This window comes from Sphingopyxis sp. CR5, from assembly GCF_059693785.1.
The window spans coordinates 77501-134301 of the sequence record NZ_JCATIE010000001.1 but is presented as its reverse complement, the minus strand read 5'-3'; the positions used below and the strand labels follow the sequence as shown (position 1 = coordinate 134301).

The following is a 56801-nucleotide window of genomic DNA, read 5'->3' as shown; positions in this document are numbered from 1 at the left end:
GCAAGGAAGACCGGCCCGATCGAGGCGAAGAGCAGGAGCGGCACCCAAAGCGCCTCCTGCCCCGGTGCCGGCGCCGCAATTCGCGCGATGCCGACCGGGAGCCACAGCGCCGCCACCAACAGCAGGCCAAGATGGATCATCGCCTGCCGCCGCACCGCAAAGCGCCCGAGCCAGTGCGCATAGGCGTAGCCGCCGAGCAGCAGCGCCTGGTAGACGAGCATCGCGCTGTTCCAGACCGCGGGCGCGCCGCCGAGCCGCGGCAGCACCATGCGCGCCACCATCGGCTGGACGAGGAACAACAGGAAACTGCCGACGAGGATCGTCAGCACGAACAGCCAGCGGCGCGGCGATGCGGCGGCGGTCATGCGCGTTTCGCTCAGGCGCCGAGCAGACGCGCCGCGTGGAGGGCGTGATAAGTCAGCACGCCCGACGCGCCGGCGCGGCGAAAGGCGAGCAGGGTTTCGAGGACGAGCGCGTCGCGGTCGCCCGCACCCGCCGCGGCGGCGGCCTCGATCATCGCATATTCGCCCGACACCTGATAGGCATAGACGGGCACCGCAAAGGCATCCTTCACCGCGCGCACGATGTCGAGATAGGGCAGCCCCGGCTTGACCATCACGCTGTCGGCGCCCTCGGCGAGGTCCATTTCGACCTCGCGCAGCGCCTCTTCGACGTTCGCCGGGTCCATCTGGTAGGTCTTCTTGTCGCCCTTCAGCAGCCCGCGCGAGCCGACCGCATCGCGGAAGGGGCCATAGAAGGCCGAGGCATATTTGGCGGCGTAGCTCATGATCTGGACATGGCCGAAGCCTTCGAGTTCGAGCGCTTCGCGGATCGCCCCGACGCGCCCGTCCATCATGTCCGACGGCGCGATGATGTCGGCGCCGGCGCGCGCCTGATTGAGCGCCTGCCCGACCAGCATCTCTACCGTTTCGTCGTTGAGGACATAGCCCGTGTCGCCGAGCAGCCCGTCCTGCCCGTGGCTGGTGTACGGATCGAGGGCGACGTCGGTCAGGACGCCGATATCGTCACCGCACGCATCCTTGATCGCGGCGGTGGCGCGGCACATCAGATTGTCGGGATTGAGCGCCTCGGCGCCATCCTCGCTGCGCCGGTCGGGCTGGGTATAGGGAAACAGCGCAAGGCACGGAATTCCTGCGTCGACGGCGTCGCGGGCGCGTTCGACGAGCCGGTCGACCGACCAGCGCGACACGCCGGGCAGGCTGGCGACCGGTTCCTCCGCGCCGCTGCCGGCGCACACGAACAGCGGCCAGATCAGGTTCGACTGGGCCAGATGCGTTTCGCGAACCATCGCGCGGCTCCAGCCGGTGCGGCGGGTGCGGCGCAGGCGCGTGTCGGGAAATACGGCGTGAGTCATGGCGCGTGCATAGCCGCGCTTGGCGCCGGGGGAAATGGCTATTGGCGTGCAATTAGCCCCTCCCCTTCAGGGGAGGGGTGGAACAACATCAGATCCCTTCGCCCGCCCGCTTCGCCGCCACGTCGGCCAGCGTGCCGAGCTTCGGCCCCTCGACCTGCCGGGGCGCGACCGGGGTCAGCGCGGCGCCGGGCTCGATCGCCGTCAGCTCGCGGATGCGCGCGCGGAAGGCGGCAAGCTCCGTCCCTTCGAGCTGGGCGCGGGTCACGAAGCTGACCGACATCGGGTTCACGGCATGACCGTTGCGATAGACCTCGAAATGAAGGTGCGGCCCGGTCGAAAGACCGCTCGAACCGATATAGCCGAGGATCTGGCCGCGACGGACATGCTGGCCCGAACGCACCGCAATGCGGCTCATATGGCCATAGCCGGTGCCGAGCCCGCCGCCGTGATTGAGCTTCACATAATTGCCGAAACCGCCGGTGCGGCCGGCGATCGTGACGGTGCCATCGGTGACCGCATGGATCGGCGCGCCATAGCCGCCGCCGAAATCGACGCCCGAGTGCATGCGCTTGTAGCCCAGAATCGGGTGGCGCCGCATGCCGTAGCCCGATGTGATGCGGCCACGCGTCGGCCGGACCATGCCGCCCGATTGCTGGCCGACGCCCGACGCCTCGAACCACTGGCTGCGCCCGTCCTTCTGCCATTCGAGCATCGACAGCTTGGGCTTTCCGTCGCGGATCAGCCCGGCGTAGAGCAGCTTGCCCGTCTCGGTCTCGCCGGTTTCGGCGCGGCGATAGCCGACGACGATGTCATATTCGTCCGACGCGCGAATGCCCGACACCGACATCTGCTTGCCGATCACGCGCAGATAGGCCTGGATCGCTTCGGGCGGGGCGCCGGCGGCGCGCGCCGAGCGGTACAGGCCCGCCCCGACCTTGCCGCGAATATGCAGCGGCGTGTCGTCGACGGCGATCGGGATGCGGCGCATGACGAGCCGGTCGCCGATCCGCTCCATCTCGACCCTGAGGTCGAAACGGGCCCGCATCGCGAGCGCCTCCACCGGGCGCGGCATCGTGCGCGCCGCACGGCGGCCGAGCACGAGGTCGATGCGGGTTCCGGGGGCGATGTCGGCAAGCGGCACGGCGGTCGACACCTGCTGCGCGAGCGCCTGCGCCTCGCCCCCGCCGACGCCCGAACGTTCGAGCAGGCGCGCGAAGCTGTCGCCGTTGCCCAGGGTCGCGGTGAGTTCGATCTGCGGCCGTTCGGGGGCCTGCGCGAGCGGCCGCACCGCGTCGGTTGCCGCCATGTGGCGACCGGTATCGGCGCCGAGCGCCAGCGGCACGATCATCTGGCCGCGCGCTTCGTTGAAATCGGCCGCATCGAGCGCCGGGGTGCCGCCCGCCGCGAGCGGCTGGATGCCGGGGAAGGTCGCGATCGCGCTGCCGCACAGCAGGGTCAGCGTCGCAAGGCCACGCCACCATTCGGCCGACCCGATGTTGGCGCCAAGGTCGGGAACGAGGTCGAGCGCCGCAAGCCGGTCGCGAACGCCCTCGCGCCACGACGGTGCGCCGCCGGCCCGCTGAAGCGGGACCGCCTGCGACATCGTGAGGGCCGCGGCATTGCCCGACATCCCCGCGATGGGTTCGTGACGCTGAAACACCTTGCAACCCCCGCCCGGCGGTTCGCCCCGCGAACGAGGCGGCCGCCGATCCAATTTCCGACCGGTTTTCTGTAAACAAAGGCCGTTAAAGTCAATTTAACGCGGCCGCGCCGGCCGGTCGCTGCGGCGAAGCGTGGCCCGGCCGGGACGTGGCGAGTCGCGCACCACGGCAAGGGGCGCGGCGATAAAGTGACGGGGGACCAACATCTCTGTTGCGCCGCAACGCGGCTCATGCCAGCATCGGATCACAAGAAGATGCCGTCTCCCGCCACCACCCCGGTCAAGGCCGTCCTTGGCCCCACCAACACCGGCAAAACCCATTTGGCGGTCGAGCGCCTGACGGCGCACGCGAGCGGCATGATGGGTTTTCCGCTGCGCCTGCTCGCCCGCGAAGTCTATGACCGCGTCGTCGCCATCAGGGGCGCGTCGGAGGTCGCGCTGGTCACCGGCGAAGAGCGAATCATGCCGCCGGGCGCGCGTTATCTGCTCGGCACGATGGAAGCGCTGCCGGTGGAACGCGACGTCGCCTTCGTCGGCATAGACGAGGCGCAGCTCGGCGCCGACCCCGAGCGCGGCCATGTCTTTACCGACCGGTTGCTCCGCGCGCGCGGGCGCGAGGAAACGATGATTCTCGGCTCGGCCAGCATCACCGGCCTGGTGCGCGACCTGGTGCCCGAAGCCGAGATCGTCACCCGGCCGCGCTTTTCCACGCTGAGCTACGCTGGCCCGGCGAAGCTGTCGCGGCTGCCGAAAAGGTCGGCGATCGTCGCCTTTTCGGCCGAGGAAGTCTATGCGATCGCCGAAATGCTCCGGCGCTTCGCGGGCGGGGCGGCGGTCGTGATGGGCGCGCTGAGCCCCAGGACCCGCAACGCCCAGGTGGCGATGTTCGAGGCGGGCGAGGTCGACTATCTGGTCGCGACCGACGCGATCGGCATGGGGCTGAACCTCGATGTGACGCACGTCGCCTTTGCGAGCCTGCAAAAGTTCGACGGCCGCCGCTTGCGCCGCCTGACCATTTCCGAAATGGCGCAGATCGCGGGACGCGCCGGGCGGCACCAGCAGGACGGCAGCTTCGGGACGATCGGCCTGCCCCAGGGCGGAATGACCCCCGAAGAGATCATGGCGATCGAGGAGCATCGCTTCCCGCCGCTGCCCAGCCTGTTCTGGCGCAACCCGCTGCCGCGCTTCACCTCGCTCGACCGGCTGATCGCCGACCTGGGGCAGATGCCGGCGCACCCGTCGCTGCGCGCGGCGCCCGAAGCGGTCGACCTGGCCGTGCTCAAGCATCTGGCGGGCGACATCGAGGTCGCGGCGCGCGCGACCGACGCCGAAGCGGTCGCGCGGCTTTGGGACGTGTGCGGCCTTCCCGATTTCGAGCAGCTGGGCGCCGAGCATCACAGCCGCACCGTCCTCAAGCTGTGGCAGTGGCGGACGAGCGGGGCGGGAACGATCGATCCCGACTGGTTCGCGCGCCGGCTCGCGCGGCTCGACGATACCGACGGCGATATCGACCAGCTGGCGAGCCGGATCGCGGCGGTCCGCACGCTTTGCTTCATCGCCCAGCGCGGCGACTGGATCGCCGACGCCGCAGGCTGGACAGAAAAAACGCAAATCCTGGAATCGCGCCTGTCCGACGCCCTGCATTCCGCGCTCGCCCAGCGTTTCGTCGACCGCAGGCTGGCGTTGCTGCTCCGCGACGCGGGGCAGCGGGGGGCCGCGCTGCCGGTCGCGGTCGGACACGACGGCACAGTCGCCGTCGACGGCGAGGCGATCGGGACGCTGAACGGCTTTCAGTTCAAGGTGGATGCCCAGGCGCGCGCAAGCGACCACCGGTTGCTGCTCGCGGCGGCGGAAAAGCACTTGCGCGGCGAGCTGGCGCGACGGGCGAAGGCGCTGGCCGAAGGCGACGACGGCGCCCTCGCGCTGGTCAGCGACCCCGGCGCGCCGCCGCGGATCGCCTGGCACGGCCATATCGTCGCGACGCTCGTCAAGGGCACGACGCTCGTCCAGCCGTCGGTCCAGCTCGAGCCCGCGTTGCGACGGCTCGACCCGCCGCAAGTCCAGGCGATCGCCGAGCGGCTCCAGCGCTTCGTCGCCGACCAGCTCGCGCGTCACGCCGCGCCGCTCGCGGCGATGGGCGCGGCGGCGGGCGACCTGTTCACCCCGCCGCGCGTGCGCGCGTTGCTCGCGGCGATGACCGACGGCGGCGGCCTGATCGCGCGCGCCGCGATCGACGACCAGCTCGCGGCGATGAGCGCCGAGGAGCGGCCGCAGTTGAGGAAGCTGGGGTTGACGATCGGAACGCTCGACATCTTCCACCCGCAGCTCCTGAAGCCGGAGGCGGTGCGCTGGCGCGCGGCGCTGCTCGCGGCGCAGCAGGGCCGCGGGATTCGCGCGCTGCCGCCGCACGGTGCGGTGCTGATCAAGGACGGCGATGCGGGCGGCCTCGCGATAGCCGGGTTCCGGCGCTGCGCGACCGGCTGGCTGCGCATCGACATGGCCGAGAAACTGGCGCGCCAGGCGCACGCCGCGCGCATGCAGGCCGCGGCGCCGCCGACCGCCCCCGTCACCGGAGGCGACCCGCACGCCGATCATCACGACGACGCCGTCGGCGACCCCGTCGATCCGCACGCCGCCGAGCCGCCGGGCTTCGCGATCGACCCCGCGCTGGCGACATCGCTCGGCCTCGACGAGGCGACGCGGCGTGCGCTGCTCGGCAGCTTCGGCTTTCGCGCGGTCGGCGATCCAGCGCTCGAGCGCTGGCGCTGGTCGGGCCGCAAGCGCGCCGACGCGCGCAAGCGTACCAAGTCGCGGCGCAAGAAGCCGGGCAACGGAACCGCGCGCGACACGGCGCCCCCGACGCGCCCGGCCCACGAGGCGCGTGCCGCGAAGAGCAAGGGCAAGGGCAAGGGTAAGGGCAAGGGCGGCCCGCCGCCGCCCGGTGCTGCGCCCCGTCCATCCCGCGGCGACCGCGCCGCACGGCGCGGCCCGTCGCCCCACAGCCCCTTCGCCGGCCTCGCCGCGCTGCTTGCCGAGGGGCGCAAGGACTGATGGCCAGTCCGGGCGCGGCGGGAAGCATCCGGCTCGACAAGCTGCTCTGGTACCTGCGGTTCGCGCGCTCGCGCAGCCTGGCGCAGGCGATGGTCGCGGCGGGGCATATCCGCCTCGACGGCCGCCGCGTCACCCGCGCCGCGGCCGCTGTCCATCCCGGCGCGACGCTGGTGCTGCCGCTCGGCGAGCGGATCGAGGTCGTACGGCTGGTGTCGCTGCCCGGCCGGCGCGGCCCCGCCAGCGAGGCGCAGGCCCATTATGTCCGGCTTGGCGCCGACGGGACGCCGGCTGCCAGCTGACCTATCAGCCGCCAAGGAAAAGCTGTCGCCACCGCGCGCCGCCGGGCGGCTATGGAGTGAGAGTGATTCGCAACTGCCGCTAAGCGTTGACGCGCCGCCGCCGGGCGGCATAGGAGGCGGGGAATCGCATGGAAGCGCGGCGGACGAGCCGCCGACAGATGGAGCCGATACCCATGACCTATGTCGTCACCGACGCCTGCATCCGGTGCAAATATATGGACTGCGTCGAGGTCTGCCCGGTCGACTGTTTCTACGAGGGCGAGAATATGCTCGTCATCAATCCGAACGAGTGCATCGATTGCGGCGTGTGCGAGCCCGAATGCCCCGCCGAGGCGATCCTGCCCGACACCGAAAGCGGGCTCGAGAAATGGCTCGAGGTCAACACCAAGTTCAGCGCCGAATGGCCCAATCTGACCACCAAGAAGGATAGCCCCGCCGACGCCGACGAATTCAAGGGCGTCGACGGCAAGTTCGAAAAATTCTTCTCGCCCGAACCCGGCGAGGGCGACTGATTCGCAGGGCGAGGGCGGCGGGTCGAACCGGCCTCCTCACCCCTCCGATTCGCTGATATCCTCCAGCAGCTCGGGGTCGAGCACGCGCACGCGACCCTGTTCGAGTGCGATCACCCCCGATTCCTCCCACGCGCGGAGTTGCCGGTTGATATGTTCGCGGCTCATCCCGGCGAAATTGCCGAGTTCGGTCTGGCTCAGTTCGACCCGCTGCACGGCGCCGCTGTCCTGGCGGATCAGGCGGCGCAGATAGCGGGCGAGGCGAGGCCCGGAGGCATAGGCGCGATCGCTTTCGATCGTCTGGTCGGCGGTACGCAGCCGCCGCGCGAGTTGACCCATCAGCGACCAGGCGAATTCGGGATGGCTCGCCGCGAAATCGCGCATCGCGTTGCGCCCGAGCTGGAGCGCGCTGCCGGCGCTGGTCGCGATCACCGATGCGGTGCGTTCGCCGCCGTCGAGCAGGGCGATCTCGCCCAGTACCGCCCCCGGCTCGGCATAGGCAAGCACGATCTCGCGCCCGTTCGCGGTCAGCATCGACACGCGCGCGCTGCCTTCGGTCAGGATCAGCAGGCTGTCGCCCGCCTCGCCCTGAACCAGCAATTCCTTGCCACGTTTGAAATGGACCTGCACCGCCCGCGCGGCGATGTCGCCCCAATCGGTGGCGGTCAGGCCCGAAAAGAGACTGTCGGGGCCCTGAAGCGCGGAAAGTGTCGCATGATCCATAAGCCCCTGTGCCCCTGTCCCCGGCCGGCCGCGTCAGACGAGCCGGCTCTGCTTCACCGCCGCCTCGACGAACCCCTTGAACAGCGGATGCGGATCGAACGGTTTCGACTTCAGTTCGGGATGGAACTGCACCCCGATGAACCAGGGATGGTCGGGCCGCTCGACGATTTCGGGCAGCATGCCATCGGGCGACAGTCCTGAAAAGGCCAGGCCGCCCTTTTCCAGCCGGTCGCGATAGGCGCCGTTGACCTCATAGCGGTGCCGGTGACGCTCGCTGATGTCGTTCGCCCCGTAAATGCTCGCGACGTGGCTGTTCGGCGACAATTTCGCTTCATAGGCGCCAAGCCGCATCGTCCCGCCAAGATCGGTGTCGGCGCCGCGCTTTTGCAGCCCCTCTTCGCTCATCCATTCGGTGATCAGGCCAACGACGGGCTCGTCGGTCGGACCGAACTCGGTGCTTGAGGCCGCGGCGATCCCGCTCGTGTTGCGCGCCGCCTCGATGCACGCCATCTGCATGCCGAGGCAGATGCCAAAGAAAGGCACGCCGCGTTCGCGCGCGAATCGGACGCTCGCGATCTTCCCTTCCGATCCGCGCTCGCCGAACCCGCCGGGTACCAGGATGCCGTGCATGGGTTCGAGCTTCGCGGCCAGGTCTTCCTCGCCCGCCTCGAACATCTCGGCGTCGAGCCAGCGGATATTGACCTTGACCCGGTTCGCCATGCCGCCGTGGACAAGCGCCTCGTTGAGCGACTTGTAGGCGTCAGGCAGCGAGACATATTTGCCGACCACCCCGATCGTCACCTCGCCCTCCGGGTGCCGCTTGCGGTCCATGATGTCGTACCAGCGCGTCAGGTCGGGGTCGGGCGCGTCGGGAATGCCGAACGCGCGCAGCACTTCGCTGTCGAGTCCCTCGCCATGATATTGCACCGGTACCGAATAGATGCTGTCGGCGTCGAGCGCCGGGATCACCGCCTCTTTGCGCACGTTGCAGAATTGCGCGATCTTCGCACGCTCGCTGTCGGGCAGCGGCTTTTCGCAGCGGCAAAGCAGGATATCGGGCTGGACGCCCAGCGACGCGAGTTCGCGCACGCTATGCTGCGTCGGCTTGGTCTTCAATTCGCCCGCCGCAGCGATATAGGGCACCAGCGTGACGTGGACCGAAACCGAATTTTCGCGGCCGATCTCGTTCCTCAACTGGCGGATCGCCTCGATGAAGGGCAGCGATTCGATGTCGCCGACCGTTCCCCCGATCTCGCACAGCACGAAATCGAGATCGTCGGTGTCGGCCTGCGCGAACTCCTTGATCGCATCGGTAACGTGCGGAACGACCTGCACCGTCGCGCCCAGATAGTCGCCGCGGCGTTCCTTGGTGATGATCTGCTGATAGATGCGGCCCGACGTGACATTGTCGCTCTGCCGCGCCGCGACCCCGGTAAAGCGTTCGTAATGGCCCAGGTCGAGGTCGGTCTCGGCCCCGTCGTCGGTCACATAGACCTCGCCGTGCTGATAGGGCGACATCGTCCCCGGATCGACGTTCAGATAGGGATCGAACTTGCGAATGCGCACGCGAAATCCCCGCGCCTGCAACAGGGCCGCGAGGCTTGCCGCCATCAGACCTTTGCCAAGGGAGGAGACCACGCCGCCGGTGATGAAAATGAACCGCGCCATGGGAGGAAAGACTTACTCAAAGGGTGGGTGACGGCGCAAGCCGTCGAATCGCATCGGACGAAATATTTTCGTCCCGCATGATGAGGGCCGACGGCGCGCGCCGCCGCCGGCTTATTTCTTCGCGGGCGTGTCCGGCGCCGTGGCGGGCTGGTTCGCCGCCGCGGCCGCCGCGGCAAGCGGATCGTCGCTCGGGGGCGCCGCCGGGGTCTGGGCATCGCCCGTCGCCGGCTGCGGCGCGGCGCCGGTCAGCGATGCGCTGCCGCCCGAGGGCTGCGCGGTCTTGGACAGCGACGTGTCGATCGTCGAGCCGCTGCGGCCGACCGAGGCCATCGCCGCCAGCACGATCGACAGCGCCACGAACAACGTCGCGAGAACCGTCGTCGCGCGGGTCATGAAATCCGCCGCGCCGCGCGCCGAAAGCAGGCCTGCGGGGCTGCCGCCGACACCCAGGCCGCCACCTTCGGACTTCTGCATCAGGATGACGGCGATCATCGCGGCCGCGATCACGGCCTGGACGACGAGCACGAAGGTGAAGAGACTGGACATCATGTTTCCCGAAAACTCGCACGGCCCCTCAACGGACCGCGCCCGCGGCGCACATAGAGACGAAGCCGCGCCGCTTCAAGCGCGAAGCGAAGCCGGCCGATCCGGCGCGGGTAGTTCCGGCCCCGCTTCAGCGCAGCGCGGCGCACGCCTGCTGGATCCGCACACAGGCTTCCTTCAGCACCGCTTCCGACGTCGCATAGGACACGCGAAACGCGGGCGACAGGCCGAAGGCGGCGCCGTGGACCGCGGCGACACGCGCCGAATCGAGGAAATAGTCGATCAGCGCCTGATCGCTGTCGATCGTCTTGCCGTCGGGGGTCTGCTTGCCGATGCAGCCGCTGGCGTCGGGGTAGACGTAAAAGGCTCCGTCGGGGACGGGACAGTTCAGCCCCGGCGCATCGTTGAGCATCGCGACCACCATGTCGCGGCGCTTTTTGAACGCGGCGTTGCGATCGTCGAGGAAACCCTGCGGCCCGCCGAGCGCGGCGGCAGCGGCGGCCTGCGCGATCGAACAGGGGTTGGACGTCGATTGCGACTGCAGCTTGCCGATCGCCTTGATCAGCCACGCCGGGCCGCCCGCATAGCCGATGCGCCACCCGGTCATCGCATAGGCTTTTGAACAACCGTTCACCGTCAGGATCCGGTCGACCAGATCGGGGCAACGCTGCGCGAGCGTCGTGAATTCGAAATCGGCGTACCAGACATGCTCGTACATGTCGTCGGTCATCACCATGACATGCGGGTGGCGGCGGATGACCTCGCCCAGCGCGTCCATTTCCTCCGGCGAATAGGCGGCGCCCGACGGGTTGGAGGGCGAATTGAAGAGCACCCAGCGCGTCTTCGGCGTGATCGCCTTGTCGAGTTGTTCGGGAGTGATCTTGTAGAATTGCGCCGCCGACGCCTCGATCACTACCGGCGTACCGCCCGCGAAATTGACGATGTCGGGATAGCTGACCCAATAGGGCGCCGGGATGATGACCTCGTCGCCCGGATCGACCGTCGCGACGAGCGCATTGAAGAGCGTATGCTTGCCGCCGACGTTCACGGTGATCTGGTTGCGCTCAAAGTCGAGCCCGTTGTCGCGGCGGAACTTGCCGCGGATCGCATCCTTCAGCGCGACGGTGCCGTCGACCAGCGTATATTTGGTCTGTCCGGCGCGGATCGCCTCGATCGCCGCCTCCTTGACGAAATCGGGGGTGTCGAAGTCGGGCTCGCCCGCCGACAGGCCGATGACATCGATCCCGTCGGCTTTCAGTCCCGAAACGCGCGCGGTCATCGCGAGCGTCGCCGAAGGCTGGATGCGGTCGAGGGCGGCGGAGGTGTGCGGCTTGAGCGACATGGAAAGGCTTTCCGTGGCAGCGGGTTTGACAGGAAATTGCGCGCGGCAGCGCCTATCGCGTCCCGCCGACAATCGCAAGGCGCGCGGCGGAAAATTTACCTATTCAGGCGGGAGGTTGGCCTATCGCCCCTGCGCCGTCGTCGGCGAGCCGCGCCGGCACCAGCCCGCGCAGCGAATTGCCGATGAAGAAACCGTCCGCCAGATCGGCGGCGCGCAGGTGCGATTCGACCGCGCGCCCCTTGTCGACAAGTTCGGCGCGCAGCACCCCCGGCAGCAGCCCGAGCGCGAGCGGCGGGGTGAGGAGCATCCCGTCGCGTTCGACGAAGATATTGCTCCAGCTTCCCTCGGTCACGAAACCCGGTTCGTCGACGAAGACGACTTCAGCGGCCCCGCTCGCCTCGCGCGCCGCGTCATAGGCCGCGCGCAGGCTGGTCTTGTGTGCAAGGCGGAAATCACCCGCCGCCATCGGCGCCGCGCACAGCGCGACCGGCACCGGCAATTCGGCCAGGCGCGGCAGCGGCGACACCTCGACCGCAAGCGCGCCCGAAGGCGCAAGGCGCATCCGCACCCGTGCCGCGTGGCGCAGGCGAAAGGTCGCCGATTGCAGGCTGTTGCGGGCGCCATGCCGGTCGAAGGCAAAGCCCAGCGCCGCGGCGCTCGCCTTCATCCGCGCCAGATGACCCTCGAGCCGCTGGATACCGTCGACCGGATCGAACTGCATCGTTTCGATGAGGTCGAAGCTTTCCCCGGCTGCGCCCACAAATTCCCCCTTGGCCAGACATTCGCGCCATTCTTCCGCGGGATGGCTGTCGGCCACGATTCCCGATCCAAGACCCAGCGTGGCGTATGCGGGCCTATCCTGCAAGCCGCCCTGTGGGAACAGCAATGTCCGAATCGAGACATTGAACGCCGCATCGCCGCCGGGTTCGATGAAACCGATCGAGCCGGTATAAAGCTCGCGCGGCCCGGTCTCGATCGCGTCGATGATTTCCATTGCGCGCACCTTTGGCGCGCCGGTGATCGATCCGCAGGGAAAAGCCGCGCGCAGCACGTCGGTAGCGCCGACACCGTCCGGCAGCCGCGCGGTGACGTCGGACACGAGTTGGTGGATCGTCGGAAAGCTCTCGACCCGGAACAGCTCGGGCACCGCGACCGATCCCGGCGCCGCGATGCGCGACAGATCGTTGCGGATCAGGTCGACGATCATCAGATTTTCGGCGCGCTGCTTTGAATCGGTGGCCAGCGCGTGCGCCGCGGCGGCGTCGGCACCCGCGTCGCCCATCCGGGCCGCGGTGCCCTTCATCGGCCGCGCCATCACCTGCCCGCCGCGCAGCGCAAAGAAAAGCTCGGGGGACAGCGAGGCGATCGCCCGCGCGCCGGTCCATACAAAGCCGCCGTAACCCGCACGCGCGGTCGCCCGCAGCCGCGCATAGACCGCGAGCGGGTCGCCCGCGAACGGCACGTCGGCGCGAAGGGTCAGGTTCGCCTGATAAATGTCGCCCGCACGGATCAGGGCGAGCACCGCCTCGACCGCCGCCAGATAGTCGTCGCGCGCGATCCGCGGCACCGGCGCGCCGATCCAGGCGCCGTCGGGGTCGGGCAGGCACTGGGCGACCGCGTCGGCGTCGATCCGCTCGACCCGCTCGAACAGGCCGAACCACGCGAGCGGTGCGGCATCGCCCCGGCCATCGCCGCCGCTGCCTTCGACGACGCCGCGCCACGCCGGCGCCAGTCCCTTGCCCGCTTCATAGGCCAGATAGCCGGCCGCATGCAGTCCCCGCCGCCGCGCGCCATCCAGCGCATCGAGAAGCGCCGGCACCTCGGCCGGCGACGCCGCGGCGAGCGTTTCGACCGGGTCGCGGAACAGCCGCGCCGGCACCGCCCCTTCGATGCGCGCATCGTCGAGCAGGACGAAGGGCGCCCCCCCGCCGATGCTGGCGAAACCGTTGCCGCGAAGAGTCACCGGCCGCCTTTCCGCGCCGTGCGCGCTCAGCGTTCGCGGCGAACGCGGACCGAAGGACGGCCTTCCAGGCTCAGGAAATAGGTGCCGAGCGTCCCCGCCTTGATCTCGATCTTCTGTCCGGGACGGGGACGCAACGGCATGATCTTGTCGTCGGTCTGCACCCACACCGACCCATCTTCCATTTCGATGCGATAGCGGCCATATCCCGCGTCGGAGGCCGACACGACCGTCGTTTCGACATGGTCGATGCGATCCTCGTCGTCGCCGCCGAAAATTCCCAGGTCGGGAAGCGAGAAACCAAAGAGTCCGCGCTTCGTCTTCTTCACCGTTTCCTTGTCGGTGAAGGCGATCTCGCGCGCCGCGTCGGCGGCGGCAAGCTCGCCCACTTCGCGGTCGAAGCACGCCAGCCTCTCGCCCGGGTCGGCCAGGTCGCGGCATGCGTACAGCTCCTGGATCTGGGCGGGACGGGGTGCCTCCTTCCTGTCCGCCGCAGCGGCTCCCGTCGCCAACAGCGGCACGGCGGCAAAGGAAACGGCAAGACGAAAGAACGGCAGCGGCATGGCATATCCCCATTGATCGAACCGGCCCTGACTACCCGCGCACGCATCGGGCCGCAAGGCGTGCGCCGATTGCGTTCGGGGCTTACTGACCCTAGTGTCAGGAAAGCCCCTCAGCCCCCAAGGAATCGCCTCCCTGATGAACAGCGCCTTCTCGTGGTCGACCCATTACCGCCATCCCGCGCAGTGGGACCAGGCGTTCGCGCCGCTGTCGCTGCCGGAGATGCTGGCAGCGGCGGTCGCGGAGAGAGGCGACGCGCCGATGCTCGACTTCATGGGGCGCCGCTTTTCCTATTCCGAAGTCGCCGACGGGGTCGCTCGCGTCGCGCGCGGGCTTCAGGACCTCGGTATCGGCCCGGGCAGCCGCGTGGGCCTGTTCCTGCCCAACGTCCCGCATTATGTCGCGGCCTATTACGGCGCGCTCGCCGCCGGGGCGACGGTGGTCAACTTCTCGCCGCTCTACACCGTGCCCGAGCTCGAGGCCCAGGTCGAGGATTCGGGGACCGAACTGCTTTTCACGATGAGCGCCTCGGCGCTGTTGCCGACCGCGCTTCGGGTGCTCGACGGATCGAGCCTGAAGCGTCTCGTCGTCGGGTCGGTCGCGGGCGCGCTGCCCGCCGCCAAGTCGGTGCTCTACCGCCTGTTCCGGCGGCGCGAGGTCAGCGCGCTGCCCGACGATCCGCGCGTCATCCGGTTTTCGGCCCTTACCGACAATGACGGCGCGCCGCGCGCGGTCGCGATCGACGCGGCCAGCGACGTCGCGCTGATCCAATATACCGGCGGCACCACCGGCACGCCAAAGGGCGCGATGCTGACCCACCAGAATCTGACCGCCAACGCGCGGCAGGTGAATGCGATCGATCCCGACCGCGACGCCGACGACCGGATCCTCGGGGTCCTGCCCTTCTTTCACGTCTTTGCGAACACCTGCGTCCTCAACCGCACGATCCTCAACGGCGGGATGATTGCGATGCTGCCGCGCTTCGATGCAAAGCAGGCGCTCGCGACGATTACCCGGACAAAGGCGACCGCCCTGCCCGGCGTGCCGACGATGTACCAGGCGCTGCTCGACCATCCCGACCTCGCCCGGACCGATTTTTCGTCGCTGCGCGTGTGCATTTCGGGCGGGGCGCCGATGCCCGCCGAACTGCGGGAGAAATTCGTTGCCGCAACCGGCGCGTCGCTTGTCGAAGGCTATGGCCTGACCGAAAGCTCGGGGGTCGTCGCGACCAACCCCTACGACGGCCCGGTCAAGGCGGGAACGATCGGCCAGCCGATCCCCGCGACGCACATCCGCCTGCTCGACAAGGAGGACCCGTCGCGCGACGCGCCGGCGGGCGAACCCGGGGAACTCGCGGTCCGGGGGCCGCAGGTGATGCGGGGCTACTGGAACCGGCCCGAAGCCGACAAGGACAGCTTCACCGCCGACGGCTGGCTGCGCACCGGCGACGTCGCGACGATCGACGAAGACGGCTATATCCGCATCGTCGACCGGCTGAAGGACATGATCGCGGTCGGGGGATTCAAGGTCTACCCCAGCGTGATCGAGGCGCACCTCCACCAGCACCCCGCCGTCAAGGAGGCGATCGTGCTCGGCGTGCCCGATGCCTATCGCGGCGAGACGCCCAAGGCCTTCGTCACGCTCGAGGACGGGTTCGAGGTGTCGGGCGACGCGCTTGCCGCGTGGCTCAATCCGCAGCTCGGCAAGCACGAACGGGTCAGCGCGGTCGAGGTGCGCGACGACCTGCCCAAGACGATGATCGGCAAGCTCGACCGCAAGGCGCTGCGCGCCGAACAGGCCGCCTGACCCGCGACCCCGCCCATCCCGGCCTTGCAATTCGCGCGCGCCTGGCGAAGAGGGGCGCCTCTCTCCCCGCCACAAAGAGGACCCGCATGACCCGCCCTGCCCCCGACGCGCCCATCGAAACCCCGTGGGCCGGTCGCTTCATCACCGTCCAGCAACAGGGTACATGGGAATATGTCACCCGCGCGCGCGGCATCCACGCCGCGGTCATCCTGCCGATCGACGATGCGCCCGACGGGCGGCACGTCATCCTGGTCGAACAATATCGCGTGCCGCTGAAGATCAACTGCCTCGAATTGCCCGCGGGCCTCGTCGGCGACGAGACGCGCGGCGAAGCGCCGGAGATAGCGGCGACGCGCGAGCTGGAAGAAGAGACGGGCTATCGCGCCGCGCACTGGCGCACGGTCGGCGAATTCTTTTCCTCGCCGGGCATGGTGAGCGAGAGTTTCACGCTGCTCGTCGCGACCGGATTGACGAAGGTCGGCCCCGGCGGCGGGGTCGGCGGCGAGGACATCGTCGTCCACCGCGTCCCGCTCGACGGCATCGCCGATTTCGTCGCGGCCAAGCGCGCCGAAGGCTGCGGCATCGACGTCCGCATGACGATGCTCCTCGCGGGCGGACTGCTCGCCTGACCGCATGCCTGCGTGCGACCGGTTGTGACACATAGAATATCGTCACCCCGGACTTGATCCGGGGTCCATTAAGCGCAGCGTCGGGAGGAGTGGATCCCGGATCAAGTCCGGGATGACGAAGAAGGCAAACGGCCGTTCCCCACCCCGAAACCGCCCGGCGCGTCGATGCCCCGCCTGGAGTTTTTCCGGGCGATGTTGAATCACCCCTCCCCTTCAGGGGAGGGGCCGGGGGTGGGGTCTATCGGCCTTGCGCAAGGCTTCGAGGCCTCCTCGCCGAAGGGGAGGGGCCCCGAAAATGGCTCAATCAGTGCCGGGAGGACGCTAGCGCGCTCCAAAGCGCCAGCGCAGCAGCGGGCGCGCCAGGGCCAGCCCGGCGACGAAGCCGCCGACATGGGCCCAGATCGCGATCGACCCGAAGCCGCCGCCGCCCGCAAAGCCGAGCAGCAATTGCACCCCGATCCACGCCGCGGCGAGCCACAGCGCGCGGACCCAATGGCTTGGGATGGGGCCGATCGCGCGCGTCTGCGACCGGCTGAAGATCAGCGCGAAAACCGCGATCAGGGCAGAGATCGCGCCGCTCGCGCCGATCATCGGCACCGCCGATTGCGGTCCCGACAGCCAATGCGCGAACGCCCCGGCATAGGCCCCCGCGACGAGCAGCACCGCGGTCGCCTTCGACCCCAGCGGCGCTTCGAGCTGGCGCCCGATATAAAGCAGCACGACAAGGTTGAAGACGAGGTGCAGCACCCCGGCATGCAGGAAAGCCGCGGTCAGCGGGGTCAGCACAAAGGGTATCATGGCCCCCGCCGGCAGCACGAGCTCGCTGCCCCAGCGGCCGGGAATGAAGCCCGCGCGAACGATCGCGTCGACCTGGAATCCGGTAATCGACAGCAGCACGAAAAGGACGACGCAGGCGAGCGCGTAGCCCGTGACCAGCGGCGCCGCCTGCGGTTTCATCGTCTGCCGCCCCTCAGAGGAATTCGATCTTCGTCACCAGATAATATTTGTCGCCGGCAGGCACGGTGACCTCGATCTCGTCGTCGACCTTGCGGCCGATCAGCGCGCGGCCGAGCGGCGAGTTGTAGCTGATCTTGCCCGCCTTCGCGTCGGCTTCAGCCTGGCCGACGATCTGGTATCTGACCGGCTTGTCGTCCTCGTCGGCGAGCGTGACGGTCGCGCCGAACACGATGCGATCGCCCGACAGCGTCGTCGGGTCGATCACCTGCGCGCGCGACAGCTTGTCCTCCAGGTCGCCGATGGTCGCTTCGACCTGGCCCTGGCGCTCTTTCGCGGCGTGATATTCGGCATTCTCCGAAAGGTCGCCGTGCGCGCGCGCTTCCTCGATCGCGTCGACGATCTGCGGCCGCTCGGCTTTGAGGGCGGCGAGCTGCGCGCTCAGCTTCTCATAGCCTTCTGCCAGCATCGGCACCTTTTCAACGCTTGCCATTACCAATTGTCCTTCGTCAAAAATCCTGCCCCGGCGCGAGAGGCGCCGGGCGGGCTGAGCCGCTGTTTCCGTCGATGTCGGGGGGTGAAGCGGTCCGTCAATAATAGTCCTGAAGCGGCTGCACTTCAAGAGATCGCGCGCGCAGCGCCCCGATCGCCTCGGTCGCGGCGTGGCTTGCTGCGGCGGTCGTGTAATAGGCGATGTCGGCGGCGAGCGCCGAAGCGCGGATCGACTGCGAATCCTGCAAGCTCTGCCAGCCTTCGGTGGTGTTGAAGATCAGCTGCACGTCGCCGTCCTTGATCCGGTCGACGATGTGCGGGCGCCCTTCGGCCACCTTGTTCACGCGCTCGACCGCGATTCCCTGGCTCCCCAGATAATCGGCGGTGCCGCCGGTCGCGATCACCTGCCAGCCCCAGTCGGCGAGCTTTTTCACCGCGGGCACGATGCGCGGCTTGTCGCTGTCCTTGACCGACACGAACAGCCGCCCCTCGGTCGGCAACCGGTCGCCCGCGCCCAGCTGCGCCTTGGCAAAGGCGAGGTTGAAGTCGATGTCGATCCCCATGACCTCGCCGGTCGACTTCATCTCGGGGCTCAGCACCGGGTCGGTGCCCGGGAAGCGCGCGAAGGGGAAGACCGCTTCCTTTACCGCGACATGGGCGATGTCGCGATTGATCGTGGGCAGGTCGGCGAGCTTCTCGCCCGCCATCACCCGCGCCGCGATCTTGGCGATCGGCGAACCGACCGCTTTCGCGACAAAGGGCACCGTGCGGCTCGCGCGCGGGTTCACCTCGATCAGATAGACCTCGCCGTCCTTCACCGCATATTGCACGTTCATCAGCCCGCGCACCTGCAAAGCGCGCGCCAGCGCGTCGGTCTGGCGCTCGATCTCGGCGATGATGTCGGCGGGCAGGCTGTAGGGCGGGATCGAGCAGGCGCTGTCGCCCGAATGGACGCCCGCTTCCTCGATATGCTGGAGCACGCCCGCCACGACGACATCGGTGCCGTCGCACAGCGCATCGACATCGACCTCGATCGCATCGCGCAGATAGCGGTCGATCAGCACCGGCGAATCCCCCGACACCTGCACCGCGGTCTCGATATAATTTTCGAGCTGATCCTCGCCGTCGACGATCTCCATCGCGCGGCCGCCGAGGACATAGCTCGGCCGGGTAAGCACCGGATAGCCGATGCGCGACGCGACCGCGATCGCCTCTTCGCGGCTGCGCGCGATGCCGTTTTCGGGCTGCTTGAGCCCCAGCTTGTTGACCAGGGCGGCAAAGCGTTCGCGGTCTTCGGCCAGGTCGATCGCATCGGGCGACGTTCCCAGGATGGGAATCCCCGCCTCTTCGAGCGCGCCGGCGAGCTTGAGCGGTGTCTGGCCGCCGAACTGGACGATCACGCCCGCCAGCGTGCCCTTCGACATTTCGACGTGCAGGATTTCGAGCACGTCCTCGACCGTCAGCGGTTCGAAATAGAGGCGGTCCGACGTGTCGTAATCGGTCGACACCGTTTCGGGGTTGCAGTTGACCATGATCGTTTCATAGCCCGCATCCTCGAGCGCGAAGCAGGCGTGGCAACAGCAATAGTCGAACTCGATCCCCTGCCCGATCCGGTTCGGCCCGCCGCCCAGGATCACGACCTTCTTGCGGTCGCTCGGGTTCGCCTCATTCTCCGCCTCGCCAAAGCTCGGCGCTTCATAAGTCGAATAGAGATAGGGGGTCTGCGCCTGGAATTCGGCGGCGCAGGTGTCGATCGTCTTGTAGACGGGGCGCACGCCCAGCTTGTGACGCAGAGCGCGCACTTCGGCCTCCGTGACGCCGCCAGTCATCGCCTTGACCGTTTCGTGGATCAGCCCGGTGCCGTGCGCGACGCCGCGCGCGCCGCCACGCAGATGCACCGACTGGAGCGCCAGATAGGCGAGGCGCTTGTCCGAAAAGCCCATCGCCTTCAATTTGCGCAGCCCCGCCGCGTCGCGCGGCAGGCCGTCGGCCATCACCGCATTTTCGGCGGCGACGATCTCGGCGATGCGCTCGAGGAACCACATATCATAGCCCGCGATGCGGTTGATCTCTTCGAGCGGCAGCCCTTCGCGGATCGCCTGCGCGGCGTTGAGCAGCCGGTCGGGGGTGCGCCGCGCGAGTTCGCTCTTCAGCTGCTCGGGGCTCGCGCCGACGAGGCGGTCGACGAAGTTGAAGCCCGACAGCCCCGTCTCCAGCCCGCGCAGCGCCTTTTGCAGCGATTCATGGATGGTCCGCCCGATCGCCATCACCTCACCCACCGACTTCATCGCGGTCGAGAGCAGGGGTTCGGACCCCTTGAATTTCTCGAAGGCGAAGCGCGGGATCTTGGTGACGACATAGTCGATCGTCGGCTCGAACGACGCCGGGGTCACGCCGGTGATGTCGTTCATGATCTCGTCGAGCGTGTAGCCGACCGCCAGCTTCGCCGCGACCTTGGCGATCGGGAACCCCGTCGCCTTCGACGCGAGCGCCGACGACCGCGACACGCGCGGGTTCATCTCGATCACGATCAGGCGGCCGTCCTTCGGATTGACCGCGAACTGCACGTTCGACCCGCCCGTCTCGACCCCGATCTCGCGCAGCACCGCGATGCTGGCGTTGCGCATGATCTGATATTCCTTGTCGGTCAGCGTCAGCGCGGGGGCGACGGTGATGCTGTCGCCGGTATGCACGCCCATCGGATCGACATTTTCGATCGAACAGATGATGATGCAATTGTCCTTGCGGTCGCGCACCACCTCCATCTCGAACTCCTTCCAGCTGAGGAGCGATTCCTCGATCAGGACTTCGGTGGTGGGCGAGGCGATCAGGCCGCCGCGGACGATATGCTCGAATTCCTCGCGATTGTACGCGATGCCGCCGCCGGTGCCGCCGAGCGTGAACGACGGACGGATGATCGCAGGGAGCCCGGTGCGTTCGAGCACCGCGAACGCCTCGTCGAGCGTGTGCGCGACGCCCGAGCGCGCGCTTTCGAGCCCGATCTTGTCCATCGCGTCGCGGAACTTCTGCCGGTCCTCGGCCTTGTCGATCGCCTCGGCATCCGCGCCGATCATCTCGACGCCATATTTGGTGAGCGTGCCGTCGTTGAACAAGGCGAGCGCGGTGTTGAGCGCGGTCTGCCCGCCCATCGTCGGCAGCACCGCGTCGGGGCGCTCCTTTTCGATGATCTTCGCGACGATCTCGGGCGTGATCGGCTCGACATAGGTGGCGTCGGCGAGGTCGGGATCGGTCATGATCGTCGCCGGGTTGGAGTTGACGAGGACGATGCGATAGCCCTCCTCCTTCAGCGCCTTGATCGCCTGCGTCCCCGAATAATCGAACTCGCAGGCCTGACCGATAACGATCGGGCCGGCGCCGATGACGAGGATGGACGAAATATCTGTACGTTTAGGCATGATTTTCCCTTGCCTTCTCCCTGGAGGGAGAAGGATACGAAGCCTTGGCGGCTCGGCCACCTAGGCGCAGTTGGATGAGGGTGCACGGCGCATGACCGGCAAACGGCTGACCCGCATGGCACGCAAATTGCGGCGCGACCGCACGATGGTCGAAGACCGGCTGTGGCAACGCATCCGAAGCCGGCAGATCGAAGACACGAAATTCGTTTTTCAATTCCCCATCGGGCCTTATGTCGCCGATTTCGCCTGCCGTAGCTTGCGGCTGGTGATCGAGCTTGACGGCGGACAACATGCGGACAGCTCGGTCGATGTCGAACGGACGCGCCTGATCGAAGCGCATGGTTTCCGGGTGCTGCGGTTCTGGAACAACGACGTCGTCGGAAATATCGACGGCGTGCTGGACGTCATCCGCCGCGAGATTTTGCTGTCCCGCAACAGTCCAACCTGATCCTTCTCCCTTGAGGGACAAGGATACGCAGCCTTGGCCATGAAATGGCCTGGACAAAGTTGGCAGAGGATGCACCGCCGCCGATGCCATCAGCGCCGAGCCCCCTCACCCCAACCCTCTCCCCGTCGGGGAGAGGGAGTCAGGCCGGCGCCGATGACGAGGATGGATTGGATGTCGGTTCTTTTGGGCATTAGTTGGCCTTAACGTAAGCTAGATAGGCAACTACAATCGCTGCCACTGATACTGCGAGAGAAAAGAACGAGATCGTCAGGGTGCTAATTTTCTGAAACTTGTCGTCTGCCAAGCGATCTGAAATCGAGCGGCGATTTTGTTGCTTCTCGAAACTCTCAGCGGCCGCCTTGGCACGATCATTAAATGTAAAGAAGAATGGAGCGTGTTCTACCGTAGAGATCGTACCGAAACCTTCTGCTTCCCATATTTCCATGATCTGACGTATTTCTCGCCTATTTGCGTGAGCGTTGTTGACGCCATAAGAGTGCATCGTCGGAACTTTGAGCAGATCGACGCCATCTAAGCGTCGGTCGTTCACATATTTAACTGCATCGAGCAGGAGCAGATTTTTCATTCGTTCCAGCCTGGGAGTAATCACTTCAACCCACCGACAAACTTCTCGAACAGATAGAAGCTGTCCTGCGGCCCCGGGCTCGCCTCGGGGTGATATTGCACGCTGAACGCCTGCTTGCCCGTGATCGCGATGCCGCAGTTCGATCCGTCGAACAGGCTCTTGTGCGTCTCGACCACGCCCGCGGGCAGCGTCGAAGCGTCGACCGCGAAGCCGTGGTTCATGCTGGTGATCTCGACCACGCCGTCGGCGAAATCGCCGCCGACGCGCTGCACCGGATGGTTCGCGCCGCGGTGGCCCTGGTGCATCTTCACCGTCTTCGCGCCCGCCGCGATGGCGAGCATCTGGTGGCCGAGGCAGATGCCGAAGATCGGCATGTCGCGCTCCAGCAGCCCCCGGATCACCGGCACCGCATATTCGCCCGTCGCCGCGGGGTCGCCGGGGCCGTTCGACAGGAATACGCCCGCGGGTTCGAGCGCCAGCACCTGATCGAGCGTCGCGGTCGCGGGCACCACGGTGACGCGCGCGCCGGCCTTTACCAGGTTGCGAAAGATATTGTCCTTCGCGCCATAGTCGATCGCGACGACATGGGGTCTGCCGTCCCCCTCCCGCTTGCGGGAGGGGTTAGGGGTGGGCATTTCGGCAAGCGCCGATTCGGAAGTCGGCCCACCCCCGCCCCCTCCGGCAAGCGGGAGGGGAGAGGCATAGCCCTTGCCCAGTTCCCACGTCCCCGCGTCCCAATCCCCGGCATCCCCCCGGCTGACCTCTTTCGCCAGGTCCATCCCCTCAAGCCCCGGCCAGCCGCGCGCCATGGCGAGCAACTCGTCGATATCGAACCTGCCGTCGGGGCTGTGCGCGATCACGCCGTTCGGTGCGCCGAGCCCACGGATGCGGCGGGTCAGCGCGCGCGTGTCGATGCCGGCCAGGCCGATCAGACCCTCGGCCGCCATCCATTCGGGAAGCGGCATGCGGCTGCGGAAATTGCTGGGCGCGGTCGGCAGCTCGCGCGTGATCGCGCCGATCGCGGCGCGCGCGCTCCGCTCGACATCCTCCGGGTTCGCGCCGACATTGCCGATGTGCGGAAAGGTGAAGGTGACGATCTGCCCCGCATAGCTGGGGTCGGTCAGGATTTCCTGATAGCCCGTCATCGAGGTGTTGAAACAGATTTCGCCGACCCCGGCGCCGGCGGCGCCATAGCCCTGCCCCCAGACGATCGTGCCGTCGGCAAGGACAAGAACACCCGTCGCTCCGGCGGGCTGGGATTCGGGCGTGGTTTTCGGCGTGGCGGGGGCCATTTTCGTTGCTCCGGTCGGAAGGCTAAACGGCCGACCAACTAGGAAGCAAAAAAGTGATTCACAAGCTATCGGATTATGAATCTTGTCGCTAAAGAGACTTCTTTCCGAAATGGCAGCGCATGGGGACACGCATGATTCGCGATGACATCAAGGCTGCGCAGGTCGCCGCGATGAAGGCCGGCGACAAGGCGCGTTTGGGCACGATCCGGCTGATGCTGGCCAAGATCAAGGACCGCGACATCGAACTGCGCACCGGCACTGCACCCGCCGACGACGATGTCCTCGTCACCGACGTCCTGCAGAAAATGGTCAAGCAGCGCCGCGAATCGATCACCATGTACGAACAGGGCGGCCGCCAGGAACTCGCCGACGCCGAAGCCGCCGAGGTCGCGGTGATCGAGGATTTCCTGCCCGCGCAGCTGAGCGAAGACGAAGCGAAGGCCGCGATCGCGGCGATCGTCGCCGAACTGGGCGCGACGAGCGTCAAGGACATGGGCCGCGTGATGGCGGCGGTGAAGGACCGCCACGGCAGCCAGCTCGACATGAGCAAGGCGAGCAGCTGGGTGAAGGCGGCTTTGGGCTGAGGCTCCGGCAAGAACCGGCGACCGCAATCATAATCCCCCCTCCCGCTTGCGGGAGGGGTCGGGGGTGGGCATACGCCTTGTCATGGATGGTCGGTTCCAACCCCGTAACACCTCCCGTGCCAGGGAATTGCGCAATGCCGCCACGCCAGCCGAGCGAACCCTGTGGCGTTGCCTGTCGGGACGAAAACTCGGCGGATGGAAATTCAGCCGCCAAATGCCTGTTGGGCCCTATTTCGTCGATTTCCTTTGCCGCGAGGCACATTTGATCATCGAAATCGACGGATATTCACATAATATGCGCTCGGCCCATGACGCCCATCGCGACATATGGCTGGCGCAGAATGGTTATCGCGTTCTGCGTTTTTCCAATGCCGATGTGATCGACAATATCGAAGGTGTCGTGCGCGAGATCGAACGGCACCTTGCCCATCTGCCCACCCCTAACCCCTCCCGCAAGCGGGAGGGGAACTCATTGACGGCGAACTTGACACTTCCCCCCTCCCGCAAGCGGGAGGGGGACATATGACCGCGAACGTGACTCTTCTCCCCTCCCGCTTGCGGGAGGGGTCGGGGGTGGGCATGCCACGCTGATGACCCTCACCCCGCAATGGCTCGACGAACTGCGCTCGCGCATCACGCTGTCGACGCTGATCGGCCGCACGGTGAAGATCACCCGCGCCGGGCGCGAGTATAAGGCCTGCTGCCCCTTTCATAACGAAAAGACGCCCAGCTTCACGATCAACGACGAAAAGGGTTTCTATCACTGCTTCGGCTGTTCGGCGCACGGCGACGCGATCCGCTGGATGACCGACCAGCGCGGGCTGTCGTTCATGGACGCGGTCAAGGAACTCGCCGCCGAAGCGGGGATGGAGGTTCCCGCGCCCGACCCGCGCGCGGCGAAGAAGGCCGAGGCGCAGGCGAGCCTGCGCGACGTGACCCAGGCGGCGGCGGAATGGTTCGTGCAGCAGCTCGACAGCGCGAACGGCGCCCCGGCGCGCGACTATCTGGCAAAGCGCGGCATCTCCGACGCGACGCGGCGCGCCTTCGGCTTCGGCCTCGCGCCCAGCAGCCGCACCGCGCTCAAGGACGCGCTGAAGAAATTCCCGACCGCGATGCTCGTCGAATCGGGGATGCTGATATCGGTCGAGGACAAGGAGCCCTACGACCGCTTCCGGGGGCGGCTGATGATCCCGATCCGCGACGCGCGCGGGCGGGTGATCGCGTTCGGCGGCCGCGCGCTCGAATCGCCCGCAACCCGCAACAGCGGGAGCGGGGGGAGCGACGGCGCACCCAAATATCTGAACTCGCCCGACACCCCGCTGTTCGACAAGGGGCGCACGCTCTTCAATCTCGACAAGGCCAGCCCCGCGTCGCGGCAGACCGACCGCGTGATCGTCGTCGAGGGCTATATGGACGTCATCGCGCTGGCCGAGGCGGGGATCGCCGACGCGGTCGCGCCGCTCGGCACCGCGCTGACCGAGAACCAGCTGGGCCTCTTGTGGCGGATGGTGCCCGTGCCGGTCCTGTGCTTCGACGGCGACGCCGCGGGGCAAAAGGCGGCGATGCGTGCCGCGACGCGCGCGCTTCCCCTTCTCCGCCCCGGCTTCAGCCTCGCCTTCGCGACGCTCCCCGCCGGGCAGGACCCCGACGACCTCGTCCGCGCCAAGGGCGCCGAGGGCTTTGCCGCCGTGCTCGACGAGGCGCAGCCGCTCGTCGAACGGCTGTGGGCGCACGAGGTCGCGGCCGCGCCGCTGACGACGCCCGAAGAGCGCGCGGCGCTCAAGGCGCGGCTGCTCGACCACGCCGACGCGATCCAGGACGCCGATGTGCGGCATCATTATCGCGAGGCGTTTCGCGAACGACTCGACGCGCTGTTCGCGCGCGCGCGGCCCGACCGCGGGGCGCGAGTGCCGTGGGCGCCGGCGGGCCAGCGCGGCGGCGGCCGACGCTTCGCGCCCGACCCGCGGCTGCAACCTCCCGGTGCCGAAACGCGTTCGATCGGGGAAGCCGGAATCGCCGCGCCCTATATCGCGGCGCTGATCGGCGGATTGCTGCGCTATCCGGAGGCGCTCGCGCGGCACGAAGAGGAATTGACGCGGCTCGCGATCGGCAATCCCGCCGACGCCGAACTGCTCGGCGCGATGCTTGACAGCGCAATTGCCCAGGAAGGGCTTGATTGCGAGGGGTTGCTTGCCATATTGGAGCCGATGAAAGTGTATAATAGGGCGACGACGCTGCTCAGAGCCGACGGAATGCACTTCTCGTTCACGCGACGGCTGGAAGACGGCGACGGGGCCGATGCGGCACGGGACACCGCGCTTCGCGACCTCGACGACTATATCGGCGTGCTGGTGACCCAGCCGGAAATCCGTGCCCGGCTGGCCGAGGCCACTGCGGATTTCCAGCGCACGATGGATGAAGACGGCCTGGCGCGGCAGCAGAAACTGCGCGCAATGGACGAGGATTTGACCCGCCGGCTGGCTGCGCTGACCGAGAGCAGCCAGCGCTGACGACTTTGAGTTTATGCCCTTTAGGCAGGAAGAATGATGGCCACCAAGACCAACGCCGAAACCGATGCTCCGCTGATCGACCTCAACGAAGCCGACGTCAAGAAACTGATCGCGCGCGGCAAGAAGCGCGGCTACCTAACCTATGACGAGCTCAATGCGGCGTTGCCGCAGGACCAGATGTCGTCGGAGCAGATCGAGGATATCATGTCGGCGATCTCCGACATGGGCATCAACATCGTCGAAAGCGACGAGGACGTCCAGGAAGAGGCCGAGCAGGAAACCGACGACGAAGTCGACGTCTCCGCCGGCACCGGTTCGGTTTCGAATCCCGCGGTCGAAAAGAAGAAGGAAACGGTCGATCGCACCGACGATCCCGTTCGCATGTACCTGCGCGAAATGGGCGCGGTCGAGCTTTTGAGCCGCGAAGGCGAAATCGCGATCGCGAAGCGCATCGAGGCGGGCCGCGACACGATGATCCTGGGGCTGTGCGAAAGCCCGCTGACCTTCAACGCGATCATCGAATGGTCGAACGCGCTCAACAATGGCGACATGCAGCTGCGCGAGATCGTCGATCTCGAAGCGATGCTGACCAAGGACCCCGCGCCCGAAAACCTCGACGAAGAGGAAGAGGACGACGGCGAGATCAGCGAAAAGAACGCCGGCGTCTCGTTCAAGGACGACGACGAGGTCGAGGACGAGCCCGACGCGGACGGCGAAGACGAGGATGGCGAGGGCACGGCGAAGAAGCGCGAAGGCTTCGACGACGACGACGAGGACAATACGCTCAGCCTCGCGGCGATGGAGGAACTGCTCAAGCCCGACGCGCTCGAGAAATTCGCCGCGATCACCAAGAGCTTCAAGGCCTTCCAGAAGCTGCAGGACGCGCGGCTCGAGGCGCTGTCGGCGGCGGGCGAGTTCCCCGCGGCATCGGAAAAGAAATATCACAAGCTGCGCGAAGAGCTGACCGCGCAGGTCGAAAGCGTGCAGTTCCACGGCACCAAGATCGAATATCTGGTCGACCAGCTCTACAGCTACAACCGCCGCCTGACCGCGCTCGGCGGCCAGATGCTGCGCCTGGCCGAGCGTCACAAGGTTCCGCGCAAGTCGTTCCTCGACCATTATATCGGCCGCGAGCTCGAAGAGAATTGGCTCGACGAGGTCGGCAAGCTCGACAAGAAATGGGCCGCCTTTGCGGAGAATGAGGGCACCGCGGTCGATCGTATCCGCACCGAGATCAGCGAGATCGCGCAGGCCGCCGGCATGAGCCTGCCCGAGTTTCGCCGCGTGGTGAACATGGTCCAGAAGGGCGAGCGCGAGGCGCGCATCGCCAAGAAGGAAATGGTCGAGGCGAACCTGCGCCTCGTGATCTCGATCGCAAAGAAATACACAAACCGCGGCCTGCAATTCCTCGACCTGATCCAGGAAGGCAATATCGGCCTGATGAAGGCGGTCGACAAATTCGAATACCGCCGCGGCTACAAGTTCAGCACCTATGCGACCTGGTGGATCCGGCAGGCGATCACGCGTTCGATCGCCGACCAGGCGCGCACGATCCGCATCCCGGTCCACATGATCGAGACGATCAACAAGCTGGTGCGTTGCAGCCGCCAGTTCCTGCACGAAAGCGGGCGCGAGCCGACCCCGGAGGAAATGGCCGAGCGCCTGTCGATGCCGCTCGAAAAGGTGCGCAAGGTGATGAAGATCGCCAAGGAGCCGATCTCCCTCGAAACGCCGATCGGCGACGAGGAAGACAGCCACCTCGGCGATTTCATCGAGGACAAGAATGCGATCATCCCGGTCGATGCCGCGGTGCAGTCGAACCTCAAGGAAACGGTGACGCGGGTCCTCGCCTCGCTGACTCCGCGCGAGGAGCGCGTGCTGCGGATGCGCTTCGGCATCGGGATGAATACCGACCATACGCTTGAAGAGGTCGGACAGCAGTTCAGCGTCACTCGCGAGCGCATTCGCCAGATCGAGGCGAAGGCGCTCCGCAAGCTGAAGCACCCGTCGCGCAGCCGCAAGATGCGCAGCTTCCTCGACCAGTAAGGCGGCGCGGCCGCCCGCCGCCCGCCCATTCATCGAATATCAACGGTGGCCGGTCTAACCGGCCACCGCTTTGTCATGCGGGCCGGATAGGACCGCGGCGTCGCCGGCAACGGCGCCCCCGCCCCGACCGACGCGCGACGACAGGAACAAGACCGGGATCGATGGCAACATTTACCGATTGATGGGAAATTTTCCGACCTCGATCGCGCATCACCGTACGGGCGACACGGCAAAAGCCCGGGAAATCGGGGCATAGGTGAATTTGGCACACCCCTTGCGAAGCATGGGGCATGAGCGCGGGGGAGGCCCGCCGCCAGGATGAAAGACGAAAAAATGGACAGCGAAACCACCAATCTCTTCCGCCGCCGCGACACCTTCTTCGGGATCTGCGAGGCCGTGGGCCAGGACTTCGGCTTCAACCCGCTGTGGCTGCGCCTTGCCTTCATCGCGCCGCTCTTCTTCTTCCCGATGCAGAGCTTCATCGCCTATTTCCTGCTCGGCGGCGTCGTGCTCGCCTCGCGCCTGATCTTCCCGGAACGCCGGACCAGCGGCACGGCCGCCGCGCTCACCGCGATCGAGGGCGAAGCGCCCGCGGCCGGCAAGCGCGAGGAGCTCGCGCTCGCGGCCTGACCCGATCGCCGGGGCCGGCGGGCCTTCCCTCTCCCCGCCTTGCCCGCCCCGGCGCCCGCGGCCCGACCATCCACGGGCCGCACCCGAAAGGACCGGCATGCCTTCCAGACGGCTTGCCGGTCCTTTGTCGTGAAAAGGCCACCGCCCGTCCCCAAGCGGGACATCGGCCCGATATTTCCGGGGCGCTTATAAACGCGACGTTTACGACGATGGCCTATGGTCGTTCCTTGCCATGAAATCGCGCGGGGGGCGCTTGTCCCGCCGCGACGTGTGAGGACAAAGCGTTTGAGCCAGTCGACCCAGCCCCGGACCGAGACGCGCAGCGTCGCCGAACTGCTCGATGCGCTGGTCGCCAGCGAGGGCACCGGCGCGCATCCGCACGTCAAGGGCGGCGCGCTCTCGAACAGCCCCGATGCGATGCGCAACCTTGCCGATGCCGTCCATTTCCTCTGCCTTCTCCACGGCCGGCATCCCGGCGTGATCGACGGCGCCGCACGCAAGGCGGTCGACGGCGCCGCGCGCCGCTGGCTCGACGAAGCGGCGCAGGCCTTCGCACAGGAACGCGCCTTTCTGTCCAAGATTGCGGCGGCGGTCGGCCCGGTGCCGAGCACCCCCGGCCAGGACCAGTGCGAAGCCGCGGTCGCCGCGCAGTGCAAGGCGCTCGACATGCTCGCCGAATCCGATCGCAACGGCTGCGCGCTCGGCGCCGCGATAGCCCTGACGCTCGACTGGCGGACGATCCGCGTCCTGCTCGACATCAGCGCACAGCGGCTCGACATGGCGCCGCCGCGTTGCACGCTGCCCGACCTGCCGGGCACCGCCCGGCTCGCGGCGGCGGTCGCCGACGGCCCCGCGACCGAACGCGCGATGAGCTTCGGCGCGCAGCAGCTCATCGCCCAGCATAGCGGGCTCTGGGACCTGCTCTCGGCGCGCGCCGCGGCCCGCGCGCATAGCTAGGGTCAGGACCCTAAACCGTCTCTCCCGCGACGGCGGGGGCCGCCGGGTGCCTCGTTCCAACCTCGATGTGGTGACGACAACGGCCCCCCGCCTTCGCGGGGGCGACGCCCGTGGCTTGCACCCTTCCCCTGCCCCCGCTATGCCGATCCCGAGTTGACGTTCACGTTAAGGGAAAGGCAGCGACGCCATGCGTTTCGAAGGTACCAGCGCCTATATCGCGACCGAGGATCTGAAGGTCGCGGTCAACGCCGCGACGATGCTGCGTCGCCCGCTGCTCGTGAAGGGCGAGCCCGGAACCGGCAAGACCGTCCTCGCCGAAGAGGTGGCCAAGGCCTTCGACGCACCGCTGATTACCTGGAACATCAAGTCGACGACGAAGGCGCAGCAGGGACTCTACGAATATGATGCGGTCGCGCGCCTGCGCGACGGCCAGCTCGGTGAAGAGCGCGTCCACGACATCCGCAACTATATCAGGAAGGGCAAGCTGTGGGAGGCGTTCACCGCGCCAAGGCTCCCCGTCCTCCTGATCGACGAGATCGACAAGGCCGACATCGAATTTCCGAACGACCTGCTTCAGGAACTCGATCGCATGGCGTTCCACGTCTATGAAACCGACGAAACGATCACCGCAAGGGAACGCCCGATCGTCGTCATCACCTCGAACAATGAAAAGGAACTGCCCGACGCCTTCCTGCGCCGCTGCTTCTTCCACTATATCAAATTCCCCGACCGCGACACGATGGCAGAAATCGTCGAGGTCCACTTCCCCGGCATCCAGAAGACGCTCGTCAGCCGCGCGATGGACATTTTCTACGACGTCCGCGACGTGCCTGGGCTCAAGAAAAAGCCGTCGACGAGCGAACTGATCGACTGGCTGAAGCTGCTGCTGGCCGAGGACATGCCGCTCGAGGTGCTCCAGAACCGCGACGTCGGCAAGGCGATCCCCCCCTTGCACGGCGCGCTGCTCAAGAACGAACAGGATGTGATGCTGTTCGAAAAGCTCGCCTTCATGGCGCGGCGCCAGGGAAGCTAGGCGAGAAATCAGGACGTCGGGAATCGACCGATAGCTGCCATCAAAGCTGTGACGCGTCCCACGGCGACAGCCGTAAAGTTTCTCTTTGTTGAGCGATCGTTGAAGCAGCGTCTTGTCTTAACTTTGCCGGGTCCGACGTGAGCTTGGACATGTGCGCGGCCTTCTGATGAAGCACCGACGTTTGACCCCCGGAGGTATTCAACACACTGCCGAACATTTCGGTTGCTTCATCGTTACGCCCGGCTAGCCCTGCGGCGACCCCGGCGTTTTAGGCCATCCAACCGGGATGCCCCGGTGCCTGCCGTTCTCCGGTCCGCGCCCGTTCCAGGAGAATCTCGGCCGTATCGGCTAGGGAACTAAACATTGCCGCAAGTCGCCGTGCTTCGTCGGCCGCCTTATCGGCGAGGCGCGCGACCGCCACAGCGAACTGTTCATCCGATGCGTATTCCTCGAAGCCTTCTAAGCGCCCGCCGAAGTCGAAGCTGATCGTGCCGATGTCCGTCCAGAGCCAATGGGCAGCGACGTTAAGATAGCTGCCCTTGCTCCATGAGCTTGGCTGGAACTCGACAACAGCGAGCCACCAAGAATGATCGAATAACCATAAGCGCGACTGCCCCTTGCGCTGAAAGCCTATGGGCCTGAGCACGGCTTTCGCGGCATTGGCAATGATCTTGTCGTGTGGGCCCGGCATTTGTCCTCCGTGCCAAACCTATTCGCGCTTCCGTCCACTTCCCACCCCAAAACGGCCATTGCCGTCAGCGTCGAATTTGTTCCCGCCGCGCAGGCCTCTGCCCTTCAAAGCTGGTACGCGACCTCGACGTCGCCCCAGCGGCGGCCGCCGATCACGACGGGCATATAGACGTTGCGGACCGTGATATAGTTGATGCCGTCGCCTTCCTGGCGATAGACGGTCATGAAGAACGGCGCGGTGCTGCGCTTGGCCGCGGCGTCGGTCTCGTCATAGAGGATGCGGCCGTTGCGGCAATGCGCGGTGTCGTGCTCGATCTCGCCGGTCGGTGCGCGCGAGCAGTCGGTGATATGCGTCGGCAGAAAGCCGTTCATGTCGCCCGCCGACGACATCTTGATTTCGGGATGGCTGGCCACGGTGCGATCGAACAGCGGCCGCCAGTTGGCATCGGCCCAGTCGCACAGGCTGGTGCGGAAACGCTCGGGGTTCGACCCCGGCACGCGCACGTAATCGGTGTCGAAGAGCTGTTCCATCGTCAGCTCGCCCTTCGCCAGCGCGGCTTCGGCGATCGCGACGAATTCGTCGCGCACCCGCGCCGCCAGGTCGACCACCGCCGAATCGCGCGGGCTGACCCCGGCCGAGATCACGGCGTTGAACATGCGGTTCGATACATTCTCCATCGACAGGATCGAATCGCGCGTCGCCTCCAGCGTCGAGCTATTGTCGCGGACCGACGTGACGACGCGGTCCATCGCCTCGCGCACTTTCGCCCCGTTGGCATGAACCATCGCGCTCGACTGCGCGATGCGGTCGCTCTGGTCGTCGAGCAGCGCGACGAGGTGCGTCGCATCGTGCAGCGCGTCGGTGATCGTCTCGAACTGCGCTTCGGCGCGGCTCGACTGCTCGACCCCCGACTGGATTTCGGCGACCAGCCCGCTCGCCTCGGTCGAAAGGCTGCCGATCGAGCGGCGGATTTCATCGGTTGCGCCGCGGGTATTCTGCGCCAGCTTCTTCACCTCGGCGGCGACGACGGCGAAGGTGCGCCCGGCATCCCCCGCGCGCTCGGCCTCGATCGCGGCATTGAGCGCCAGCATATTGGTGGTCTTGGCGATCTGTTCGATCGACTGGCTCACCTGCTGCACCTGCTCCATCACCGCGGCGAAATTGGTGACATGGGTGCCGAGCCGCGCGACGAGGTCGATCACCGAACGGAATTCGGTCACCGCGCCGTTGACGCGCTCGGCTCCGGCGTCGAGCTGTTCGCAGGCGCGCGCGGACAGCAGCTTGGCCTCGTCGGTCGAATCGGCGATCTGGCGCTGGTCGGCCTCCAGGCTGACGACATAATCCTCGAGCCGCCCGAGTTCCGAAATCTGGCGATCCATCTGGTCGGTCGCACGCTTGATCCGCCCCGCGGCCTCGCTGCATCCCACGGCGAGTTCGCCGCAGTCGCTCGCTACCGACTGGTCGAGCACCGGCTGGGCCGGGTTGATCGGATCATATTTCATTGGCGCACCCACGTCATTTGATCGCAAAGCTATGACAAGGATTGGTTAACGGGGCGTCAATTCGCCGGGGCAGATGGCCCGCGGTTCAGGCCGGGAGGCGATATTTCAACCCGTGCAGCCCGACCACCCGATCGTCGTCGCAAACCGGCGCGGCAATCAGCCGGATCCAGTGCGTCCGGGCGCGCTCTGGACCGATTTCGACGTCGAGGGTGAAACCGCGGCGATGGGCGATCGCATGCGCGCGCAGCCGTTCCATCGCCGCGCGCGATCCCTCGCAATAACGCGCGACCGCATCGGCGCGCGACACGCGCGCACCGCGCGGGAACCCGAAAAGGTCGTAAACCGCATCGGACCAGCTCAGCCGGTCGTCGGCAAGGTCGCAATCCCACGTCCCGATATCCATTTGGGCGAGCAGGTCGGCGCCCGGCCCGCCTTCGTTCGGCATCGCCGCACGCGGGCGCACATCGGCCCGGTCGACCCAGCCGACATCGAAATGCCGCGCCCGCTCGAACAGCGGCCAGCTATGATGCAGCGGCAATGGATATTGGTGTCGCATGGCCCCCGGCCCCCTTCGCGTCCGACCCTATCGCCCGCCTTTTAAGAAAGGATAAGCGCCGTGCAAGGACGGGCGGACGGTTCAGGCGGCACCCAGCACCTTCGCGATCATGCGCTCTTCCTTGGCGACCCAGGGCGCCAGGCTCGGCCGCGACAGGATCGCCTCGCTCCATGCCGCGATCTTCGGATAGCGCGCGGGATCGGCGACCGTGCCGCAGTGCCGGACGTTCATCAGCGGCGAAACCGCGGCCAGGTCGGCCAGGGTCAGCCGGTCGCCGACCAGGAACCCCGACGCGGGGATCGCGCTTTCCAGATAGTCGAGCAGCTTGGGCAGTTCCTCGGCCTCGGCCGCCGCCGCGGCGGCCAGGTCGCCGTCGCGTCCCAGGAACTTCGGGGCGACGATCCGGTTGAAGAACATCTTGCCGCTGCACGCCGCGAACACCGTGTCGCCGAATTCGTCCCACCAGATCACGCGCCCGCGCTCCTGCGGGTCGGCGGGGATCAGCGCGGGTTCGGGGTGCTTAGCCTCCAGATAATGGATGATCGCGCTCGAATCGGCGAGGAGGAAGCCATCGTCGTCCATCGCCGGCATCTTGCCGAGCGGCGACGCGGCGCGGAATCCGGGATCGGGATCGCCGATGCCCACGCCCTTCAACTCGAACCCGATCCCCTTCTCGCCCAGATAGGCGAGCAATTTCCGCACGAAAGGCGACACCACCGAACCGTAAATGATCATCGAACCCATCCTCTTCCTGACGCGCGCGCACCATAGGCGATGCGTTTCGAACCGCAACCCGTCCCGACGAGGCGAGCCTTTGTCGCGACCGTCGCCCGGCGCCGGGCAAAAGCCGCTTGCTATCAGCCGTTTGGCGTGGAAGAGTCGGCGTTCCCGGGGGCGCTGCAGGGGCAGCCACGAAACAGGATAAATCCAATGCGCCCATCCGTCTGGGCAGATCGGCTGATGGCCCTGTCGGTGCGCGCCATAGGGCTTGTGATCATGCTCGGGGCACTGGCCATCGCCGGCGCCAGCTTCTTCTACAACAAGGCGCAGGAGGCCGATCAGGCGGCGCGCGTCGCGATGCTCGTGAACGGGCATCTGCGCGACCAGCTCGGCGTGCTCGAAGGGGTGCGGGCGCTTTATCAGTCGGACATGGTCGAAAACGGCCCCGGCATCCGCGCCTATCTCGCCGCGCTGCAACCGCAAAAGCGGGCGCCGGGAATGCAGGGGGTGGGGATCGCGATCGCGATGCGGCCAGGCGATTCGACCGCGGTCGAGGATCGGCTGCGCGAAAATTACGGACAGGTGCTGCGCCCGTGGCCCGCGACCGACCAGCCGATCGCCTTTCCGATCATCCTGATCGAACCCGACAGCGTCCGCAATCATGCCGCGCTGGGCTATGACATGTACAGCGAACCGGTGCGGCGAGAGGCGATGCGGCGCGCCTGGCAGACCGGTCAGCCCGCGGCGAGCGGGATTGTCGAGCTGGTCCAGGAAAGCCGGGCCCGTGCCAAGCAGCCGGGATTCCTCATCTATGTTCCGGTCTATGCGAAGGTCACGACGCGCGAAGAGGCGCTGCGCCCAGCGCCCCCCGCGCGTTTCGACGACCAGGATGCTGGCGACGACATCGTCGCGACCAGGCGCGGTGCCCATCCGATCGAGGGGTTCGTCTATGCTCCCTACCGGATCGACGACCTGATCGACGCGGTGCTCGGTCCGGAACTCGACCGGCTCGACGGGATCGAAATCTACGCCGGCGAGGGGCCGAGGGCAGAGCGTATCTTCGCGCGCGGCCGCATCGGCTGGGACGCGCACGAGCAACGCTTGCAGCTTGCCGACCGGCAATGGGTGATGCGCATCTCCTACGGCCGCTTCATCGATCGGCTCGGGCGGCCGCTCGCGATCCTGCTCTTCGGCATCGCGCTCGCCTTCCTCGCGATCCAGCTCCACAAGCTCCAGCATCGCCGCATCGGCGCCTTCCGCGCGCTCGCCGCCGAAAAGGCGCGCCATGCCGAAGATCGCGAGCTGATGATCGGCGAGATGGCGCATCGCATGAAGAACGCCTTTGCGCGCATCGGCGCGCTCGCACGCATCACGCTGCGCGAATCGAGCGACCTCGACGATTTCGAGGCGCGCTTCGACGGGCGGCTGCGCGCGCTGTCCGACGCAAAGCAGATGCTGGTCACCGGTGCGGTCGACAGCGTCGAACTCGGCGACATCGTCCGGCGCGAACTCGACATCGCCGGCTGGCCCGCCGACCGCCTCGCGACGCTGACCGGGCCCGAGGTGCGGCTCGACGACGAAGGGGCCCAGGCGATCGCGCTCGCGGTGCACGAACTCGTGACCAACAGCATCAAATATGGCGCGCTCGCGGGCAAGGGCGAGCTCGCGGTCGGCTGGTCGTGCGATGCGGGGCGCGTCCGGCTCGACTGGACCGAAAGCGACCTGCCCGCGACGCCACAGATCGACAGCGAAAGTTTCGGCACCCACTTCATCCGCTCGATGATCGAACGCCAGCTCAAGGGAAGCTGGGAGCGTACGGCGGCCGATCGCAGCCTGTCGGTCGTCATCCGCTGGCCCGCCGCTCCAGCGGCGGATTGACAAGCCCCCGCGCCCCGGCAACAGAAGCCGCAAGGGAGTGGCAGGGTGACCGGAAAGCTATTGCGACCAACTTCGTTCGACGTCGCCGAGCGCGCGGGCGTGTCGCAATCGACCGTTTCGCGCGCGCTCAGGAACAGTCCCGGCGTCAACGCCGAAACCCGGGCCCGCGTGTCCGCTGCCGCGCGCGAGCTAGGCTATGTCGTCGACCGCCATGCCTCGTCGCTCCGCCTCAAGAGCAGCGAGACGATCGCCCTCGTCACCATCTGCCGCCCCGGCGAGGACCGCAGCGCGATCAACCCCTTCTATTTCGCGCTCCTCGGCAGCATCGCCGCCGCGACCTCGGCGCGCGGCTTCAACCTGCTCGTCAGCTTCCAGGAGAGCGAGGCCAATTTCCGCGCCGATTTCGTCGCCTCGGGGCTTGCCGACGCGATGATCGTCATCGGCACGACCAGCAACCGCCCCGCGTGGGACTATTTCGCACAGGCACAGGCGAGCGGGTTCGACTTCACCTGCTGGGGCAGCCCCGGCGATCCCTTCCACTGGATGCGCAGCGATAACGACATCGGCGGCCGCCTCGCCGCCGAGCATCTCGTCGCGCGCGGGCGCCGCACCCTGGCCTTCGTCGGGCCGCAACGCTCGCCCCAGCGCCAGTTCGACGAGCGCCGCGACGGCTTTACCGCCGCGCTTGCCGCGCGCGGTATCGTCCCGGTCATCGCCGAGCCGCCGGCCGGCCCCGACCGCCATGCCCAGGGCGTCGCCGCCGCGCGCGAGCTGCTCGCCGCGCATCCGGGCATCGACGGCATCTTCGCCGCCAGCGACATGCTCGCGCTGGGAGTGCTTCAGGGGATCAAGGAGATGGGGCGCAGCGTCCCCGGCGACGTCGCGCTGATCGGGTTCGACGGCATCCGCGCCGGCACCCTCGCCGACCCCGCGCTCACCACGCTCGAGCCCGACCTCGACGCCGCGGGCGAGGCGCTCGTCGCGATGGCGCTCGAAGACGCCGACCACAGCCGCAGCGGCACCCGCATCCCCGTCCGCCTCGCGGTCCGCGGCACCGCCTGAACGCCGCGCGCGTTTGAATATCCCGCCGCGCCATGCCAGCGCGAACGCCAGCAGCGACGCGTCGCCCCACATCACTCCGCCTCCGCGTCCCGATATTCCAGGATATCGCCCGGCTGACAGTCGAGCGCCGCGCAGATCGCCTCGAGCGTCGCGAAGCGCACGCCCTTCACCTTTCCCGTCTTCAGCAGCGACAGGTTGGTCAGCGACAGGCCGACGCGCCCGGACAGTTCGCTCAGCGACATCTTGCGCCGTGCCAGCATCACATCGAGGTTGACCACGATCGCCATCAGAGGAACCCCTCATTCTCCTCGCGCAGCGCCGCGCCGGCGCCGAACGCCTCGGCCAGCGCGAGCACGCCCAGCCCGACGAGCAGCAAGGTCGGGTCGAGCGACAGGTCGATCCGCACCGCCTGTTTCCCCGCCTCGCCCGCCGACACCGACGCGAGCAGCAGCGTCCCGGCATCGCCCGGCACCACCTGCCGCAGCAGGATCAGCTGCGCGAGCACCTCGCTCGCGATGCGCCAGGCGAAGAGCGCGATCATCGCGCCGCCGATCAGCCGCAACCGCCGGACATTGGGGCGCGCGAAGGGCGACCCTGCCCCCACCGATCCCGCCAGCCGCCGCAGCAGCACCAGCATCGCGATCCACAGCCCGCCGCCGACGATCAGGTCGATCCCCTGGAACAGCCGGTATCCGGTGCCCCCCGCGCCGACGTCGAGCTGCCCATGATCGAAGACCATCTGCCCCACCGCGCGTCCCGCCGCATCGAGCACCGGCATCGTGCGCGCCGGCGTGTCGGTGACGATGGGCAGCGTCGTCTGCACCGGCTGCCCCGTCGCAAAGGCAAAGGCCCAGAAGCCGAGCCCGAGCAATAACCCGAACAGGGAGAGCCCCAGCGCGATGGTCAGCAGAAGGCGAAGCAGGCGAGTCGGCATGGGAGGATCCTTTCGCCCGATGCCATACCTCGCCATTCATCATCATACAATGATATTTTTATGTTTTACATAAATTAATCGCTGTTTGACGACATGACCGCTCAATCCGTCCAGCCCGCCCCTCCGTTCGCGCCGCCGTCCTCGCCGCCATCCAGCGCCCAATCGTCCCGCTCGGCCAGACGCGCGCGGACCTCGGCCGGCATCGGCTGGTGGCAGCGGCGGCATTCGCCGGTTTCGGCCTCTTCGCGCGCGACCGCGGCTTGCATCATGCGCAGCTTGTCCCCCAGCCTGGCGATCGCGCTCGTCGGATGGAAATATTTGACGCCCCGGGGGTCGAAGCGCCAGCCCTCGAAATGCTCGGCGGCGGTGATCGTCGCTTCGGGATCGTAGCGCCGCTGCCCCGGCACCGCGACCCCCGGGGCGTCCGGCCCGCCGAGTTCGCCACGCTTCAGCAGCAACGCAAGGATCGAATCCGACGGCATCACCCGCCGCTCGACCTCCTTGCCGCCCCGATAGATGATCATTTCGCGTCCCTCGACCGCACGCTGGTGCGCCACCGCTTCAAGCCCGCGCTTCGCCTTCGCGACCGCCTCCGCACAGGCGCGATCGAATTTGGCAAAGCGCCGCCGCGCGTCGTTCACCGATTTGCGGCTTACCCCCGCCACCCGCGCCGCATCGGTGACGCATCCCGCCTGCGTCAGCGAAGCCAGAAACACCCGCGTCCGCACCGCCGTCCACCCATCGCCCCGCACCCGCAACCCCGGCATCCACGGATTCGCGCCCCCGCTCGCCCCCTCGCCTTCCGGGGAGGGGCAGCGAGAGTTGCTCGCGCGCTGGCTGGTCGCAGCGGGGTGGGCGCCGTGCCCCTCAGCTCCTTTTTCGTCCTCCGCTTTCGCCCGCGAATCCCGCTCCACGTTCCGGCCCATAGCTTCACCTCCGAATCGCCCTGGAATGAATCGAGATGATTTTGAACCTATTTGGATAATGTAGGAAAGCGAAATATTCAAACCCGCCCTCATGCGTCATTCCGGACTTGATCCGGGATCCACCGCGGCGCCGAGGTCATGGACTCCGGATCAGGAGTTGAGCTGGAAAGCAGCGACTGGGCGAGACGGCCGTGCGTTCATGCGATGGCTTGGCGGCTATTGCACCTGTCGCCATAGCGCCTCGCTTGAGCGGGCCCTCAAACCAGATCGTCCACCCTAACCCCCAACGCGTCGGCCAGCTTGCGCGCCGTCTCCACCGACCCCTTGCCGCGCCCCGCCTCGATGTCGGCGATCTGCACCCGGTTGACCCCCGACGCCTTTCCCAACCCCACCTGCGACAGACCGCGCAGTTCGCGCCAGACGCGCAAGGGGCTTTCGCCCGCGATCAATCGTTTGGCATAGTCGGCGGGCACCAGTTCCTCCTCGCCCGCCGCCAGCGCCGCCTTGGCGCCGTCATAGGCGCGCAGGTCGGCCAGATCCTCGGCCGCTTCGCGCAGGCGGTCATATTCTTCGCGGGGGATAGTCACCATCTTGTTCATGCGATCAGTCCTTCATTCATAGACGCTGCCACGCGGGCCGATTTCGAGCACCGCCAGCACGACGCCATCTTCCATGATCACGCGCCAGCCGCCCACGCGCAGCCGGACGCCGTCGCGCCCCTTCAGCGCCTTCACATTATTCACCTGCGACGCGGGGTCGGCGGCATAGGCCTCGATCTTGCCGACAATCCGCGCCGATGTGTTGGCGGGCATGCGCCGCAGCGCCTTGATCGCGGATCGCGTGTAGCTGATCGGCTTCATTGGAATGTGTGTAGTCTATGACTACAATGTAGTCAAGAACTACGCTCCTTTTCGTCACCCCGGACTTGCTCCGGGGTCCAACTTTTCGAAGTTGCCGCATGGACCCCGGATCAAGTCCGGGTGACGAGGAAGGGAAAAGCACCCGTTCCCCTCCGCGTCTCTGCGTCTCCGCGTGAACCAACCCACCCCCACCCCCTTGCATTTCCCGCCCTCCGGCGTAGGGAGGCGCCGAACATAAACCGCGCGCGCGACTCCCCTTTGCCCCGCTCTCCCGGCCGGGCTTGCGGGTCGTCATTCCCCGCCGCGCCCGACAAGGGAACTGCACATGACCACCACCGGCCACGACACGCTTGGAACCCGCTCGACGCTCGACGTCGGCGGCAAGACCTATGCCTATTATTCGCTCGACAAGGCGGCGGCGAAGCTCGGCGACGTGTCGCGGCTGCCCTTCAGCATGAAGGTGCTGCTCGAAAATCTGCTGCGCTTCGAGGATGGCGGCTTCACGGTGTCGACCGATGACGTGCAGGCACTGATCGACTGGCAGTCGGACCCCAAATCGAGCCGCGAGATCCAGTATCGCCCGGCGCGCGTGCTGCTTCAGGATTTCACCGGCGTTCCCTGCGTCGTCGATCTGGCCGCGATGCGCGACGCGATCGCAAAGCTGGGCGGCAACACGTCGAAGATCAACCCGCTCGTCCCCGTCCACCTCGTCATCGACCACTCGGTCATGGTCGACGAATTCGGTACGCCCAAGGCGTTCGAAAAGAATGTCGAGATCGAATATTATCGCAACGGCGAACGCTATGACTTCCTGAAATGGGGGTCGAAGAGCCTCGACAATTTCAAGGCGGTGCCCCCGGGCACCGGCATCTGCCACCAGGTCAACCTCGAACATATCGCGCAGGCGGTGTGGTCGAGCGAGGATGCCGACGGCACCACCGTCGCCTATCCCGACACCTGCGTCGGTACCGACAGCCACACGACGATGATCAACGGTTTGGGCGTGCTCGGCTGGGGCGTGGGCGGGATCGAGGCCGAGGCCGCGATGCTCGGCCAGCCGGTGTCGATGCTGATCCCCGAGGTCGTCGGCTTCAAGCTGACGGGTCAGCTCAAGGAAGGCGTGACCGCGACCGACCTCGTGCTCACCGCGACGCAGATGCTGCGCGCCAAGGGCGTCGTCGGGCGCTTCGTCGAATATTACGGCCCCGGCCTCGACAGCCTCAGCCTCGCCGACCGCGCGACGCTCGCCAATATGGCGCCCGAATATGGCGCGACCTGCGGCTTTTTCGGCATCGACGACAAGACGCTCGACTACATGCGCCTGACCGGCCGCAGCGAGGACAATATCGCGCTCGTCGAGGCCTATGCGAAGGCGCAGGGGCTGTGGCGCCACGCCGGCATGCCCGACCCCGTCTTCACCGACACGCTCGAGCTCGACATGGCCAGCGTCGTCCCCAGCCTCGCCGGGCCGAAGCGCCCGCAGGACAAGGTCGTGCTGACCGAAGTCGACGACGTGTTCAACGCCGACCTCAAGAAACTCTACAACAAGGATGCGGCCAAGCGCGTGCCGGTCGCGGGCAAGGACCACGACATCGGCGACGGCGACGTCGTGATCGCCGCGATCACCAGCTGCACCAACACCTCGAACCCCGGCGTGATGATCGCCGCGGGGCTCGTCGCCAAAAAGGCGAACGAGCGCGGGCTGAAGCCCAAGCCGTGGGTCAAGACGTCGCTCGCGCCGGGGTCGCAGGTCGTGACCGACTATCTGGAAAAGGCGGGCCTTCAGGATCATCTCGACGCGATCGGCTACAACCTCGTCGGCTATGGCTGCACGACCTGCATCGGCAATTCGGGGCCGCTCGCCGAACCGATCTCGTCGGCGATCAACGGCAACGACATCGTCGCCGCGTCGGTCCTGTCGGGCAACCGCAACTTCGAAGGCCGCGTGTCGCCCGACGTGCGCGCGAATTTCCTCGCCTCGCCGCCGCTCGTCGTCGCCTATGCGCTCAAGGGCACGGTGACGCAGGATTTCACCTCGACCCCGATCGGACAGGACAAGGACGGCCAGGACGTGTTCCTCGCCGACATCTGGCCGACCAATCAGGAAGTGTCGGACGCGATCGCCGGCGCGGTCGACCGCGACATGTTTGAGGCGCGCTACGCCCATGTCTACAAGGGCGACGAGCATTGGCAAAAGATCGAGGTCGAAGGCAGCGACACCTATCAGTGGCGCGCGGGGAGCACCTATGTCGCCAACCCGCCCTATTTCGACGGCATGGAAATGACCCCGGCGCCGGTCGCCGATATCGTCGGCGCAAAGCCGCTCGCGATCCTCGGCGACAGCATCACCACCGACCACATCAGCCCCGCGGGCAGCATCAAGGCGGACAGCCCGGCCGGAAAATGGCTTATGGAACATCAGGTTAACAAGGCCGACTTCAACAGCTACGGCTCACGCCGCGGCCACCACGACGTCATGATGCGCGGCACCTTCGCCAACATCCGCATCCGCAACGAAATGGTCCCCGGCGTCGAAGGCGGCATGTCGCGCTACGGCGACGAAATCCTGCCGATCTACGACGTCGCGATGCGCTACAAGGTCGACGGCACCCCGCTCGTCGTCGTCGCGGGCAAGGAATATGGCACCGGCTCGTCGCGCGACTGGGCGGCAAAGGGCACGAACCTCCTCGGCGTCCGCGCGGTGATCGTCGAGAGCTTCGAGCGCATCCACCGCTCCAACCTCGTCGGCATGGGCGTGCTCCCGCTCCAGTTCCAGGACGGCGACACGCGCGAAACCCTGGGCCTGACCGGTGACGACAGCTTCACCATCACCGGCATCGCCGACCTCAAGCCGCGCCAGACGGTGACGGTCGAGGTCACGCGCCCCGACGGTTCGACCTTCAGCTTCGACACGCTCTGCCGGATCGATACCGCGAACGAGCTCGAATATTATATGAACGGCGGCATCCTGCACTATGTGCTGAGGAAACTCGCTGCGTGACCGAAAAGGCGGCGGAGCCGGCGACGGACCAGATCGCCGACGATGTCAAGGGAACGGTCGCCGACAAGGTGAGCGGGACCGCGAAACATTGGCGCTGGACGCTGCTTCGCCGCATCGTCAATTTCCGCGAGCGCTGGGCCGAAGAGGTCGCGCAGATCGACCAGGTCGCGGTGATAGAGAAAATCGGTCACGACGGCGACTGGTCGAACCGTTTCGCCTTCATGACCGCCATGTCGGCGGCAATTGCGATCCTCGGCCTGCTCCAGAACAGCGTCGCGGTAATCATCGGCGCGATGTTGCTCGCGCCCTTGATGGGTCCGATCATCGCACTCGGCTTTGCGATCGCAACCGGCGATTTCCGCTGGATGAAGGATTGCGTCCGGACGCTGATGGGCGGGGTGCTCGTCGCACTGCTCCTGTGCGTCCTGATCGTCAAGGCTTCGCCGCTCGAGGCGGTGACCAGCGAGATCGCGGCGCGCACGCGCCCCAACCTGTTCGACCTCGGCGTCGCCCTCTTCTCGGCGCTCGCGGGTGCCTATGCCGTCGTTCGCGGGCGTGAAGGGACGATCATCGGCGTCGCGATCGCCACCGCGCTGATGCCGCCGCTCGCGGTCGTCGCCTTCGGCCTGGCGACCGCGCAATGGAGCATTTTCGGCGGGGCGCTGATGCTCTTCTTCACCAACTTCATGACGATCGCGCTCGCGGCGGCGATCGTCGCGCGCGCCTATGGCTTTTCGGCTACCCTGTCGCCCGACCAGACGCGCTGGCAGACGTTCGTCATCGTCGCCTCTTTCCTGCTGCTCGCGGTGCCGCTCGGCTTTTCGCTGCGGCAAATCGCATGGGAAGCGACCGTGCAGACCCAGGCGCGTGCCGCGATCCGTGATGTCTTTCCCAGCCCGAGCCGGATCACCGACTTCGCCGTCGACGCGACGGGATCGCCGATCGTGGTGCAGGCATCGATCCTGACCCGCGCCGCACAGCAGGGCGCCGATACCAAGGTCGAGGCCGCGATCGAAAAGCGGCTGGGCCGCGACGCGAGCGTGACCCTCGACCAATATCTGATCGGCGCCTCGGTCGACCTCGCCGCGGCACGCAGCAATATGGAACAGATGCGCGACATCGCCGCCCGGACCGAGCGGGACAATGCCAATATCAGTCACGATCTCGCGCTGCTCGCCGGCGTTGGCGAAGGCGACGTCACGGTCGACAATGAAAAGAAGCGCGCGACGGTGCGCGCGGCGCAGCTGCCCGACGCCGGGCTCGCTGCCTATCGCGCCCTCGAACTCCGTCTGCAAAAGGCGCGCCCGGGCTGGACGATCGAACTGGTGCCGCCCGCGCTGCCCCTGCCCTCGGTCGACGTCGCCGACGACAAGATCGCCGAGGGATCGGCGGCGAACTACCAATTGCTGCGCTGGGCCGTAATGCGCGGCACCCTGCCGGTCGAACTCGATGGCCCCGGCGCCGCGATGCTGCACAAAACCCTGGCGAGCGACGGCGCGGGTGCGACGGTTGCCGACGATGCGAAGGATGGCGACGGAACGGCGACCGCCAAATGGCAATTGCCCGACTCCGCTCAATAGCGGATACCGCATTCTGGATAGCGGCGATCGACGGTGGTGGGCGCTGACGGGCTCGAACCGCCGACCCTCTCGGTGTAAACGAGATGCTCTACCAACTGAGCTAAGCGCCCCTCATCGGGATGCGCGCCCCTGCCACAGCTCGCCGCGCATGGCAAGCGGGGCCTATTCGTCCAGGGCCTCGAAATAGCGGCCCATCGATTCAAACGTCGGCTGGGTCAGCGCAATGAAAATTCGCCGTCCGTCGTTTGGATCGGATTCGCGAACGAACAGTCCCGCCTCGGTCATCGTCTTGATCCAGCGCAGCGCCGTTGTCGCCGGAACGGCGGCGGCAATGCACAGGCTCGACACCGATACGGGCTGGCGCTCGAGGCGGGCGGCATAAAGATCGAGCAGCATGTCCCACGACGGATCGGCGAACAGGTCGGCAGGAAAATATTGCTCGCGCATTCTTCGATGCCGCAAAATCCGCCGCACCGCCTTGGCCCGCTCCCGATCGGCCGCGCGTTCCTGTGGCTCGAAACTGCGCGGCATCGCCGCAAAGTCCCGTGACGCCGAACGAAGCTGTTCGGGAAAATCGGCGGCGCGATCGGCGCGCGCGCCATAATCGATAGGGGTCCCAGGCAATCCGCGCGGACCGGCCAGATCGCCCAGGAGGCGCGAAATGCGCGCCACCTCTTCCTGCAGGCGATCGATTCGCTCCATCGCTTCGTCACGCGCGACGTCGTTCACCTCCATCTGCCGGCCATGCCGCAGCGCCGCGACCGCGATTTCGCGATCGACCGGCTCGGGGTCGACCAGCCATTCGCTGCGCACCGACGACGGGATGATCGGGAGGATCCGGTCGAGGTCGGCAACGGTCGTTTCGCACATAAATCCGCAGTCGCGCTCGGCCATCGCGTCGCCAAGCTCGACCAGGACCGCCCGCTCCAATCGCTCTGCGTGGCGCAACCACAGGATTCCCGGTCGCGCCATGCCCCGCAGATGCTCCGCCGCGGCAAGGGGCGCAATCGGGCCGACGCGTCGTACGCCGACGAAATGCGAACGCTCGGGAGCCTCGCCCCCGACGATGACTAGCGGCAGGCCTGAAGGGGCGGCATCGTTACCCGCAGACATATCAGTTTCGGGCTCCACCCAGCCCGATGTCGACGGTCCGAACCCCTCGGCGTCCGCCCTTCCTGCGGCTTCGTATCGATAATAATTCATGGCGCTCCCCCATTTCCTCCATGCCGGTGCAGCTATCCCGTCATATCGGCGTGATTCACCTCATGTTCGTTCCTCTTTGCCGTCAGTTCGGATCAATGCCTCCTTTGCTGGCTATCCAGGCTGGCAGGCGGCAAGAAGTTCCTCCATTTTGGACATGATTTGTTCTCATCGTCAACCCCGCATTAGCTCTTCAAAGCGCGACAGGCTCTGACAAGCACGTGGCGGCCGGCCCTTGGCACTCGGTGCGACACGGGTGCGACAGAGTTCCGCACCGGACAGCGGCGATGCTTTGCGTCGCCGCCGTTTCGGGCTAGGGCGGGCGCCATGAACACCCTCTTTCCCGTCATGCTCGGCGGCGCGATCGGCGCCGGATGCCGTCATTTGCTCGGCCAGGTCTTGCTCGCGCGGCTCGGCCCCGGCTTTCCCTGGTGGACGCTCACCGCGAATATCGCCGGCAGCCTCGCGATGGGGGTGCTCGTCGGCTGGCTTGCGCGCAGCGGAGGCAGCGAAGCAACGCGGCTGTTCCTGGCGGTTGGTGTGCTCGGCGGCTTCACCACTTTTTCGTCGTTCAGCCTCGAATTCTGGATGCTGTTCGAGCGCGGCGCGATGGGGCAAGCCCTGGCCTATGTCCTGTCGTCGGTGATCGTCGGCATCCTTGCCTGCGGTCTCGGCATGCTCGCAATGCGGCAGCTGCCGGCATGAGCGGCGACACGCGCGATACGGCGGTCGTTGCCATGGACGATGACGGCATCCGGCTGGATCGCTGGTTCAAGCGGCACCGGCCCGGAACGCCGCACGCACTCATCGCCCGTTGGGCGCGCTCGGGCGAACTGACCCTCGACGGGAAAAAGGCCGACGTCTCGGACCGCATCGAGGCCGGCCAGCGCATCGCGATGCCCGTGCCCCCCGCTGCGCCGAGCGGCCCGCGCCCGCGCAAGGAAAAGCCCCTGTCGCCCGCCGACATGGCGCTTGCCGAGTCGATGGTGATCCACCGCGACGCAAGCGCGCTGGTGCTCGACAAGCCGCCGGGTCTCGCGACGCAGGGCGGCACCAAGACCGACAGCCATGTCGACGGCCTGCTCGGCGCGCTTCAGGACGACGCGCCGGTGCGCCCGAAGCTCGTCCACCGGCTCGACAAGGACACCTCGGGCGCGCTGCTCGTCGCGCGTACCCCGCGCGCCGCGGCCTGGTTCGCCAAGGCCTTTTCGAACCGCAGCGCCCGTAAAACCTATTGGGCGATCGTGGTCGGCGTGCCCGACATCGCGCAGGGCGAGATCGATCTGCCGCTCGCCAAGCAGCCGGGCTCGGGCGGCGAAAAGATGCACGTCGACGAAAAGGGCCTGCCCTCGAAATCGCGCTACCGGATCATCGAGCGCGCGGGGAACAAGGCGGCGTGGGTCGAGCTGCAACCGCTCACCGGACGCACGCACCAGCTGCGCGTGCATATGGCGGCGATCGGCCACCCGATCGTCGGCGACGGAAAATATGGCGGCAAGGACGCCTTCCTGACCGGAACGATCAGCCGGAAATTGCACCTGCACAGCCGCCGCCTGCGCATCGATCACCCCGACGGCGGCGCGCTCGACGTGTCGGCACCGCTGCCCGACCATTTCGCCGCAAGCCTCGATGCACTCGGCTTCGATCCGATCCTCGGCGACGTGCTGGCCGAAGACGAAGCGCGCCCTTCGCTAAAGTCGGCGCAGAAGGCAAAGGCCAAGGCCCACGCCAAGCAGGTGCGCAAGGCACGGCGCGGCGAACGGCGCGGGCGCGCCGACGCAAAGGCAAAGCCCCCCGGCAGACCCGCGGCGAAGCGCGGGCCTGCCAAGCCGGGCGCGCGCAAGCCGTCGAAGCCTGCGCCGCGAAAGCCGCGCTGATGCACCCCAATGCCGCGTTCCGGCCGCAGCAGGACGAACTGCCCGCGCTGCTGGTGCGCGAAATCGGCTTTGCCGCAATTTTCGCGGCGACGCCCGACGGCGCGCGCGTCGCGCATACGCCGGTGCTGCTGAGCGAGGACGGCGCGATGCTGCGCTTCCATCTCGCGCGCGGCAATGCGCTGACCCGGCACCTCGACGGCATGACGGCGCTTGCAGTCGTGCAGGGCCCCGATGCCTATGTCAGCGCGGGCTGGTACGCCGCCGCCGACCAGGTCCCGACCTGGAACTATGTCGCGGTCGAAATGGAAGGCATCGTGCGCAAGCTCGACGATGGGGCACTGGTCGATCTTCTCGATGCGCTGTCGACGCACCACGAGGCGCGCATCGGCGCGGCGCCGCCGTGGACGCGCGACAAGATGAACCCCGCGCTGTTCGGCCGGATGACCGGCGCCATCACCGGATTCGAAATGCGGATCGCTGCGTGGCGCCCGACGCTCAAGCTGTCGCAGAACAAGAGTGCCGACGAGCGGGAGCGCGTCGCGGTGGGTCTCGACGCCACCGGCCATGGCGCGCTCGCGCAGTTGATGCGTCATCTTGGCGGCGATAGGGAGAGGGCATGACCGACGCTGCCGACGCCCTCGCCAAGAAGCGTTTCTTCGCCCTGAACGCCATCCGCATCACCGGCGCGATCTTCGTGCTCGCCGGCTTCGTACTGATCCGCGGCGGCTGGGCGCTCGCGGGGCAGCCCGCCGACCGCTGGATCGGCACTCTGATCGTTCTGATCGGCCTGTTCGACTTTGCGGTCATGCCCAAGATCCTCGCGCGCCGCTGGCGGTCGCCCGGCGCGTGATGAAACGCTTCTGGAAAACGGCGGAAACCGTCGCGCAAAGCGGTGGCTGGGGCATCGCGCTCGACGGTCGCCCCGTGCGAACCCCGGCGCGCGCGCCTCTCCTCGTTCCAGCCGAGACGCTGGCGCGAGCGATGGCCGACGAATGGCGGGCGCAGGGCGACACCATCGACCCCGCGGCCATGCCGCTCACCGGCGTCGCCAACGCCGCGATCGACCTTGCGACCCCCGATCCGGCGGCGTTCGCCGCGCCGATCGCGGCCTATGCCGCCAGCGACCTTCTTTGCTATCGCGACGATCGGGACAGCGCGTTGCAGGCCGAACAGGCGGCAATGTGGAACCCGCTGCTCGCCTGGGCCGAGGGACGTCACGGCATCGAGTTCGCGCTCACGCAGGGGGTGCTCCCGGTCGACCAGCCGGACGCGACGATCGCGACGCTGAAAGGCGCGGTGCTGGCGCTCGACCCGTTCCGCCTCGCCGCGCTGGCGCCGCTGGTGACGATCGGCGGCTCGCTCGTCGCCGGGCTGGCGCTGAGCGAAGGCGCATATGATGCCGACACCCTATGGCAGGCGGTCAGTCTCGACGAGCTGTATCAGGAGCGCCGCTGGGGCGCCGACGGCGAAGCCCAGGCCATGCGCGCACGCCGCGAGGCCGACTGGCACAATGCGGCGCGGTTTTTGGAATTGCTCTAAACGGTCAATCGGCAAAGTCCGGCTTGCGCTTCTGCATATGCGCCATCACCGCCTCCATCTGGTTGGGGGTGCGGATGACCTTCACCTGCTCGTCGCTTTCGGCCTGCAACATTTCGGCATCGCTCGCGTCGGCCAGCATGTTGCAGAGCCGCTTGGCGCCGCGGACCGCGTGCGGATTCTTGTCGGCGATCACCGCGGCAAGCTCCATCGCCTTCGCCAGCGGGTCGTCGGCGACATGCGTCGCAAAGCCCAATATCTTTGCCTCCGACCCGGTGAATTCGCGATTGGTATAGATCATCTCGCGCAGCACATCGTCGGCGACCTGCGTCCGCCACAGCGCCATGCCCGCAACGTCGGGGACGAGGCCCCAGCGCATTTCCATGATCGCGATGCGCGTATCGGGGTGGACGATGCGGATGTCGGCGGCGGCCATGATCTGGCTGCCCGCGCCGAATGCGACGCCGTGCACTGCGGCGATCACCGGCACCGGCAGCTCGCGCCAGCCCCACGCAGCATATTGGGCGTTGTTGGCGATTCCCCGGGTCCGGTCGGACAGGCCTCCGCCGGCGCTGCTCGCGCCCGGCTCGCGCTCGGAGCCTAGGCTCGAAAGGTCGAGTCCCGCGCAAAAGGCGCGCCCTTCGCCCGACAGCACCACGACGCGCAGGCCCTGGGCCCGCTTCAGCTCGTCGACCGCCTGCGCCAGCGCCTCCCACATCGCGGCGTCGAGCGCGTTCATCTTGTCGGCGCGGATCAGCCGGACGTCGGCGATTCCGCCCTCCAGCATGGTAATCGAAATGCGGTCCTTCATCGGGGAGTCCTTTTCAGTGCGGCCTCGACGAGCGGGAGCTGATCGTTGCCGAAATACATGTCGTCGCGATCGACGAAGATCGTCGGCGATCCATAGCCGCCGCGCGCGACGACTTCCTCGGTGTTCGCGCGGAGCCGCGCCTTCACCGCATCGCTCACCGCCGCCCCGGCGATCGCACCGCCGTCGAGGCCTTCGCCATCCGCCACCGCGATCAACACCGCGGGATCATCGAGGTTGTCCTCTGCGCCGAAATAGCTGGCAAAGGCGGCACGGGCAAAGCGGACGAGGGCGGGCTGGTCGTCCTCGAGCGCCGTGCAGAAGCGCATCGCCGCGACGCTCTTCGCGGGATGCCAACGCGACGGGAAATTCATGGGCACGCCCGCAAGCTCCGCCCAGTCTTTCAGCACCTTCCAGCTATGCGCGAGCTTGCGGTTGTCGGTCTGCTCGCGCGCCGCATAGACGGCGGGATTGACCGCATTGAACACGCCGCCGACGAGGATCGGCCGATAGCGCGCACGCGCACCCGTCCGCTCGAGCACGGCGGGCAGGTTGTGGAAGGCAAGGCAGGTCCAGGGACTCGATAAATCGAAGAAGAATTCGACGCGGTCGGTCATCACGCCTTTTCCTTCGCCTTCTCCCAATATTGGTCGCGCAGCAGCCTTTTGTAGAGCTTGCCCGTGTCGTGGCGCGGCAGCGCGTCCATAAAGTCGATGCGGCGCGGCACTTTCACGCCCGACAGCTTTTCGCGCGCGAAAGCGGTGATTTCGTCGCGGAAGGCATCGGTGGCATCGGCCATGTCGGCAGGCTGGATCACCGCAATGACTTCCTCGCCCATTTCCTCGTGCGGGCCGCCGACCACCGCGACGTCGGCGACCTTGGGGTGGGTGACGAGGTGGTTTTCGATTTCCTGCGGATAGATGTTCACGCCGCCCGAGATGATCATGAAGCTCTTGCGGTCGGTAAGGTAGAGGAAGCCATCTTCATCAACTTTGCCCACATCGCCCAGGGTCGACCAGCCCCGGCTATTGCGGCTCGATGCCGTCTTTTCCGGATCGTCATGATATTCAAAGACATTTTCGCTTTCGAAGAACACCGCCCCCTCTTCGCCAACGCCAAGCTCGGTCTCGTTGTCGGGGCCCATGATGTGCACCGTGCCGTGGATCGCGCGGCCGACCGTGCCCTTGTGCGCGAGCCAGTCCTCGCTCGTCGCGAAGGTCATGCCATTGCCTTCGGAACCCGCATAATATTCTAGCAGCACCGGTCCCCACCAGTCGATCATCGCCTGCTTGACCGGGATCGGGCACGGCGCCGCGGCGTGGATCGCGCCCTTCATCGACGATACGTCATATTTCGCGCGCACCGCCTCCGGCAGCTTGAGCATCCGCACGAAATGGGTCGGCACGAACTGCGCCGCGTTGCAGCGATAGGTTTCGATCGCCGCCAGCGCCCCCTCGGGATCGAATTTTTTCATCAGCACGACGGTGCCGCCGAGGCGATGGATCGTCATCGACCAGCGCAAGGGCGCGGCGTGGTAGAGCGGCGCCGGCGAGAGATACACGCTGTCCGGCCCGATACCGAAAGCGGCGGCGGCGAGCATGACGAGGCTGTTCGGCGCGTCGATCGCCGTCTCTTCGGGCAGCGGCACGCGCACCCCCTTGGGCCGCCCCGTGGTCCCCGACGAGTAGAGCATATCGACCCCCGCGCGTTCGTCGCCGATGGGGTCCGCGGGCATCCGGGCAAGCTCGTCCTCGATTCGCGGCCAGCCCCCGATGTCCCCGCCCATCGAAAAGCGCTCGATCCGCGTCTCGAGCCGCTCGGCGGCGGGTGCCAGGCTGGCCGAGACGACGAGCATCTTCGCTCCCGAATTTTCGAGAATATAGTCGGTTTCGTCCTGCGTCAGCCGCGACGAAATACAGACGTAGCGCAGCCCCGCGCGCTGCGCACCCCACGTCAGGCCGTAATAATGCGGCGTGTTTTCAAGCATGAAGGCGACGACATCGTCATGCTGCAAGCCATGCGCGCGAAACATCTGCGCCGCGCGATTCGAGGCGGCGTCCATCGCGCCATAGCTGATCGCCTCCCCGGTTTCGGCGACGATGACCGCGGGTTTGTCGGGATTGGCGCGCGCGTGGACTGAGGGGTGCATGACATCATCTCCGAAAGGCTGATTGGTTTGTTTATGCCGGAAATCAGTAGCGACTTGAAACTTTCGGTCAAGCGAGCTTGCCGTGGCGCGTGCGGAGCGCATAGCCCCGCCCCTTCACCGTATGGAGCATCGGGCGCGCGAACCCGCGGTCGACCTTCGCCCGCAATCGCGACATATGCACCTCGACGCGGTTGGTTCCGGGATCGAAGTCGATCCGCCACACCGCCCGGAGCAGCGTCTCGCGCGAAACGATGCGATCGGGCACGCGCGCGAGATTGGCGAGCAGGTCGAACTCGCGCAGCGGCATCGCGATCGGCCGCCCGGCGCGCTCGACCCGCCGGTCGACCAGGTCGATCCGCAGCTCGTCGCAATCGAGCCGCCCCTGCGCCAGGCGCGTGCGGCGCACGAGCCCGGCGATGCGCGCGACGACTTCGGCCGGGTCCTGTCCCCACCCCACCGCATCGTCGGCCCCGGCTTCGAGCGCGAGCATGCGGTCGGTGAAGGCATCGCGGTCCGACAGGACGATCAGCGGCCGCCGCGCCGCAAGCCCGCGGGCGAGGAGGACAAGCTCGCGCGGGGCGGCACCGCCCGCGTCGCCGAACGGGTCGATCGCGAGCAGGTCGAAGCCGCACGCGTGCCAGCGCGGCAGCGCCTCGGCCGGCGGCGGCAGCAGCACGACCCCAAAGCCCGCGGCCGACACCGCCGCCGCCAGTTTCCAGCCGCGCGCCTGACTCTGGTGGTGGATCGCGACGAGCGGCGGCGCGGTTGCGGCGTGGCCGTCGCTTTCCTCCATCGCCGCGCTCCCCGGACTTGCCGCCTCGATCCGGTCCCGCTGCCCCCCTTGCATTGCACGCTAGCACCGCTGTGCTAACGAAATGCCCATGACCAGTTCCGACCTGCTCGCCGGCGACTTCGCCACCTTGTCCGATTTGGTGCATGCCCACGCCGGCGAACGCCCCGATGCCGTAGCGGCGGCGGATCCGGTCCGGCGGCTGACTTGGTCCGAACTGGACGCGATGGTCGACCGAATCGCCGCGCGGCTGCAGGCCGGGGGATTCGCGAAAGGCGACCGCACCGCGATCGCGGGACTCAACAGCGTCGAACAGATGGCGGCGATTTTGGGGACGCTGCGCGCCGGCGGGGTCGCCGGGCTGATCACCAACAGCGCGACCGGCGAACAGATGGCGGCGATGATCGCCGACACCGGTGCGCGCCACCTGTTCCTCGACAGCGCCGCGTCGGCGAGCCTCGACGGCCAGACGGTCACGGCCAGCGAGCGCATCGCGATGGACGGCAGCGGCGTCGGGGTCGCGCTGGGCGAATGGATGGCGCCGGCCGGTGCAAAGCCCGAACCGGTGGCGGTACTGCCCGAGGACGGTTTCAACATCATCTATTCGTCGGGAACCACCGGCACCCCCAAGGGGATCGTCCACAGCCATGCCATGCGCTGGCAGCACATCCAGCGCGGCGCCCCCGCCTATGGTCCGGGGGCGGTCACCATCCTGTCGACCCCGCTCTATTCGAACACGACGATGGCGAGCTTCATGCCCACGGTCGGGTCGGGCGGCCAGGTCGTGCTGATGAAGAAGTTCGACGCGCGCGGCTTTCTGGAACTGGCCGAGCGCGAACGCGCGACCAACACCATGCTGGTGCCGGTGCAGTACCGGCGGATCATGGCGCTCGAGGATTTCGATCGGTTCGACCTGTCGAGCTTCGTGATGAAATATTGCACCTCGGCGCCCTTCCCCGCGGCGCTGAAGGCCGATGTGCTGAAGCGCTGGCCGGGCGGGCTCGTCGAAATATACGGGATGACGGAGGGCGGCGCCGCCTTCATCCTGGAGGCGCATCAATTCCCCGACAAGCTGCACACCGTCGGCAAGCCCGCGCCGGGCCATATCGCCAAGGTGATCGACGAGGCGGGCAACGAATTGCCGCAGGGTGAGGTCGGCGAGGTTGTCGGCCGCTCGCCCGCGATGATGACCGGATATAACAACCGTCCCGATGCGACGAAGGCGATGCACTGGCACGATGCAGAGGGACATCTCTTCTATCGCCACGGCGACATCGGGCGGATCGACGAGGACGGCTTCCTGACCCTGATGGACCGTGCGAAGGACATGATCATTTCAGGCGGATTCAATATCTTTCCGAGCGACCTGGAAGCGATATTGATAGCCGACGAGCGGGTTGTCGAAGCCGCGGTTGTCGGCATGCCGAGCGAGGAATGGGGCGAGACCCCGGTCGCCTTCGTCGTGCTGAAAGACGGTGCGGACGCCGAGAGCGTGCGCGCCGACTGCAACGCCAAGGTGGGCAAGACGCAGCGACTGAGCGCGATCCGCGTCGTCGACGAACTGCCGCGCAGCCCGATCGGCAAGGTGCTGAAACGCGAACTCAGGGATGCCCACGCCGGCTAGCGACCGATTGCTGACGGGAATGGGGACGCCCGCTTCTCTTCCCATGCTCGACATCTGCAACCGCCCCGGACCCGATGACCGCTTGCGACCGGTTGTGGTCATCGAAACCCTCCCCGCTTGCGGGGAGGGGGACCGCCGCCGAAGGCGGTGGTGGAGGGGGTTGTCGGCCTGACGCGCCGCGGAAGGACGCCAGCCCCCTCCGTCAGCGCTTCGCGCTGCCACCTCCCGCAAGCGGGGAGGATCGGCCGCTCCCCACTCCATTTCAAACGTTCAGCCGAACAAAAAGCCAGACACAGAACAAACAAAAAGCCCGCTATCCCATAGGGAAAGCGGGCTTTTTGTTGGTTGCGGGAGTAGGATTTGAACCTACGACCTTCAGGTTATGAGCCTGACGAGCTACCGGGCTGCTCCATCCCGCGCCAATTGGGCAGGTGGCATGCGCCACCGACATGTGAATGGGTTTCTTCGACCATACGCCGGCTGCAATGCCTGGCGACGTCCTACTCTTCCGGGGCTTAAGCCACAGTACCATCGGCGCTGTCAGGTTTCACGGCCGAGTTCGAGATGGGATCGGGTGGGTCACTGACGCCATGGTCACCAAGCAATGAAGCCGGCGTAGGTCAAAAAGGGTTCAATCGATGCCCGTGCAATATGGCTGTTTATATCATCCACATCGCGGACAACCTCTTCAGGATTGTCGTTGATGGTGGGACTCTTCAAGCGCGAATAGAGCAATTAGTATCGGTTAGCTCCATGCGTTACCGCACTTCTACATCCGATCTATCAACGTGGTGGTCTTCCACGGCTCTGTGAAATCTTATCTTGAGGGAGGCTTCCCGCTTAGATGCTTTCAGCGGTTATCCCGTCCATACATAGCTACCCTGCTGCGCGGCTGGCGCCACGACAGGTACACCAGAGGTATGTTCAACCCGGTCCTCTCGTACTAGGGTCAACTCCTCTCAAATTTCGACGCCCACGGCAGATAGGGACCAAACTGTCTCACGACGTTCTGAACCCAGCTCACGTACCACTTTAATTGGCGAACAGCCAAACCCTTGGGACCTGCTCCAGCCCCAGGATGTGATGAGCCGACATCGAGGTGCCAAACGATTCCGTCGATATGAGCTCTTGGGAATCATCAGCCTGTTATCCCCGGCGTACCTTTTATCCGTTGAGCGATGGCCCTTCCACTCGGGACCACCGGATCACTATGACCGACTTTCGTCTCTGCTCGACTCGTCAGTCTCGCAGTCAGGCAGGCTTATGCCATTGCACTCTCGCAGACGGTTTCCAACCGTCCTGAGCCTACCATCGCGCGCCTCCGTTACTCTTTAGGAGGCGACCGCCCCAGTCAAACTACCCGCCACAGAGGGTCCCTGATCCAGTTTCATGGATCGAGGTTAGACATCAGAAAACAACAGGGTGGTATTTCACCTATGGCTCCACACCGGCTGGCGCCAATGCTTCAAAGCCTCCCACCTATGCTACACAGTTCTTTCCTAATGCCACTCTGAAGCTGCAGTAAAGGTGCACGGGGTCTTTCCGTCTAACCGCGGGTACTCCGCATCTTCACGGAGAATTCAATTTCGCTGAGCATCTCCTGGAGACAGTGGGGAAGTCGTTACGCCATTCGTGCAGGTCGGAACTTACCCGACAAGGAATTTCGCTACCTTAGGACCGTTATAGTTACGGCCGCCGTTTACCTGGGCTTCGTTTCGGAGCTTGCACCCCTCCACTTAACCTTCAGGCACCGGGCAGGCGTCAGACCCTATACGTCGTCTTGAAGCCGACTTAGCAGAGTCCTGTGTTTTTGCTAAACAGTCGCTACCCCCTGGCCTGTGCCCCCTGCAACTGGTTGCCCAGATGCAGGGCCTCCTTCTTCCGAAGGTACGGAGGCAATTTGCCGAGTTCCTTCAGGAGACTTCTCTCAAGCGCCTTGGTATACTCTACCATCCCACCTGTGTCGGTTTAGGGTACGGTCTATACGGTGGGGCTATTTCCTGGATCTGCTTCGAAGCCTGACCAATCCAATA

At 66.7% G+C, this 56801-nt stretch carries 52 protein-coding genes, 2 tRNA genes and 2 rRNA genes (2 of these 56 running past the window's edge); 23 read left to right on the top strand and 33 right to left on the bottom strand.

From position 1 onward, the window contains the following. The 3 genes from AC58D2_RS00625 to AC58D2_RS00615 all read right to left on the bottom strand — a co-directional run. Nucleotides 1-365 carry the start of a spermidine synthase gene (locus tag AC58D2_RS00625; RefSeq protein ID WP_497386311.1) on the bottom strand. The gene continues 1873 nt to the left of window position 1, outside the view, so the window shows 365 of its 2238 coding nt (coding positions 1-365); its start codon is at nt 363-365; its stop codon lies off the left edge, out of view. A gap of 11 nt (nt 366-376) precedes the next feature. Beyond that, nucleotides 377-1375, bottom strand: coding sequence for a porphobilinogen synthase (gene hemB / locus AC58D2_RS00620; RefSeq protein ID WP_497386309.1), 999 nt, complete (start codon nt 1373-1375; stop codon nt 377-379). Nucleotides 1376-1463: 88 nt separating this feature from the next. Continuing rightward, nucleotides 1464-3035, bottom strand: a complete 1572-nt coding sequence (locus tag AC58D2_RS00615) for a peptidoglycan DD-metalloendopeptidase family protein (RefSeq protein WP_497386307.1) — start codon at nt 3033-3035, stop codon at nt 1464-1466. 255 nt (nt 3036-3290) lie between these two features. Between AC58D2_RS00615 and AC58D2_RS00610 the strand changes: the two genes are divergently transcribed. From AC58D2_RS00610 to fdxA, 3 genes are all read left to right on the top strand, one after another. Continuing rightward, nucleotides 3291-6086, top strand: coding sequence for a helicase-related protein (locus AC58D2_RS00610; RefSeq protein ID WP_497386304.1), 2796 nt, complete (start codon nt 3291-3293; stop codon nt 6084-6086). Further along, on the top strand, nt 6086-6385 hold the full coding sequence (locus AC58D2_RS00605) for an RNA-binding S4 domain-containing protein (RefSeq protein WP_497386302.1): 300 nt from the start codon (nt 6086-6088) through the stop codon (nt 6383-6385). Before AC58D2_RS00610 ends, AC58D2_RS00605 begins: the two co-directional genes overlap by 1 nt. 173 nt (nt 6386-6558) lie before the next feature. Further along, nucleotides 6559-6897, top strand: a complete 339-nt coding sequence (gene fdxA, locus AC58D2_RS00600) for a ferredoxin FdxA (protein WP_497387143.1) — start codon at nt 6559-6561, stop codon at nt 6895-6897. A gap of 36 nt (nt 6898-6933) precedes the next feature. Here fdxA and AC58D2_RS00595 read toward each other — a convergent pair whose 3' ends face one another. The 6 genes from AC58D2_RS00595 to AC58D2_RS00570 form a co-directional block, all read right to left on the bottom strand. Then, nucleotides 6934-7617 carry a Crp/Fnr family transcriptional regulator gene (locus tag AC58D2_RS00595; protein ID WP_497386300.1) on the bottom strand — a complete coding sequence of 228 codons (684 nt, stop codon included), beginning with the start codon at nt 7615-7617 and terminating at the stop codon, nt 6934-6936. 33 nt (nt 7618-7650) lie between these two features. Continuing rightward, nucleotides 7651-9285, bottom strand: coding sequence for a CTP synthase (gene pyrG, locus AC58D2_RS00590; protein ID WP_497386298.1), 1635 nt, complete (start codon nt 9283-9285; stop codon nt 7651-7653). Between the two features lie 111 nt (nt 9286-9396). After that, nucleotides 9397-9834, bottom strand: a complete 438-nt coding sequence (gene secG / locus AC58D2_RS00585; protein ID WP_497386296.1) for a preprotein translocase subunit SecG — start codon at nt 9832-9834, stop codon at nt 9397-9399. 124 nt (nt 9835-9958) lie between these two features. Further along, nucleotides 9959-11170, bottom strand: a complete 1212-nt coding sequence (locus AC58D2_RS00580) for a pyridoxal phosphate-dependent aminotransferase (RefSeq protein WP_497386294.1) — start codon at nt 11168-11170, stop codon at nt 9959-9961. Nucleotides 11171-11273: 103 nt separating this feature from the next. Then, a complete protein-coding gene (gene pabB / locus AC58D2_RS00575) occupies nt 11274-13133 on the bottom strand; it encodes an aminodeoxychorismate synthase component I (protein WP_497386292.1) in 1860 nt (619 codons plus the stop codon). Between the two features lie 26 nt (nt 13134-13159). Beyond that, on the bottom strand, nt 13160-13693 hold the full coding sequence (locus AC58D2_RS00570) for a hypothetical protein (RefSeq protein ID WP_497386290.1): 534 nt from the start codon (nt 13691-13693) through the stop codon (nt 13160-13162). A 136-nt stretch (nt 13694-13829) separates the two neighbouring features. Here AC58D2_RS00570 and AC58D2_RS00565 point away from each other — a divergent pair, with 136 nt between their 5' ends. Next, entirely contained in the window at nt 13830-15497 is a 1668-nt protein-coding gene (locus AC58D2_RS00565) for a long-chain-fatty-acid--CoA ligase (RefSeq protein ID WP_497386288.1), read from the top strand. Between the two features lie 86 nt (nt 15498-15583). Further along, on the top strand, nt 15584-16126 hold the full coding sequence (locus AC58D2_RS00560) for an NUDIX hydrolase (RefSeq protein WP_497386286.1): 543 nt from the start codon (nt 15584-15586) through the stop codon (nt 16124-16126). Nucleotides 16127-16447: 321 nt separating this feature from the next. Here the strand turns inward: AC58D2_RS00560 and AC58D2_RS00555 are convergent, their stop codons facing one another. The 3 genes from AC58D2_RS00555 to carB form a co-directional block, all read right to left on the bottom strand. Further along, on the bottom strand, nt 16448-17083 hold the full coding sequence (locus tag AC58D2_RS00555; RefSeq protein ID WP_497386284.1) for a rhomboid family intramembrane serine protease: 636 nt from the start codon (nt 17081-17083) through the stop codon (nt 16448-16450). A 13-nt stretch (nt 17084-17096) separates the two neighbouring features. Further along, nucleotides 17097-17573: a transcription elongation factor GreA gene (gene greA, locus AC58D2_RS00550; protein WP_497386282.1), complete on the bottom strand. Its 477-nt coding sequence runs from the start codon at nt 17571-17573 to the stop codon at nt 17097-17099. A 97-nt stretch (nt 17574-17670) separates the two neighbouring features. Next, nucleotides 17671-20988, bottom strand: coding sequence for a carbamoyl-phosphate synthase large subunit (gene carB, locus AC58D2_RS00545; RefSeq protein WP_497386280.1), 3318 nt, complete (start codon nt 20986-20988; stop codon nt 17671-17673). A 127-nt stretch (nt 20989-21115) separates the two neighbouring features. On the opposite strand from carB, the gene AC58D2_RS00540 reads away from it, so the two are divergent. Continuing rightward, a complete protein-coding gene (locus AC58D2_RS00540; protein ID WP_497386278.1) occupies nt 21116-21436 on the top strand; it encodes an endonuclease domain-containing protein in 321 nt (106 codons plus the stop codon). Between the two features lie 190 nt (nt 21437-21626). On the opposite strand, the gene AC58D2_RS00535 is transcribed toward AC58D2_RS00540, so the two are convergent. Further along, nucleotides 21627-22022, bottom strand: coding sequence for a hypothetical protein (locus AC58D2_RS00535; RefSeq protein ID WP_497386276.1), 396 nt, complete (start codon nt 22020-22022; stop codon nt 21627-21629). A 20-nt stretch (nt 22023-22042) separates the two neighbouring features. After that, the gene (gene carA / locus AC58D2_RS00530; protein ID WP_497386274.1) at nt 22043-23314 is read right to left on the bottom strand and encodes a glutamine-hydrolyzing carbamoyl-phosphate synthase small subunit; all 1272 of its coding nucleotides are present in this window, start codon (nt 23312-23314) and stop codon (nt 22043-22045) included. A gap of 131 nt (nt 23315-23445) precedes the next feature. Here carA and AC58D2_RS00525 point away from each other — a divergent pair, with 131 nt between their 5' ends. The 7 genes from AC58D2_RS00525 (at nt 23446) to AC58D2_RS00495 (ending at nt 31074) form a co-directional block, all read left to right on the top strand. After that, nucleotides 23446-23898 (top strand): GatB/YqeY domain-containing protein, encoded by a 453-nt coding sequence (locus AC58D2_RS00525; protein ID WP_497386272.1) that lies wholly within the window; start codon nt 23446-23448, stop codon nt 23896-23898. 82 nt (nt 23899-23980) lie between these two features. Beyond that, nucleotides 23981-24424, top strand: a complete 444-nt coding sequence (locus AC58D2_RS00520; RefSeq protein WP_497386270.1) for an endonuclease domain-containing protein — start codon at nt 23981-23983, stop codon at nt 24422-24424. Between the two features lie 64 nt (nt 24425-24488). Beyond that, nucleotides 24489-26408: a DNA primase gene (gene dnaG / locus AC58D2_RS00515; RefSeq protein WP_497386268.1), complete on the top strand. Its 1920-nt coding sequence runs from the start codon at nt 24489-24491 to the stop codon at nt 26406-26408. Nucleotides 26409-26444: 36 nt separating this feature from the next. Beyond that, complete coding sequence (gene rpoD, locus AC58D2_RS00510) at nt 26445-28454, top strand: RNA polymerase sigma factor RpoD (RefSeq protein WP_497386266.1); 2010 nt, start codon at nt 26445-26447, stop codon at nt 28452-28454. Between the two features lie 318 nt (nt 28455-28772). Next, entirely contained in the window at nt 28773-29084 is a 312-nt protein-coding gene (locus AC58D2_RS00505; RefSeq protein ID WP_497386264.1) for a PspC domain-containing protein, read from the top strand. A 285-nt stretch (nt 29085-29369) separates the two neighbouring features. Continuing rightward, complete coding sequence (locus tag AC58D2_RS00500; RefSeq protein WP_497386262.1) at nt 29370-30041, top strand: DUF6975 family protein; 672 nt, start codon at nt 29370-29372, stop codon at nt 30039-30041. 187 nt (nt 30042-30228) lie between these two features. Further along, entirely contained in the window at nt 30229-31074 is an 846-nt protein-coding gene (locus AC58D2_RS00495; protein WP_497386260.1) for an AAA family ATPase, read from the top strand. A 268-nt stretch (nt 31075-31342) separates the two neighbouring features. Here the strand turns inward: AC58D2_RS00495 and AC58D2_RS00490 are convergent, their stop codons facing one another. From AC58D2_RS00490 to AC58D2_RS00475, 4 genes are all read right to left on the bottom strand, one after another. After that, nucleotides 31343-31765 carry a DUF4304 domain-containing protein gene (locus AC58D2_RS00490; RefSeq protein ID WP_497386258.1) on the bottom strand — a complete coding sequence of 141 codons (423 nt, stop codon included), beginning with the start codon at nt 31763-31765 and terminating at the stop codon, nt 31343-31345. Between the two features lie 104 nt (nt 31766-31869). After that, nucleotides 31870-33267 carry a methyl-accepting chemotaxis protein gene (locus tag AC58D2_RS00485; RefSeq protein ID WP_497386256.1) on the bottom strand — a complete coding sequence of 466 codons (1398 nt, stop codon included), beginning with the start codon at nt 33265-33267 and terminating at the stop codon, nt 31870-31872. Between the two features lie 85 nt (nt 33268-33352). After that, a complete protein-coding gene (locus AC58D2_RS00480) occupies nt 33353-33823 on the bottom strand; it encodes a hypothetical protein (RefSeq protein WP_497386254.1) in 471 nt (156 codons plus the stop codon). 81 nt (nt 33824-33904) lie between these two features. Further along, nucleotides 33905-34558 carry a glutathione S-transferase family protein gene (locus tag AC58D2_RS00475; protein WP_497386252.1) on the bottom strand — a complete coding sequence of 218 codons (654 nt, stop codon included), beginning with the start codon at nt 34556-34558 and terminating at the stop codon, nt 33905-33907. Between the two features lie 195 nt (nt 34559-34753). Here AC58D2_RS00475 and AC58D2_RS00470 point away from each other — a divergent pair, with 195 nt between their 5' ends. Together AC58D2_RS00470 and AC58D2_RS00465 are read left to right on the top strand one after the other, a co-directional pair. Further along, a complete protein-coding gene (locus tag AC58D2_RS00470; protein WP_497386250.1) occupies nt 34754-36421 on the top strand; it encodes a CHASE domain-containing protein in 1668 nt (555 codons plus the stop codon). Nucleotides 36422-36466: 45 nt separating this feature from the next. Beyond that, nucleotides 36467-37483, top strand: coding sequence for a LacI family DNA-binding transcriptional regulator (locus tag AC58D2_RS00465; protein ID WP_497386248.1), 1017 nt, complete (start codon nt 36467-36469; stop codon nt 37481-37483). 71 nt (nt 37484-37554) lie between these two features. On the opposite strand, the gene AC58D2_RS00460 is transcribed toward AC58D2_RS00465, so the two are convergent. From AC58D2_RS00460 to AC58D2_RS00440, 5 genes are all read right to left on the bottom strand, one after another. Beyond that, nucleotides 37555-37770, bottom strand: coding sequence for a helix-turn-helix domain-containing protein (locus tag AC58D2_RS00460; RefSeq protein WP_497386246.1), 216 nt, complete (start codon nt 37768-37770; stop codon nt 37555-37557). Further along, nucleotides 37770-38417, bottom strand: coding sequence for a DUF2975 domain-containing protein (locus AC58D2_RS00455; RefSeq protein WP_497386244.1), 648 nt, complete (start codon nt 38415-38417; stop codon nt 37770-37772). The genes AC58D2_RS00460 and AC58D2_RS00455 overlap by 1 nt, the downstream gene beginning before the upstream one ends. Before the next feature lie 101 nt (nt 38418-38518). Further along, complete coding sequence (locus AC58D2_RS00450; RefSeq protein ID WP_497386242.1) at nt 38519-39184, bottom strand: hypothetical protein; 666 nt, start codon at nt 39182-39184, stop codon at nt 38519-38521. A 416-nt stretch (nt 39185-39600) separates the two neighbouring features. Continuing rightward, nucleotides 39601-39942 carry a helix-turn-helix transcriptional regulator gene (locus AC58D2_RS00445; RefSeq protein WP_497386240.1) on the bottom strand — a complete coding sequence of 114 codons (342 nt, stop codon included), beginning with the start codon at nt 39940-39942 and terminating at the stop codon, nt 39601-39603. A gap of 12 nt (nt 39943-39954) precedes the next feature. Further along, nucleotides 39955-40203: a type II toxin-antitoxin system RelE family toxin gene (locus AC58D2_RS00440; protein ID WP_497386238.1), complete on the bottom strand. Its 249-nt coding sequence runs from the start codon at nt 40201-40203 to the stop codon at nt 39955-39957. A 325-nt stretch (nt 40204-40528) separates the two neighbouring features. On the opposite strand from AC58D2_RS00440, the gene acnA reads away from it, so the two are divergent. Beyond that, complete coding sequence (acnA, locus tag AC58D2_RS00435; RefSeq protein WP_497386236.1) at nt 40529-43204, top strand: aconitate hydratase AcnA; 2676 nt, start codon at nt 40529-40531, stop codon at nt 43202-43204. Further along, nucleotides 43201-44784 carry a DUF389 domain-containing protein gene (locus AC58D2_RS00430; RefSeq protein WP_497386234.1) on the top strand — a complete coding sequence of 528 codons (1584 nt, stop codon included), beginning with the start codon at nt 43201-43203 and terminating at the stop codon, nt 44782-44784. The genes acnA and AC58D2_RS00430 overlap by 4 nt, the downstream gene beginning before the upstream one ends. Before the next feature lie 34 nt (nt 44785-44818). Here AC58D2_RS00430 and AC58D2_RS00425 read toward each other — a convergent pair. Together AC58D2_RS00425 and AC58D2_RS00420 are read right to left on the bottom strand one after the other, a co-directional pair. After that, a tRNA-Val gene (locus AC58D2_RS00425) sits at nt 44819-44894 on the bottom strand. A gap of 52 nt (nt 44895-44946) precedes the next feature. Continuing rightward, nucleotides 44947-45987: a winged helix DNA-binding protein gene (locus AC58D2_RS00420; protein ID WP_497386232.1), complete on the bottom strand. Its 1041-nt coding sequence runs from the start codon at nt 45985-45987 to the stop codon at nt 44947-44949. 324 nt (nt 45988-46311) lie between these two features. Between AC58D2_RS00420 and crcB the strand changes: the two genes are divergently transcribed. Genes crcB through AC58D2_RS00395 form a run of 5 tightly spaced genes read left to right on the top strand, consistent with a single transcriptional unit; the run spans nt 46312 to nt 49400 of the window. Next, entirely contained in the window at nt 46312-46689 is a 378-nt protein-coding gene (gene crcB, locus AC58D2_RS00415) for a fluoride efflux transporter CrcB (RefSeq protein ID WP_497386230.1), read from the top strand. Next, complete coding sequence (locus AC58D2_RS00410) at nt 46686-47861, top strand: RluA family pseudouridine synthase (RefSeq protein WP_497386228.1); 1176 nt, start codon at nt 46686-46688, stop codon at nt 47859-47861. Before crcB ends, AC58D2_RS00410 begins: the two co-directional genes overlap by 4 nt. Then, nucleotides 47861-48481: an FMN-binding negative transcriptional regulator gene (locus AC58D2_RS00405; RefSeq protein WP_497386226.1), complete on the top strand. Its 621-nt coding sequence runs from the start codon at nt 47861-47863 to the stop codon at nt 48479-48481. The genes AC58D2_RS00410 and AC58D2_RS00405 overlap by 1 nt, the downstream gene beginning before the upstream one ends. Beyond that, nucleotides 48478-48711, top strand: coding sequence for a hypothetical protein (locus tag AC58D2_RS00400; RefSeq protein WP_497386224.1), 234 nt, complete (start codon nt 48478-48480; stop codon nt 48709-48711). The genes AC58D2_RS00405 and AC58D2_RS00400 overlap by 4 nt, the downstream gene beginning before the upstream one ends. Next, nucleotides 48711-49400 (top strand): ATP12 family chaperone protein, encoded by a 690-nt coding sequence (locus tag AC58D2_RS00395; protein ID WP_497387141.1) that lies wholly within the window; start codon nt 48711-48713, stop codon nt 49398-49400. Before AC58D2_RS00400 ends, AC58D2_RS00395 begins: the two co-directional genes overlap by 1 nt. Before the next feature lie 4 nt (nt 49401-49404). Here AC58D2_RS00395 and AC58D2_RS00390 read toward each other — a convergent pair whose 3' ends face one another. The 4 genes from AC58D2_RS00390 to AC58D2_RS00375 form a co-directional block, all read right to left on the bottom strand. Continuing rightward, complete coding sequence (locus AC58D2_RS00390; RefSeq protein WP_497386222.1) at nt 49405-50208, bottom strand: crotonase/enoyl-CoA hydratase family protein; 804 nt, start codon at nt 50206-50208, stop codon at nt 49405-49407. After that, nucleotides 50205-50822 (bottom strand): 2-hydroxychromene-2-carboxylate isomerase, encoded by a 618-nt coding sequence (locus AC58D2_RS00385; RefSeq protein ID WP_497386220.1) that lies wholly within the window; start codon nt 50820-50822, stop codon nt 50205-50207. Before AC58D2_RS00385 ends, AC58D2_RS00390 begins: the two co-directional genes overlap by 4 nt. Continuing rightward, entirely contained in the window at nt 50822-52354 is a 1533-nt protein-coding gene (locus AC58D2_RS00380; RefSeq protein ID WP_497386218.1) for an acyl-CoA synthetase, read from the bottom strand. Before AC58D2_RS00380 ends, AC58D2_RS00385 begins: the two co-directional genes overlap by 1 nt. Nucleotides 52355-52421: 67 nt before the next feature. Continuing rightward, the gene (locus AC58D2_RS00375) at nt 52422-53201 is read right to left on the bottom strand and encodes a response regulator transcription factor (protein ID WP_497386216.1); all 780 of its coding nucleotides are present in this window, start codon (nt 53199-53201) and stop codon (nt 52422-52424) included. Between the two features lie 34 nt (nt 53202-53235). Here AC58D2_RS00375 and AC58D2_RS00370 point away from each other — a divergent pair, with 34 nt between their 5' ends. After that, nucleotides 53236-54768, top strand: coding sequence for a class I adenylate-forming enzyme family protein (locus tag AC58D2_RS00370; RefSeq protein ID WP_497386214.1), 1533 nt, complete (start codon nt 53236-53238; stop codon nt 54766-54768). A 342-nt stretch (nt 54769-55110) separates the two neighbouring features. Here the strand turns inward: AC58D2_RS00370 and AC58D2_RS00365 are convergent. From AC58D2_RS00365 to AC58D2_RS00350, 4 genes are all read right to left on the bottom strand, one after another. Beyond that, nucleotides 55111-55187 (bottom strand) — tRNA-Met (locus AC58D2_RS00365). Between the two features lie 68 nt (nt 55188-55255). Then, nucleotides 55256-55370, bottom strand: a 5S ribosomal RNA gene (gene rrf / locus AC58D2_RS00360). After that, a complete protein-coding gene (locus tag AC58D2_RS00355; RefSeq protein ID WP_497386212.1) occupies nt 55363-55488 on the bottom strand; it encodes a hypothetical protein in 126 nt (41 codons plus the stop codon). The genes rrf and AC58D2_RS00355 overlap by 8 nt, the downstream gene beginning before the upstream one ends. After that, nucleotides 55484-56801, bottom strand: a 23S ribosomal RNA gene (locus tag AC58D2_RS00350) (it continues 1474 nt past the right edge of the window). Before AC58D2_RS00350 ends, AC58D2_RS00355 begins: the two co-directional genes overlap by 5 nt.

Coding starts and splice junctions, on each gene's coding strand:
- AC58D2_RS00410 (WP_497386228.1), top strand. CDS start 46,686: ATGAGCGGCGACACGCGCGATACGGCGGTCGTTGCCATGGACGATGAC.
- AC58D2_RS00475 (WP_497386252.1), bottom strand. CDS start 34,558: ATGATCATTTACGGTTCGGTGGTGTCGCCTTTCGTGCGGAAATTGCTC.
- greA (WP_497386282.1), bottom strand. CDS start 17,573: ATGGCAAGCGTTGAAAAGGTGCCGATGCTGGCAGAAGGCTATGAGAAG.
- AC58D2_RS00400 (WP_497386224.1), top strand. CDS start 48,478: ATGACCGACGCTGCCGACGCCCTCGCCAAGAAGCGTTTCTTCGCCCTG.
- pyrG (WP_497386298.1), bottom strand. CDS start 9,285: ATGGCGCGGTTCATTTTCATCACCGGCGGCGTGGTCTCCTCCCTTGGC.
- AC58D2_RS00455 (WP_497386244.1), bottom strand. CDS start 38,417: ATGCCGACTCGCCTGCTTCGCCTTCTGCTGACCATCGCGCTGGGGCTC.
- AC58D2_RS00460 (WP_497386246.1), bottom strand. CDS start 37,770: ATGGCGATCGTGGTCAACCTCGATGTGATGCTGGCACGGCGCAAGATG.
- AC58D2_RS00375 (WP_497386216.1), bottom strand. CDS start 53,201: ATGCAAGGGGGGCAGCGGGACCGGATCGAGGCGGCAAGTCCGGGGAGC.
- AC58D2_RS00450 (WP_497386242.1), bottom strand. CDS start 39,184: ATGCCGGGGTTGCGGGTGCGGGGCGATGGGTGGACGGCGGTGCGGACG.
- AC58D2_RS00580 (WP_497386294.1), bottom strand. CDS start 11,170: ATGTCGCTCAAGCCGCACACCTCCGCCGCCCTCGACCGCATCCAGCCT.
- AC58D2_RS00495 (WP_497386260.1), top strand. CDS start 30,229: ATGCGTTTCGAAGGTACCAGCGCCTATATCGCGACCGAGGATCTGAAG.
- AC58D2_RS00385 (WP_497386220.1), bottom strand. CDS start 50,822: ATGACCGACCGCGTCGAATTCTTCTTCGATTTATCGAGTCCCTGGACC.
- AC58D2_RS00445 (WP_497386240.1), bottom strand. CDS start 39,942: ATGAACAAGATGGTGACTATCCCCCGCGAAGAATATGACCGCCTGCGC.
- AC58D2_RS00440 (WP_497386238.1), bottom strand. CDS start 40,203: ATGAAGCCGATCAGCTACACGCGATCCGCGATCAAGGCGCTGCGGCGC.
- secG (WP_497386296.1), bottom strand. CDS start 9,834: ATGATGTCCAGTCTCTTCACCTTCGTGCTCGTCGTCCAGGCCGTGATC.
- AC58D2_RS00605 (WP_497386302.1), top strand. CDS start 6,086: ATGGCCAGTCCGGGCGCGGCGGGAAGCATCCGGCTCGACAAGCTGCTC.
- AC58D2_RS00485 (WP_497386256.1), bottom strand. CDS start 33,267: ATGAAATATGATCCGATCAACCCGGCCCAGCCGGTGCTCGACCAGTCG.
- AC58D2_RS00420 (WP_497386232.1), bottom strand. CDS start 45,987: ATGAATTATTATCGATACGAAGCCGCAGGAAGGGCGGACGCCGAGGGG.
- AC58D2_RS00570 (WP_497386290.1), bottom strand. CDS start 13,693: ATGCCGCTGCCGTTCTTTCGTCTTGCCGTTTCCTTTGCCGCCGTGCCG.
- AC58D2_RS00520 (WP_497386270.1), top strand. CDS start 23,981: ATGGATGGTCGGTTCCAACCCCGTAACACCTCCCGTGCCAGGGAATTG.
- AC58D2_RS00380 (WP_497386218.1), bottom strand. CDS start 52,354: ATGCACCCCTCAGTCCACGCGCGCGCCAATCCCGACAAACCCGCGGTC.
- dnaG (WP_497386268.1), top strand. CDS start 24,489: ATGACCCTCACCCCGCAATGGCTCGACGAACTGCGCTCGCGCATCACG.
- fdxA (WP_497387143.1), top strand. CDS start 6,559: ATGACCTATGTCGTCACCGACGCCTGCATCCGGTGCAAATATATGGAC.
- AC58D2_RS00370 (WP_497386214.1), top strand. CDS start 53,236: ATGACCAGTTCCGACCTGCTCGCCGGCGACTTCGCCACCTTGTCCGAT.
- AC58D2_RS00535 (WP_497386276.1), bottom strand. CDS start 22,022: ATGAAAAATCTGCTCCTGCTCGATGCAGTTAAATATGTGAACGACCGA.
- AC58D2_RS00395 (WP_497387141.1), top strand. CDS start 48,711: ATGAAACGCTTCTGGAAAACGGCGGAAACCGTCGCGCAAAGCGGTGGC.
- crcB (WP_497386230.1), top strand. CDS start 46,312: ATGAACACCCTCTTTCCCGTCATGCTCGGCGGCGCGATCGGCGCCGGA.
- AC58D2_RS00505 (WP_497386264.1), top strand. CDS start 28,773: ATGAAAGACGAAAAAATGGACAGCGAAACCACCAATCTCTTCCGCCGC.
- acnA (WP_497386236.1), top strand. CDS start 40,529: ATGACCACCACCGGCCACGACACGCTTGGAACCCGCTCGACGCTCGAC.
- AC58D2_RS00525 (WP_497386272.1), top strand. CDS start 23,446: ATGATTCGCGATGACATCAAGGCTGCGCAGGTCGCCGCGATGAAGGCC.
- AC58D2_RS00480 (WP_497386254.1), bottom strand. CDS start 33,823: ATGCGACACCAATATCCATTGCCGCTGCATCATAGCTGGCCGCTGTTC.
- carA (WP_497386274.1), bottom strand. CDS start 23,314: ATGGCCCCCGCCACGCCGAAAACCACGCCCGAATCCCAGCCCGCCGGA.
- AC58D2_RS00470 (WP_497386250.1), top strand. CDS start 34,754: ATGCGCCCATCCGTCTGGGCAGATCGGCTGATGGCCCTGTCGGTGCGC.
- AC58D2_RS00565 (WP_497386288.1), top strand. CDS start 13,830: ATGAACAGCGCCTTCTCGTGGTCGACCCATTACCGCCATCCCGCGCAG.
- rpoD (WP_497386266.1), top strand. CDS start 26,445: ATGGCCACCAAGACCAACGCCGAAACCGATGCTCCGCTGATCGACCTC.
- AC58D2_RS00555 (WP_497386284.1), bottom strand. CDS start 17,083: ATGAAACCGCAGGCGGCGCCGCTGGTCACGGGCTACGCGCTCGCCTGC.
- AC58D2_RS00560 (WP_497386286.1), top strand. CDS start 15,584: ATGACCCGCCCTGCCCCCGACGCGCCCATCGAAACCCCGTGGGCCGGT.
- AC58D2_RS00405 (WP_497386226.1), top strand. CDS start 47,861: ATGCACCCCAATGCCGCGTTCCGGCCGCAGCAGGACGAACTGCCCGCG.
- AC58D2_RS00610 (WP_497386304.1), top strand. CDS start 3,291: ATGCCGTCTCCCGCCACCACCCCGGTCAAGGCCGTCCTTGGCCCCACC.
- carB (WP_497386280.1), bottom strand. CDS start 20,988: ATGCCTAAACGTACAGATATTTCGTCCATCCTCGTCATCGGCGCCGGC.
- hemB (WP_497386309.1), bottom strand. CDS start 1,375: ATGACTCACGCCGTATTTCCCGACACGCGCCTGCGCCGCACCCGCCGC.
- AC58D2_RS00595 (WP_497386300.1), bottom strand. CDS start 7,617: ATGGATCATGCGACACTTTCCGCGCTTCAGGGCCCCGACAGTCTCTTT.
- AC58D2_RS00390 (WP_497386222.1), bottom strand. CDS start 50,208: ATGAAGGACCGCATTTCGATTACCATGCTGGAGGGCGGAATCGCCGAC.
- AC58D2_RS00490 (WP_497386258.1), bottom strand. CDS start 31,765: ATGCCGGGCCCACACGACAAGATCATTGCCAATGCCGCGAAAGCCGTG.